At 50.5% G+C, this 57,671-nt stretch carries 57 protein-coding genes and 1 pseudogene (1 of these 58 running past the window's edge); 52 read left to right on the top strand and 6 right to left on the bottom strand.

Features of this window, described 5'->3' with window-relative positions:
- The 9 genes from argJ to EFBL_RS21915 form a co-directional block, all read left to right on the top strand.
- Positions 1-143, top strand: the final stretch of a protein-coding gene (gene argJ / locus EFBL_RS13130) for a bifunctional glutamate N-acetyltransferase/amino-acid acetyltransferase ArgJ (protein ID WP_096182568.1). 1,093 nt of this gene lie to the left of the window's left edge; the window shows 143 of its 1,236 coding nt (coding positions 1,094-1,236); its start codon lies beyond the left edge, outside the window; it ends in the stop codon at positions 141-143.
- Positions 106-1,041 carry an acetylglutamate kinase gene (gene argB / locus EFBL_RS13125; RefSeq protein WP_231705797.1) on the top strand — a complete coding sequence of 312 codons (936 nt, stop codon included), beginning with the start codon at positions 106-108 and terminating at the stop codon, positions 1,039-1,041. The genes argJ and argB overlap by 38 nt, the downstream gene beginning before the upstream one ends.
- Entirely contained in the window at positions 1,038-2,249 is a 1,212-nt protein-coding gene (locus EFBL_RS13120) for an aspartate aminotransferase family protein (RefSeq protein ID WP_096182566.1), read from the top strand. The genes argB and EFBL_RS13120 overlap by 4 nt, the downstream gene beginning before the upstream one ends.
- A gap of 355 nt (positions 2,250-2,604) precedes the next feature.
- On the top strand, positions 2,605-3,012 hold the full coding sequence (locus tag EFBL_RS13115; RefSeq protein ID WP_096182565.1) for a GNAT family N-acetyltransferase: 408 nt from the start codon (positions 2,605-2,607) through the stop codon (positions 3,010-3,012).
- A gap of 86 nt (positions 3,013-3,098) precedes the next feature.
- Positions 3,099-4,772: a thiamine pyrophosphate-binding protein gene (locus EFBL_RS13110; protein WP_096182564.1), complete on the top strand. Its 1,674-nt coding sequence runs from the start codon at positions 3,099-3,101 to the stop codon at positions 4,770-4,772.
- Between the two features lie 339 nt (positions 4,773-5,111).
- Complete coding sequence (locus EFBL_RS13105; protein WP_165912586.1) at positions 5,112-5,435, top strand: winged helix-turn-helix domain-containing protein; 324 nt, start codon at positions 5,112-5,114, stop codon at positions 5,433-5,435.
- A 400-nt stretch (positions 5,436-5,835) separates the two neighbouring features.
- The gene (locus tag EFBL_RS13100) at positions 5,836-6,429 is read left to right on the top strand and encodes a hypothetical protein (RefSeq protein WP_096182562.1); all 594 of its coding nucleotides are present in this window, start codon (positions 5,836-5,838) and stop codon (positions 6,427-6,429) included.
- Between the two features lie 21 nt (positions 6,430-6,450).
- Entirely contained in the window at positions 6,451-6,840 is a 390-nt protein-coding gene (locus EFBL_RS13095) for a hypothetical protein (protein WP_096182561.1), read from the top strand.
- A gap of 162 nt (positions 6,841-7,002) precedes the next feature.
- A complete protein-coding gene (locus tag EFBL_RS21915) occupies positions 7,003-7,185 on the top strand; it encodes a DUF6366 family protein (RefSeq protein WP_096182560.1) in 183 nt (60 codons plus the stop codon).
- 40 nt (positions 7,186-7,225) lie between these two features.
- Here the strand turns inward: EFBL_RS21915 and EFBL_RS13085 are convergent, their stop codons facing one another.
- The 3 genes from EFBL_RS13085 to EFBL_RS13080 form a co-directional block, all read right to left on the bottom strand.
- Positions 7,226-7,684 (bottom strand): N-acetyltransferase, encoded by a 459-nt coding sequence (locus EFBL_RS13085; RefSeq protein ID WP_096182559.1) that lies wholly within the window; start codon positions 7,682-7,684, stop codon positions 7,226-7,228.
- A gap of 75 nt (positions 7,685-7,759) precedes the next feature.
- The gene (locus EFBL_RS20610) at positions 7,760-7,906 is read right to left on the bottom strand and encodes a hypothetical protein (protein WP_165912587.1); all 147 of its coding nucleotides are present in this window, start codon (positions 7,904-7,906) and stop codon (positions 7,760-7,762) included.
- Positions 7,903-9,375, bottom strand: coding sequence for a putative glycoside hydrolase (locus EFBL_RS13080; RefSeq protein ID WP_165912588.1), 1,473 nt, complete (start codon positions 9,373-9,375; stop codon positions 7,903-7,905). Before EFBL_RS13080 ends, EFBL_RS20610 begins: the two co-directional genes overlap by 4 nt.
- Before the next feature lie 204 nt (positions 9,376-9,579).
- Here EFBL_RS13080 and EFBL_RS20605 point away from each other — a divergent pair, with 204 nt between their 5' ends.
- The 7 genes from EFBL_RS20605 (at position 9,580) to EFBL_RS13050 (ending at position 20,877) form a co-directional block, all read left to right on the top strand.
- Entirely contained in the window at positions 9,580-9,717 is a 138-nt protein-coding gene (locus EFBL_RS20605) for a hypothetical protein (protein ID WP_165912589.1), read from the top strand.
- A gap of 923 nt (positions 9,718-10,640) precedes the next feature.
- A complete protein-coding gene (locus EFBL_RS13075) occupies positions 10,641-11,735 on the top strand; it encodes a carbamoyl phosphate synthase small subunit (protein WP_096182557.1) in 1,095 nt (364 codons plus the stop codon).
- Positions 11,725-14,940 (top strand): carbamoyl-phosphate synthase (glutamine-hydrolyzing) large subunit, encoded by a 3,216-nt coding sequence (gene carB / locus EFBL_RS13070; protein ID WP_096182556.1) that lies wholly within the window; start codon positions 11,725-11,727, stop codon positions 14,938-14,940. The genes EFBL_RS13075 and carB overlap by 11 nt, the downstream gene beginning before the upstream one ends.
- A 23-nt stretch (positions 14,941-14,963) precedes the next feature.
- On the top strand, positions 14,964-15,932 hold the full coding sequence (argF, locus tag EFBL_RS13065; RefSeq protein ID WP_096182555.1) for an ornithine carbamoyltransferase: 969 nt from the start codon (positions 14,964-14,966) through the stop codon (positions 15,930-15,932).
- Between the two features lie 73 nt (positions 15,933-16,005).
- Positions 16,006-17,244: an argininosuccinate synthase gene (locus EFBL_RS13060; protein WP_096182554.1), complete on the top strand. Its 1,239-nt coding sequence runs from the start codon at positions 16,006-16,008 to the stop codon at positions 17,242-17,244.
- Between the two features lie 360 nt (positions 17,245-17,604).
- Positions 17,605-19,020 carry an argininosuccinate lyase gene (argH, locus tag EFBL_RS13055; RefSeq protein ID WP_096182553.1) on the top strand — a complete coding sequence of 472 codons (1,416 nt, stop codon included), beginning with the start codon at positions 17,605-17,607 and terminating at the stop codon, positions 19,018-19,020.
- A 135-nt stretch (positions 19,021-19,155) separates the two neighbouring features.
- Positions 19,156-20,877 carry a YcdB/YcdC domain-containing protein gene (locus tag EFBL_RS13050; protein ID WP_096182552.1) on the top strand — a complete coding sequence of 574 codons (1,722 nt, stop codon included), beginning with the start codon at positions 19,156-19,158 and terminating at the stop codon, positions 20,875-20,877.
- A gap of 34 nt (positions 20,878-20,911) precedes the next feature.
- On the opposite strand, the gene EFBL_RS13045 is transcribed toward EFBL_RS13050, so the two are convergent.
- Both EFBL_RS13045 and EFBL_RS22095 read right to left on the bottom strand, forming a co-directional pair.
- The gene (locus EFBL_RS13045; protein WP_096182551.1) at positions 20,912-21,550 is read right to left on the bottom strand and encodes a nucleotidyl transferase AbiEii/AbiGii toxin family protein; all 639 of its coding nucleotides are present in this window, start codon (positions 21,548-21,550) and stop codon (positions 20,912-20,914) included.
- Positions 21,508-21,804: a DUF6922 domain-containing protein gene (locus tag EFBL_RS22095; protein ID WP_424955044.1), complete on the bottom strand. Its 297-nt coding sequence runs from the start codon at positions 21,802-21,804 to the stop codon at positions 21,508-21,510. The genes EFBL_RS13045 and EFBL_RS22095 overlap by 43 nt, the downstream gene beginning before the upstream one ends.
- Before the next feature lie 218 nt (positions 21,805-22,022).
- On the opposite strand from EFBL_RS22095, the gene EFBL_RS13035 reads away from it, so the two are divergent.
- Together EFBL_RS13035 and EFBL_RS13030 are read left to right on the top strand one after the other, a co-directional pair.
- Positions 22,023-22,367: a nucleotidyltransferase family protein gene (locus EFBL_RS13035; protein ID WP_165912590.1), complete on the top strand. Its 345-nt coding sequence runs from the start codon at positions 22,023-22,025 to the stop codon at positions 22,365-22,367.
- Positions 22,343-22,738: an HI0074 family nucleotidyltransferase substrate-binding subunit gene (locus EFBL_RS13030; protein ID WP_096182548.1), complete on the top strand. Its 396-nt coding sequence runs from the start codon at positions 22,343-22,345 to the stop codon at positions 22,736-22,738. The genes EFBL_RS13035 and EFBL_RS13030 overlap by 25 nt, the downstream gene beginning before the upstream one ends.
- Positions 22,739-22,958: 220 nt before the next feature.
- On the opposite strand, the pseudogene EFBL_RS13025 reads toward EFBL_RS13030, so the two are convergent.
- Positions 22,959-23,297: pseudogene (locus EFBL_RS13025) on the bottom strand (GNAT family N-acetyltransferase); the annotation flags it as partial.
- Between the two features lie 108 nt (positions 23,298-23,405).
- Between EFBL_RS13025 and EFBL_RS13020 the strand changes: the two are divergent.
- From EFBL_RS13020 to selB, 34 genes are all read left to right on the top strand, one after another.
- Positions 23,406-23,549, top strand: coding sequence for a WCX domain-containing protein (locus tag EFBL_RS13020; protein ID WP_096182578.1), 144 nt, complete (start codon positions 23,406-23,408; stop codon positions 23,547-23,549).
- Positions 23,550-23,634: 85 nt separating this feature from the next.
- Positions 23,635-23,895 carry a zinc ribbon domain-containing protein gene (locus EFBL_RS13015; RefSeq protein ID WP_096182547.1) on the top strand — a complete coding sequence of 87 codons (261 nt, stop codon included), beginning with the start codon at positions 23,635-23,637 and terminating at the stop codon, positions 23,893-23,895.
- Between the two features lie 338 nt (positions 23,896-24,233).
- On the top strand, positions 24,234-24,920 hold the full coding sequence (gene ftsE, locus EFBL_RS13010) for a cell division ATP-binding protein FtsE (protein WP_096182577.1): 687 nt from the start codon (positions 24,234-24,236) through the stop codon (positions 24,918-24,920).
- Positions 24,910-25,794: a permease-like cell division protein FtsX gene (gene ftsX, locus EFBL_RS13005; RefSeq protein ID WP_096182546.1), complete on the top strand. Its 885-nt coding sequence runs from the start codon at positions 24,910-24,912 to the stop codon at positions 25,792-25,794. Before ftsE ends, ftsX begins: the two co-directional genes overlap by 11 nt.
- An 81-nt stretch (positions 25,795-25,875) precedes the next feature.
- The gene (locus tag EFBL_RS13000; protein WP_172899711.1) at positions 25,876-27,306 is read left to right on the top strand and encodes a S41 family peptidase; all 1,431 of its coding nucleotides are present in this window, start codon (positions 25,876-25,878) and stop codon (positions 27,304-27,306) included.
- 83 nt (positions 27,307-27,389) lie between these two features.
- Entirely contained in the window at positions 27,390-28,676 is a 1,287-nt protein-coding gene (locus EFBL_RS12995; protein WP_096182545.1) for a PDZ domain-containing protein, read from the top strand.
- A 38-nt stretch (positions 28,677-28,714) separates the two neighbouring features.
- On the top strand, positions 28,715-29,521 hold the full coding sequence (locus tag EFBL_RS12990) for a flagellar motor protein (RefSeq protein ID WP_096182544.1): 807 nt from the start codon (positions 28,715-28,717) through the stop codon (positions 29,519-29,521).
- Positions 29,505-30,260, top strand: a complete 756-nt coding sequence (locus tag EFBL_RS12985; RefSeq protein WP_096182543.1) for a flagellar motor protein MotB — start codon at positions 29,505-29,507, stop codon at positions 30,258-30,260. Before EFBL_RS12990 ends, EFBL_RS12985 begins: the two co-directional genes overlap by 17 nt.
- 196 nt (positions 30,261-30,456) lie before the next feature.
- Positions 30,457-32,442, top strand: coding sequence for an excinuclease ABC subunit UvrB (gene uvrB, locus EFBL_RS12980; protein WP_096182575.1), 1,986 nt, complete (start codon positions 30,457-30,459; stop codon positions 32,440-32,442).
- 125 nt (positions 32,443-32,567) lie between these two features.
- Positions 32,568-35,453: an excinuclease ABC subunit UvrA gene (gene uvrA / locus EFBL_RS12975; protein ID WP_096182542.1), complete on the top strand. Its 2,886-nt coding sequence runs from the start codon at positions 32,568-32,570 to the stop codon at positions 35,451-35,453.
- Between the two features lie 200 nt (positions 35,454-35,653).
- The gene (locus EFBL_RS12970; RefSeq protein WP_096182541.1) at positions 35,654-35,842 is read left to right on the top strand and encodes a PspC domain-containing protein; all 189 of its coding nucleotides are present in this window, start codon (positions 35,654-35,656) and stop codon (positions 35,840-35,842) included.
- A 43-nt stretch (positions 35,843-35,885) separates the two neighbouring features.
- Positions 35,886-36,233 (top strand): phage holin family protein, encoded by a 348-nt coding sequence (locus EFBL_RS12965; protein ID WP_096182540.1) that lies wholly within the window; start codon positions 35,886-35,888, stop codon positions 36,231-36,233.
- 115 nt (positions 36,234-36,348) lie between these two features.
- On the top strand, positions 36,349-37,173 hold the full coding sequence (locus EFBL_RS12960) for a Cof-type HAD-IIB family hydrolase (RefSeq protein WP_096182539.1): 825 nt from the start codon (positions 36,349-36,351) through the stop codon (positions 37,171-37,173).
- Between the two features lie 22 nt (positions 37,174-37,195).
- Positions 37,196-38,167, top strand: coding sequence for a PucR family transcriptional regulator (locus EFBL_RS12955; protein WP_165912591.1), 972 nt, complete (start codon positions 37,196-37,198; stop codon positions 38,165-38,167).
- 93 nt (positions 38,168-38,260) lie between these two features.
- On the top strand, positions 38,261-39,370 hold the full coding sequence (locus tag EFBL_RS12950) for an ABC transporter ATP-binding protein (protein WP_096182537.1): 1,110 nt from the start codon (positions 38,261-38,263) through the stop codon (positions 39,368-39,370).
- Positions 39,371-39,443: 73 nt separating this feature from the next.
- The gene (hprK, locus tag EFBL_RS12945; RefSeq protein WP_096182536.1) at positions 39,444-40,379 is read left to right on the top strand and encodes an HPr(Ser) kinase/phosphatase; all 936 of its coding nucleotides are present in this window, start codon (positions 39,444-39,446) and stop codon (positions 40,377-40,379) included.
- A 176-nt stretch (positions 40,380-40,555) separates the two neighbouring features.
- The gene (locus EFBL_RS21680) at positions 40,556-41,998 is read left to right on the top strand and encodes a M23 family metallopeptidase (protein ID WP_096182535.1); all 1,443 of its coding nucleotides are present in this window, start codon (positions 40,556-40,558) and stop codon (positions 41,996-41,998) included.
- A 149-nt stretch (positions 41,999-42,147) separates the two neighbouring features.
- Entirely contained in the window at positions 42,148-43,101 is a 954-nt protein-coding gene (locus tag EFBL_RS12935) for a nucleoside recognition domain-containing protein (RefSeq protein ID WP_096182534.1), read from the top strand.
- A gap of 19 nt (positions 43,102-43,120) precedes the next feature.
- A complete protein-coding gene (ppaX, locus tag EFBL_RS12930) occupies positions 43,121-43,762 on the top strand; it encodes a pyrophosphatase PpaX (RefSeq protein ID WP_096182533.1) in 642 nt (213 codons plus the stop codon).
- Position 43,763: 1 nt separating this feature from the next.
- Positions 43,764-44,255: an acyltransferase gene (locus EFBL_RS12925; RefSeq protein WP_096182532.1), complete on the top strand. Its 492-nt coding sequence runs from the start codon at positions 43,764-43,766 to the stop codon at positions 44,253-44,255.
- An 84-nt stretch (positions 44,256-44,339) separates the two neighbouring features.
- A complete protein-coding gene (locus EFBL_RS12920) occupies positions 44,340-44,552 on the top strand; it encodes a hypothetical protein (protein ID WP_096182531.1) in 213 nt (70 codons plus the stop codon).
- A 211-nt stretch (positions 44,553-44,763) separates the two neighbouring features.
- Complete coding sequence (gene hisZ, locus EFBL_RS12915) at positions 44,764-45,996, top strand: ATP phosphoribosyltransferase regulatory subunit (protein WP_096182530.1); 1,233 nt, start codon at positions 44,764-44,766, stop codon at positions 45,994-45,996.
- Entirely contained in the window at positions 45,987-46,658 is a 672-nt protein-coding gene (hisG, locus tag EFBL_RS12910; RefSeq protein WP_096182529.1) for an ATP phosphoribosyltransferase, read from the top strand. The genes hisZ and hisG overlap by 10 nt, the downstream gene beginning before the upstream one ends.
- Entirely contained in the window at positions 46,658-47,932 is a 1,275-nt protein-coding gene (hisD, locus tag EFBL_RS12905; protein ID WP_096182574.1) for a histidinol dehydrogenase, read from the top strand. The genes hisG and hisD overlap by 1 nt, the downstream gene beginning before the upstream one ends.
- Before the next feature lie 5 nt (positions 47,933-47,937).
- Entirely contained in the window at positions 47,938-48,531 is a 594-nt protein-coding gene (hisB, locus tag EFBL_RS12900) for an imidazoleglycerol-phosphate dehydratase HisB (RefSeq protein WP_096182528.1), read from the top strand.
- 26 nt (positions 48,532-48,557) lie between these two features.
- The gene (gene hisH, locus EFBL_RS12895) at positions 48,558-49,178 is read left to right on the top strand and encodes an imidazole glycerol phosphate synthase subunit HisH (RefSeq protein ID WP_096182527.1); all 621 of its coding nucleotides are present in this window, start codon (positions 48,558-48,560) and stop codon (positions 49,176-49,178) included.
- Positions 49,175-49,945, top strand: a complete 771-nt coding sequence (gene hisA / locus EFBL_RS12890) for a 1-(5-phosphoribosyl)-5-[(5-phosphoribosylamino)methylideneamino]imidazole-4-carboxamide isomerase (RefSeq protein ID WP_096182526.1) — start codon at positions 49,175-49,177, stop codon at positions 49,943-49,945. The genes hisH and hisA overlap by 4 nt, the downstream gene beginning before the upstream one ends.
- Positions 49,945-50,706 carry an imidazole glycerol phosphate synthase subunit HisF gene (hisF, locus tag EFBL_RS12885; RefSeq protein ID WP_096182525.1) on the top strand — a complete coding sequence of 254 codons (762 nt, stop codon included), beginning with the start codon at positions 49,945-49,947 and terminating at the stop codon, positions 50,704-50,706. The genes hisA and hisF overlap by 1 nt, the downstream gene beginning before the upstream one ends.
- 11 nt (positions 50,707-50,717) lie before the next feature.
- Positions 50,718-51,404, top strand: a complete 687-nt coding sequence (gene hisIE, locus EFBL_RS12880; RefSeq protein ID WP_096182573.1) for a bifunctional phosphoribosyl-AMP cyclohydrolase/phosphoribosyl-ATP diphosphatase HisIE — start codon at positions 50,718-50,720, stop codon at positions 51,402-51,404.
- 113 nt (positions 51,405-51,517) lie between these two features.
- Positions 51,518-52,573, top strand: coding sequence for an HD-GYP domain-containing protein (locus EFBL_RS12875; protein ID WP_096182524.1), 1,056 nt, complete (start codon positions 51,518-51,520; stop codon positions 52,571-52,573).
- Positions 52,574-52,680: 107 nt separating this feature from the next.
- Entirely contained in the window at positions 52,681-52,848 is a 168-nt protein-coding gene (locus tag EFBL_RS12870) for a sporulation protein Cse60 (protein ID WP_096182523.1), read from the top strand.
- Positions 52,849-52,941: 93 nt separating this feature from the next.
- The gene (locus tag EFBL_RS12865; protein WP_096182522.1) at positions 52,942-54,594 is read left to right on the top strand and encodes a tetratricopeptide repeat protein; all 1,653 of its coding nucleotides are present in this window, start codon (positions 52,942-52,944) and stop codon (positions 54,592-54,594) included.
- Between the two features lie 114 nt (positions 54,595-54,708).
- A complete protein-coding gene (gene trxB, locus EFBL_RS12860) occupies positions 54,709-55,671 on the top strand; it encodes a thioredoxin-disulfide reductase (protein ID WP_096182521.1) in 963 nt (320 codons plus the stop codon).
- 16 nt (positions 55,672-55,687) lie between these two features.
- A complete protein-coding gene (gene selB / locus EFBL_RS12855; protein ID WP_165912592.1) occupies positions 55,688-57,601 on the top strand; it encodes a selenocysteine-specific translation elongation factor in 1,914 nt (637 codons plus the stop codon).
- The last annotated feature ends 70 nt before the right edge of the window (positions 57,602-57,671 follow it).

Below are 57,671 nucleotides of genomic sequence, written 5' to 3'. Positions count from 1 at the left end.
ACGAAGCGGCTGCAACCCGGGAACTGGAGAAGGACCCGGTCATCTTCAAGGTAAATCTCAATGTTGGCAGCTGCAGTGCAACTGCTTACGGTTGTGACCTGACTTATGAATACGTCAAAATCAACGGGAGTTATCGAACCTGATGAAGGATTGGATGTGTGCGGAGTGTTGGGTGAAAACACAATGACGGAGTGGACAGCGAAGGCGTCGGTGCTGATTGAAGCCCTGCCCTATATCAAACGGTTCGCCGGAAAAACGATGGTCATCAAGTATGGAGGTTCCGCCATGGGCGGGCCTTTTGAACAGGTGATTCTGGATATCATATGGCTGAAACAGGCTGGAATCCGTCCGGTTGTGGTTCACGGCGGGGGAAAAGAGATTTCCGCCATGTTGAATCGCCTGCAAATCGAATCCAAGTTTGTGGATGGACTCCGGGTCACGGATTCCGAGACCATGAACGTGGTAGAGATGGTGTTGGGGGGCAGCGTAAACAAGAGAATAGCAGCCACATTCCATAAACATGGGGTTCCCGCCGTAGGTTTGACAGGTGTTGACGGGGGCCTCTTGCGGGTAAAACAGAAACGTGCCGAACTGGGCCTTGTGGGAGAAGTGGTGGAGGTTTCCCATTCTCTCCTTGACCAAATGCTAAACGCTAGTGTGGTTCCGATCATTGCCCCGATAGGGGTCGATGACAACGGAGTTCGTTACAACGTGAATGCCGATTCGGCGGCAGGAGCCATTGCAGGGGCCCTGCAAGCGGAAAAATTGGTCTTGCTGACTGACGTACCAGGCATTATGTGCGAGACGCAGGATGGCAAGCAAGTCCTCAATCAGATTACCCCAGCCGGAATTCAACAATTGATGGAAGAGGGCCAAATTACAGGCGGCATGGTGCCGAAAGTCGAAGCATGCCTGCAGGCGCTTGCGGCGGGAGCCAAGCATGTTCACATTCTGAACGGGGAGGAGCCGCACGCACTTCTGCTTGAAGTCTTTACCGATCAGGGGATTGGCACGATGGTAATCGGAGGGGAGTCCGCATGAGCAAGTTGAATGACAATGGGACAAATGGTGTGGCGAATCATGTAATGCAAACGTATGGCCGGTGGCCGGTCGCAATGGTTAAGGGAGAAGGGGTCTGGCTTTACGATGACAAGGGGAAACAATACCTTGATTTCACAGCGGGCATTGCAGTTACTGGACTCGGTCACGCCCACCCGAAAATTGCCGAAGTCATTGCCCGACAGGCATCGACCTTGCTGCACTGCTCGAACCTGTTCCACATTCCGAGCCAGATGGAATTGGCCGGAAAGTTGGTGGAGTTGTCCTGCTGTGACCAGGTGTTTTTCTGCAACTCCGGTGCGGAAGCAATTGAAGGCTCCATCAAGATGGCGCGCCGGTATGCCCACAAGAATTACGGTCCGGAAAAACATGAGATCATCACTTTCGAACATTCCTTTCACGGCAGAACACTGGGTGCCTTGACCGCTACCTGCCAGCAGAAATACCAGGAAGGTTTCGCCCCGCTGGTTCCGGGTTTCCATTACGCACAGTCGGGCGATCTGGAGTCGGTGAAGTCATTCCTGTCACCGGAAAAGACCTGTGCCGTCTTGTTGGAGCCGGTGCAAGGAGAAGGCGGAGTCAGGCCCTTTGACAAGCAGTTTCTGATGAATCTGCGAAAGCTGTGCGATGAAAACGGGGTTCTGTTGATATTTGATGAAGTGCAGACCGGTGTGGGCAGAACGGGGACTTTTTTTGCCTATGAGCAGCTTGGGGTGGAACCGGACATTATCGCTCTGGCGAAAGGCTTGGCAAACGGAGTCCCCATCGGGGCAGTGCTGGCCAAGCAGCATGTGGCGGATGTGATGGTACCGGGCACCCACGCCAGTACCTTTGGCGGCAATCCGCTTGCAACCGCAGCAGGAGTTGCGACGGTCGAGATTCTGCTTCAGGAGGGTATCCTGGCACATGTCCGTGAAATGGGTGCGTACCTGGTGGATAAGCTGCAAACACTGGTTGGCAAATATTTTGTTGCACAGGAAGTGCGTGGCATGGGACTGTTGGTCGGGTTGTCCCTGGACCGCCCGGCAGGAGACGTGATCAAAGCCTGCCTGGAGAAAGGATTGCTGCTGACCGTGGCAGGCGGCAATGCGGTGCGGTTCACGCCGCCGCTGATCGTGGAGAAAGAGCATATCGATCAGGCCGTAAGTATTGTGGAGCAAACGCTTGTGGAACTTTATCAACCTGTGTAAGGCAAGGGTCGGGGTTTTCCCGAACCCCTGCCCACTTTTTTCTGCGCCGCCTCTGGCGGCTTTTTTGCACTTGTAGGCCCTGGGACTCGAGTGATAAGTAGGTATCATCCATTTGTTATTCAAAATTGTGGATGAGAGATAAGTGTATAGTACTGTTCATGCTTTGTTATAGAGAATTGTGGATGAAGATGAGTATAGAGTGTTCCACATCCACACGGTTGTATAACAAATGGCTTGGATAGACACGTATGTACCACTCTCTGCTCCGACAAGGACCCCAAATAGAAATAAAAAATATGGTCCGGAACTATTCATTTACTGTTGGTATTTAAGCAGGGATGAGGAGGTAATTGCTGTGACCCTTACTTTCCGCACGAATATTCCAAATAAAGATGAGTATTTTCAATTGTTCCAATCAACGGGTTGGAATCCGAATGGTACCTGGACGAAAGACATTCTTTACGAAGCGGTAAAAAACAGCTGGTACATCGTTACTGTTTATAAAGATGACAAGCTCGTGGCTTCAGGTCGTATCATCTCCGATGGCTTTGTACAATGTTTTATTTGTGAAATGATGGTTCTTCCTGAGTATCAAAATCAAGGTCTAGGCAAGAGTATCATGATAAACCTTATCAACCACTGTAAGTCAAAGGGGATACGATGGATTCAACTGGCATGCGCTACTGGTAAGAAGGGATTTTATGAAAAAATCGAATTCCAGGAGAGACCTGCTGACGCCCCAGGTATGAATTTGTTTCTTTAGAGGTTCGAAAGACCCTCGCTCGGCATAAACTTCCGACCTCCAACGCACGTTAAGTAAGTAAAGATCAAGCAAAGGAGTCGGGAGCAATGGCGCAAGATTCATTGGTGACACCGTGGCGGAATCAAACGGTGGCCGAATTGATATTGGAGCAGCTGCATATATGGGGAGTCAGAAGGATTTACGGGGTTGTCGGGGATGGAATCTTGGGTCTGATGGATGCCATCGCCAAGCAGGATCGGATCCAATTTATCGCGGTGAAGCACGAGTCGGTGGCGGCCATGATGGCCTCAGCGGAAGCCAAACTGACAGGAAATCTCGGAGTTTGTACGGCAACCATGGGTCCAGGCATAACCAACCTGCTGAACGGACTTGGCGATGCACATCTGGACAAGGCTCCGGTACTGGCCATAACCGGACAAGCGCCCACCAACAATATCGGCACCGACTACAAACAGTACATAAACCAGCAGGAACTGATAAAGCCCTTTGCCGCATTCAGCACACTGTTGACCCATCCGGACGCCACCGTGAAAGTTCTGGTCAAGGCCATGCATACCTCCCTGATCCAGGGGGCTGTGACCCATATCTCTGTCCCCAAAGACGTCTTCAACATGATGGCCTCATCCAAAGTCAGACGCAAGCCAAAACTTGTAAAAGGAATCACCAAGTTTGACAAGTCGGAACTGCAGGATGCCCTGAACATCCTCTGGGCCGCCCAGAAGCCGATGATCCTTGCGGGGATCGGAGCAAGGGAAGCGGCTCCGTCTTTGGAAAAATTGGCCGAAGCTCTGGGTGCCGGCATTCTGCTGAGTCTGGGAGCCAAGGGGATGATCCCGGAAACCTCTCCGCATGTGCTGGGGGGAATTGGGCAAGGAGGGAATCCTTACGCGGCGGACCTGTTCAAACAATCGGACGTGGTGCTCCTTGTCGGAGATACATGGTGGCCGGAAGGATACGTTCCAAAGGATGCGCGAATCGTTCAAATCGACTATATGCAGCAAGAAATCGGCCGGGGCGATATTCCGGTGGAACTTGGCATCGTAGGGGAATCCCAGACGGTGGTACCCTTGTTGGCGGAAGCCCTTCAGGGACGCAAGGTCAATCAGGAATGGCTTCAACAATGCAGGGATGTCAAAACCAGGTGGGAAAAGCAGAATCAAGAGGAAGGACAGACAGGAGGCACGCCGATTCATCCTTCCACTGTGTGCCGGGTGATTGAACAATGTGTGGCTCCCGACGCGATCGTCACCATTGATACAGGGGATGTGACCGTTTGGATGAACCGGAACTTCCGGCCTCAGAATCAACGAATGCTGTTTTCAGGCGACTGGCGGACGATGGGGTACGGTTGGCCCGCGGCACTGGCTGCCAAACTGGCCGAACCGCACAAACAAGTGGTAGCCTGTGTCGGGGATGGCGGCATTGAGATGGTCATGGCGGACCTGTTGACAGCGGTGCGTTATGAATTGCCCATTACGCTGATCGTATTCAACAATGGAAGCCTTCAGATGGAAGCTGACAAAATGCAGGCGGGTGGCTATCTGCCCGAGGGTGTGCAATTGACCAACCCTGACTTTGTCAAGTTGGCAGAAGCATGCGGATGGGAAGGCCACCAGGTCGACACCAAAGACAAACTGGAAACCACGCTGCGACAGGCATTAAAATCAAACAAGCCGGTTCTTATTGACGTTAAGACAGCCGCCGTTATGCATCCTGAAACCAAATCCTTGACGACGAACAATGAAAAGGTGAAAGTGTAAAACGGAAAAGCTTGTGCCATCCGTTAGTAGTGAAACCCATATCTCCCCTCTCCTTTTTGGGCCTTCGTGAGAAGGTCCTTTTTTTCTGCAAGCACTCAAATATTCCATTTTGCAAAAAAATATGAAAATCGTTTGAAAAAATTAAAATTTATTGTAGTATTAGAATCTGCTACGTGCATCCCGGTGTTGCTTCTGAGTTCGGATCAATCTTCACCCGATGCAATCATGGCCCGACAACAGGCGACCCTGGAGTTGTCAGAACCTTTAGTTGAGGTGCTTGAAAAAATTCAACTAACAAAGGACAGCAATTTGAGTTCTAAATTTGGGGATTCAGTGACTTTGGCGGAAAATGTTGTTTTTGAGATTGCCCAATGCTGCATTGTTCGAAACGGTCAGGTGTACTTGTTAACCAGGAGAGAGTTCCAAATTCTAAGTGTACTTCTTCAAAATGCGGGCATGCTCCTTTCCGGTCAGGAACTGTTGGAGATGGTTTGGGAAAACCAACAGGATGTCAGCTTGGGGAACCTGTATACCTTTATCGGGAAACTGCGCAAGAAACTTGAGGACGACCCGGAAAATCCGCAAATCCTGATAACCGAACGCAAAAAGAACAAAACAGGATTTTTGCTTAGAATGATTATTAAAAAGAATGAACCTCAATAAAAATTGATTGGTAACCTCAACGTTTATTAAGAGTAAGAATTTGAAAATGGTTGTAAGATGGTGGTGAGCAAGACGGCTGGTTGCTCATTATCAAGTGAACCGTTGAAGAAATTGAGGAAGAAAAACGGTTCAGATTGAATCTGAAAGGAGGATGATTTAGGCAAACAACTAATTTAACGGTTGTACAACCGATCCTATGAGAACCAAAATTTTCGTTAGGAAATATGTGAAGCGTAGAGAGTTAATAATGGAAAGCTAATACCGGAAAGCTAATACCGAAGGGGTATGGAGAAACTCTAAAAGTCAAATTGGATATGAAGGGAGATAAAAGGTTCAAATACTTGGACATTTGATAATGCATTTAACTAGATGGCTACAAATAAGTTGGGAGGTTATCTGAATGATAAACAAAAAGATTTTATCTGGTTTTCTAGCGTTTATTTTTTCTGCGGTCATAGGCGCCGTAACAGTGTTTGCTACACAATACACTGTTACACCTTGGTTGAATACTGATACAAACATCTATGTTTATGACTATGCTGCAAGGGGAAATGTATATTCTACGATTAATGTAGATAAATTTGGAGACTCACAAAATAAGATTTGGGCTCAATATTGGGTGGGACATCCATATACAAAGGATCAATCTATGGGGGTAATTAACTCCTACGATAGTTCTAGGATGAGTCTTGTAGGGTTCCGTGAACCCGATCCAAATTCTCAATACAACAGTGTACTAAATTATAAAATTGAAAGTGATCCATATCATACAAATATAAGGGATGTAATAGCAAATGGTACTGTGAAGGCAAATACAACTGGATACATCGGATTACAGTATCAAATAAAAGTGCCTTCTCTAACGTTTGACTTTGCTTATTATGGCTCTAATAAACCCCATCATAGCTTAGCAGGTTACATGGTCGATTACGTGATGTCATGGACTTCTGACGTAACAGTTGTAAATGGTAATTCAATGTATATATACCAATAAAGACAAAAGGAGGAGCTAACAGTGAAATCAAAAACGTTGACTATTAGTATTTGTTCATTCGGCTTGGCTTTGGGAGTTTTATTTGGTTTCAATATCGTGAATGCAAATTCTAAATATATCAAAAAAGACGGATTCTTGATTGATTCAAAAACTAAAACACCAGTTACTGAATACATTACTATAGATGAAAATTCACCACTAGCAAAAGAAAAATCTGTAAAGTTGGTAAACGGTATAGATGAGTCAATTGTAGCTGAGGTCACTTTAGAGGAATTTTTGAAAAACCAACAGTATTATGAAAAACTGCTAACCGAGAAAACTAATAAAGCTAAAGAAGCGTTAGTAAAGGCAGGGAAATGGGAAGAGTTTAAAGAAAAATTTGAACAGAAACGTGGAGCTACTTCCAAGTAAATAAGCAATCACGAGAGAGTACTGCAAAAGCAGTACTCTCTATAGTTAAGAAAGTATTCGTTTTATTACAGTGTATTTTCCTAATAATTGGTTCTTTTGGTAAGAACCGGCTTATGATGCATGACAAAATTGTCTTTAAAAAATTCCTGAAGGGGTATTTCTGTGAATAATAAGAATGACAAGAAGAAAAAACACGAATATGAAAAAAATCCATTTTCAAATTTAAAAGACTCGTTTGATCGGGCTGAGGTCGGTGATTTAAGACCATTGAGCCAATTGGGATGCTTACCGACAATCATTTTCATTATCATAGGATTCCTCATTTTTTTTATTTTAACAAGGTAGAGCTTGTTGAATAATTAGCAGGCATCTTTTCTTCAAAAAGTTATGGCAAATATTCATACAACATGGCCGTTTCGTCGCAAGTGGGGAATTTGGTGCAGTTCATGCAGTCCTTCCACACTTTGTGCGGGAGGTTTTCTTTCTGCACGATTCGGAAACCGCATTTGGCGAAAAAATCAACCTGGTAGGTCAGGGACAGGATCCGGGGGATTCCAAGCTGCAGCGACTCCTTCACCAAGAGTGTGACCAGTTCCTTGCCAAGCCCCAAGCCTTTTTTGTCGGATGCAATGGCAAGCGACCGGATCTCTGACAGATCCTGCCAGAGAATGTGCAGGCCGCCGACCCCCACAATCCGCCCGTCATCTTCAATCACGGTCATCGATTGAAGGTTCTCGTATATGGAAATGCGTGGACGAGGCAAAAGCAACCCCTGGTCCGCATTGGTTTGAATCAGTTGATAAATGGCTTCCGTATCTGCCATTACCGCTTTCCGAAACTGCATGCCCATCACTTCCCAAATGAATATGCATAAATAATGTATAAGTATACACACCCATGCATGTCCTGTCTATATGGATTATTCCCGCTGCAAAATGTCGTTCAATGCCTGCATTTCCACATCAGCCGGATGGGGCTGGGATACCGGGGCAGTACTGACCGATTGGCCGGAGCATCCGGCAAGCAGCAGCGAACCTGTCAGAATCAGCGGGATGAATCTCGTCATGGGGTGTAATCGACTCCGTTCGTGTAGGAGTTTCCGGCGTTCCAGAGCAGGAATTCGTTGATGCCGTTTGCTTTCAACGCTTGAATTTGCGCTTCCACTTCCGCCTTGCCATAGCGCTTGTAATTGCCTCCGCCAAGCCAGCTTGCGGTAAAGTCCTGAATCCACGGGCGGGAGATGACCTTATTTTTCAAAGCGCCGAGTTTTTCGCTTTCCGCTTTGGCGTATTCGTCCACCAACCGGTACGGTTCCAGATCCGGTTTGGGGATGTGGAAGTATCCCGGGCCCCAATGGGACGGATAGATCATGGAGGATATGACATCCACATTTTCACAGATCCGTGAGAAGTTTTGTCCGATACCGGGTGTTTCCGGAAGGGTGGCCGAGTACCCGAAGATGTCCACGCTCACCTTGACACCATAAGGTTCCAATTCTTTCTTTGCATAGGAGACAAAGTCGGTTACCGCATCCACACGCAGCTGCACCAGGCGTTCTTTTTCGGAAAATTGGGGTGCTTGAGGTGCGGACTTCTCGTGGTTCTGCAGGTCGGCTGTCGCTTTGGCCAACGCTTCTTCCGCAGACTGAAGTTCTTTCTTCTGTTCGTCAGTGAGGGATTCTTTGCCCTTCAGGTCGGCTACCTTCGCCTGGGCGGTTTCCTGCTGTTTCTTCAGTTCGGCTTTCTTCGCTTCAAAAGCGGCCAGCGCTTCCTGGTGCTGCTTTTGCAATTGGGTAAACTTGGTCGGAGTCCGGTCCTTGTATTCGCCCATGCCGTATTTCAGGGTGCTGTCCATTTTTTCAAAGCCTTCCGGGAAGCGGACATAATCGAACTGAATGTCCTGGAATCCCAATTCGGCTGCTTTCTTGGCGATTTCCACATTGTATTTCCAGACATCCTGCAGAAAGGGGTTCACGAATGCTTCTCCACGTCCGTTTGTCCAAACGGTTCCGTTGGGATTCACGAAAGAGAGTTCGGGATGTGCCTTGGCGTACAGGGAATCTTTGAATACCACGATCCGGGCAATGGGATAAATGTTGTGCTGTTTCAACGTTTCTATCAATGCATTGGGGTCTTTGACAATCGATTGGCTAAAGGTTTGCAGTCCGGGGTCATCCATTTTGTACGTAATGACTCCCCAGTCGTCCTTGATGTCAATGACCATCGCGTTCAAAGCGGTCTTGTCGACCAGGTCCAGCAGTTCGCTCATCCTGTCTCCGCCGGCCGAATGGGCGGTGACATAGATGCCTCGCACGGCGTCAGGATAGGTGAAACCAAAGCTTTGGGCCAGTTTTTGCTTGGGGGGCTCAACAACAGCAGGGGCAGCGGGGGTGTCAAGGGACTCAACAGCTTGTGATGCCGTCGGATCCACCTTCGATTCCGCTTTCGATTCGATCTTGGAGCTTCCGCTGGTAATTACGGTGGTCGAGCAGGCAGCCAACAAAGGAACAAGAAGCAGCGATGGCCATTTTTTCATGTTGATTCCCCTTTGACTTTTTCTTACAAGATTTAAATGCCAAATTTCGCGACATTTTCTATCAGGATTCGACATTACAGAGCCTTCTTCCTTCCTGTATGGGACGCAAAAGCCTAATTTTCCCGAAAAGGGCGGGAGTCCACACGGCTTAAACAGGGCTAACGTACTATAAGGAAGAAGTTTATATAGGTCAGGGGGATTGTGATGTTTCCGTTTGGATATGGCGCACCTGGCGCAGGGTTTGGTTATGGATGGTCCTGGTGGGCGATCGCTTTCCTGGTTGCGTTTGTCGTGATTTTCATAGTGGCCGCACACCGAGGGGGATGGGGAGGATACTGGTAAAGCCCGGTAGTCAACAACCGGGCTTTTTTGTGAAAATCTCTTGGATCACCTGACTGTATTCGTAAGGTGTTTGATCCCCTAATAGGACTCCCCATATATAGGACTGATTTTCAGGCTTATTCTCTTGGCTCCGATTTTACCCCTGAAAATAGGACTGTTTATCAGTCTTAAACTGGATTATTGGTTTGCAGAGCATGAGATTCCCGGAATAGGACTGGAAATTAGTCCTATTATCAAGAATTCAATAAAAAAACGATTATAGGACTAACAATCAGTCTTATTCGCGTGAAACTATATTTCTTCTTAATCGTCTATTATTAGGAAAGGGAAGACGTGCGTAAGGGAGATGGCTTTTATGACATTGTGGCAAATGAAAGCCGAAAACAGCCTAACGTTGGAAGGGTAAACGAAGGAACAAATCGAGGACATGAAGAACGCCAATGAACAGGAAATGAAAGTGCACGGACAAAAATAAATTGGCTAATGGAGATCTACGCGAAGTTAGCCAGTCAAACATCTAAGAGTGACTCGGGGAGGAAAGGAGGCCAGTGGGCCTCTTTCTTTTAGTCTCTTCACCCGAAACCAATCAATCTTAGGGAGGATTCTACTATCCTGCCCGTACTTGTTTGTAGCAAAAAAGACCCCCTGTCGGGGCCTCTTAAAAAGGTGCTCCGATGGGAGCCTCTATATAAACGCCCCCCTGTGTCTATACACCTCCGGGTTGGGGGAAGCGGTGACTCGGATAGTGTACTGTATGCGTCAGCAGGGGCATTGGTTCATGGACAGGGATTTGAAAAAAACATTGCAAATTTATGCATGCGAACGTATAATAATTCGAGAACCTGCATTAATATACAAAAGGGAGTAACAAATAGAAATGAGCCCCCTTTGGTAGCGGGATAAGTCATAAGGAGGGAACCGGGATGCAAGGACGATTGATCCTTGAAAATGGGGAAATTTTTGAAGGGACGATCATCGGACGATCCAGGCGAGGATATGGAGAAGTGGTCTTCCATACCGGCATGACCGGTTACCAAGAGATTCTGACGGATCCTTCCTATACGGGACAAATCGTGGTCATGACCTATCCGTTAATCGGCAATTACGGGATTAACCCGGCCGACTTTGAATCCCGCAAGCCCTGGCTGTCGGGGTTCGTGACAGCGGAAGCATGCGAAGAACCAAGTCACTGGCAAAGCAAACAAACCTTGTCAGACTATCTTGCGGAACAAGACATTGTGGGTCTGACAGGAGTGGATACAAGAAGCATTGTCCGGATGATCCGGGACAAGGGTGCTATGAAAGGCTGGATTCTCCCGGTGACAGGGAATGAGAGTGTGGAAGCGGGGGATCTGGAGTTTCCCGAAACGGAACAGGGGAAAGTCGATCTGGTGACGACCCCGGTTGTATATGAAGTATCTGCAACAGGGAATTACCATGTGGTTGTAATGGATTTTGGCGTGAAGACGAACATTCTGAGGTCCCTTGTACAGATGGGATGCAGGGTAACCGTTGTGCCTGCCGGAACTTCCTTTGAAGTCATTCGCGATCTGCGGCCAGACGGCATCCTGCTGTCAAACGGACCTGGAGATCCGCTTGATTGCGCGGAGATCCTCCCTGTCATCCGCAAACTGGCGGAAACGTACCCCGTTATGGGAATCTGCCTCGGACATCAACTGTTGTCCCTTGCTTTTGGCGCCCAGACCGGGAAGATGCTGTTCGGTCACCGGGGGTCTAACCATCCGGTGAAAGATCTCACCACGGGGCGAATCTGGATCACTTCGCAAAATCACGGGTACGCAGTGCTTGGTGATCACATTCCGGCCGCGTTGGAAGTGACCCATGTAAATGTCAATGACGGAACGATTGAAGGGGTCCGCGTGAAAGGACTCCCCGCATTCTCGGTGCAGTTCCACCCGGAAGCATGTCCGGGTCCGCGCGACTCGGAAGAACTGTTTGAGCGGTTCCTGCAGTTTATGGCCCAACAGGAGGAGCGTCATCTTGCCTATGCAACCTGATTCTACAACCAAAGATTCGATACTTGTAATCGGCTCCGGACCCATCGTGATCGGGCAGGCGGCGGAATTCGACTATGCGGGAACCCAGGCGTGCAAAGCGCTGAGGGAAGAGGGGTACCGCGTGATTCTGGTCAATTCCAACCCGGCAACGATTATGACGGATCTGGACGTGGCGGATGTTGTATATATAGAGCCGTTAAATGTCGAAGTCTTGACCCGGATTATTGACCGGGAGCGCCCCGCCGGGCTGCTGGCCACCTTGGGCGGTCAGACCGGATTGAACCTGGCCGTGGACCTGGATGAAGCGGGTGTGCTTGAGAAATATGGAGTCAAACTGCTGGGAACCACCCTTGAATCGATTAAACAGGCGGAAGACCGCCAACTGTTCAAGGATTTGATGGATTCGATCAGACAGCCGATTCCCCAATCGGAAGTCGTGGAATCTCTGGAAGAAGGATTCGCGTTTGTTGAGAAAATCGGCCTGCCCGTCATTATCCGCCCTGCCTATACACTTGGGGGCACAGGGGGCGGAATCGCCGAGACGGTGGAAGAGTTCAAAGAGATTGCCACTCGCGGGCTGAAACAGAGTCCCATTGGCCAGATTCTGGTGGAGCGAAGCATCAAAGGCTGGAAAGAGATTGAGTATGAAGTCATGCGGGATGCGGCCGACACCTGCATTACCATCTGCAACATGGAAAATATTGACCCGGTAGGCGTACACACGGGGGACAGCATTGTGGTGGCGCCGTCCCAGACGCTGACCGATCAGGAATACCAGATGCTGCGGACAGCAGCCGTTGACATTATCCGGGCGCTAAAGATTGAAGGGGGATGCAACGTCCAGTTTGCCCTGCATCCGACAAGCCGGGAATACTGTGTAATTGAAGTGAACCCTCGTGTTTCCCGTTCTTCGGCTTTGGCATCCAAAGCCACCGGGTATCCAATTGCCAAAATGGCTGCCAAGATTGCGGTGGGTAAGCGGTTGGATGAGATCTTGAACCCGGTAACCGGCAAGACTTATGCATCCTTTGAACCGGCGCTTGACTATGTGGTGGTGAAAATTCCCCGCTGGCCCTTTGACAAGTTCCCGACAGCCGACAGGCGATTGGGAACGCAGATGAAGGCAACCGGCGAAGTGATGGCGTTGGAACGGTCTTTTGAAGCGGCGCTTCAGAAGGCGCTGCGCTCGCTGGACATCGGGCTGGATGGCCTGGAACTGCCCGGAGTCGAAGCGTGGCCGGATGAAGATCTGGAGCGAATTCTGGCCAAGGAACCGGACGACCGCCGATTGTTCGTGGTGGCGGAAGCGTTGCGCCGGGGTTGGTCGCAGGAACAAATCTGCCATCTATCAGGCATAGACCGATTTTTCATAAGCAAGTTGGCAAAGTTGATTCGGTTTGAGCAGGAGTTGGTGTCAGGCGGGAAGGATCACATACCGGATGAGAGATTGCTGGAAGCAAAGAAGCTTGGGTTTTCCGATGACCGCATCGCCCGTTTGACCGGGATGAACTGGGAAGAGGTGCGGGCGAAACGACTGGCTGCCGGAATTGTTCCTTCTTATTTGCTGGTGGATACATGCGCAGCCGAATTCGAATCGGCCACTCCCTATTATTATTCAACCTACCGCAGCCGGGATGAAGTGGCTCGATCCGACAAGAAGAAGGCCCTGGTGATTGGCTCGGGACCCATCCGGATCGGCCAGGGTATCGAGTTTGATTACTGTTCGGTTCACTCCGTGTGGGCCTTGAAACGGCAGGGCTATGAAACGGTAATCATCAACAATAACCCGGAAACGGTATCGACCGATTTTGACACGGCGGATCGTTTGTATTTCGAACCGCTGACGCTGGAAGACGTATTGGCGGTCATAGAAAAAGAGGGCGTTGAGCAAGTGTTCGTCCAGTACGGCGGGCAAACGGCCATCAATCTGGCGGTCAAATTGGAGAAAGTCCTGCAGGGTACCGGAATCAAACTGGCGGGGACACCGCTTTCCGCTATCCACCGCGCCGAAGACCGTGACGAGTTCCGGAATTTCCTGTTGGAACTGGGAATCCCGCAAAGTCAGGGAGGGACCGCCTATGATGTGGATTCAGCAGTATCCGTTGCTGCATCAATCGGGTATCCGGTAGTGGTTCGGCCGTCTTATGTAATCGGCGGCCGGGCCATGGCGGTCGTCCATAATGAATGGGAACTGCGTGACTATATGCGGTTGGCTGTGGATGTCAATCCGGAACACCCGGTTTTGATCGATGCTTATCTGGAAGGGAAAGAGGTTGAAGTCGACGCAGTATGTGACGGGGAGAACGTCCTGATCCCCGGAATCTTCGAACATATTGAACGGGCAGGCGTCCACTCGGGCGACTCCATGGCGGTGTATCCGCCTCAATCACTCTCTTCCGAAGAGGTCCGGACAATCGTCGAATACACGGAAAAAATCGCCTGTAACCTGCCCGTAGTAGGACTGGTCAACATTCAGTTTGTGATTTTCGGGGGCTGCGTTTATGTTCTTGAAGTCAATCCGCGTGCTTCGCGGACAGTGCCAATTATCTCGAAGGTGACCGGTATTCCCCTGATTGACCTGTCCGTCAAGACCCAGTTGGGGATGAAGCTGACGGACTGCGGATACGGAACTGGACTCGCTCTCAACCAGCCCTTTGTGGCGGTCAAGGCGCCGGTGTTCTCCTTTGCAAAGATTACCGGATTTGATATCCACCTGGGACCGGAAATGAAGTCCACCGGGGAAGTCCTCGGCATAGGCAAAGACTTTGCATCCGCAACAGCCAGTGCCTTTGCCGGGATGGGAATCGGCTTGAAACCGGGCGGTTTGTTCTGTTCCATAACGGAACGGGAGAAGGCGACCGCCATACCGCTTTTGAAACGTTACGCAAGTTTGGGGTTCAAGCTGTATGCGACTTCGCAAACCGCTTTGTACCTTCAAATAAATGGAATTCCGGATGTGATCCCGGTCGGGAAGGACCGGGACGAAATCGAAAGGTTGATGAAGTCGGGCGCGATTCAACTGGTGCTCAATATCCCGACACGGGGACAGGATCCTGAACGATTGGGGTTCTGGCTGAGACGATACAGCGTCGAAACGCGAGTGCCCTGCCTGACATCACTGGATACGGCAGGCGCGCTGCTGATGGTGTTGGAGCAACACGCGGAAGTGGAGCCAAAGCCTTTGGCGCCGGTTGCGGTTAAGTAGAGTTTTTGGGGGAGGGAAAGGGAATGTCCAAATTAATGCCCATGTTTAAGGAGTGGCAGGTCAATCGGCTGGTGGGACGGGATTTTGTGGATTTCGCCGATTACACGCCTTCCGAGCTGAATTATTTGCTTGAGTTGGCCGAGGCCATTAAAGAGAAACAGAAGAAAGGCGAGAAGTACCAACCGTTGTCCGGAAAAACGCTGGGGATGTTTTTTACGAAGGCTTCCACCAGAACCCGGGTATCCTTTGAAGTGGGGATGTATCAGCTGGGCGGCCATGCGCTTTTTCTCTCAAATGGGGACACTCAGTTGGGCCGGGGGGAACCGATCTCCGATACGGCCAAAGTGATGTCCCGCTATGTGGATGGCATCATGATCCGGACATTTGCGCACGAAGATGTCGTGGAACTCGCCGAGCATGCGAGCGTACCTGTCATAAATGCATTGACCGATTTGCATCATCCGTGCCAGGTGTTGGCCGATATCCTGACTTTGAAAGAACACAAGGGACAGTTGGAAGGATTGACTGTGGCTTACGTGGGAGACGGCAACAACATGGCCAATTCGTGGATCCAGGCGGCGCCCAAGTTTGGATTGAATATGAGAGTGGCAACTCCGGTTGGATATGAGTGCGACCCTGCAGTGGTGGCCCAGGCAAAGCAATTTGCCCGGGAATTCGGAACGGAGCTGGTGGTAACAAACGATCCGGTGGAAGCTGTGGCAGGGGCGGACGTGATTTACACCGATGTCTGGGCAAGCATGGGACAGGAAGCGGAACAGGCGGAGCGTGTGAAGAAGTTTGCCGCTTTCCAGGTGAATGAAGAGCTTTGCAAGCATGCAAAGGATGACTTCCTGTTCATGCACTGTCTGCCGGCACACCGTGGGGAAGAAGTGACGGCCGGAATCATCGATGGCCCGCACTCGGTCGTCTTCGACGAAGCGGAAAACCGCCTGCATGTACAGAAGGCGATTCTCGTGGCGACTATCGGGTAGTGGCCGTATGCAGTCTTCTTGTGAGATAATGGCTAAGAATGGAATATAAGCAACGGAATGGAGCGACAAAAGGATGGCAAAGCAGAAGATTGTACTGGCGTATTCCGGTGGACTGGATACGTCCGTTATTTTGACGTGGCTGAAAGAGACTTACGATGCTGAAATTATCGCATTCACAGCGGATATCGGACAGAAAGAGGAGCTGGAAGGCCTCGAGGAGAAGGCGCTCCGCACAGGTGCCAGCAAAGTCTACATCGATGATTTGCGGGAAGAGTTTGCGCGGGACTTCATTTATCCGATGTTCCAGGCGGGTGCGCTTTACGAAGGACAGTATTTGCTTGGTACGAGCATTGCGCGTCCACTGATTGCCAAGCGGATGGTGGAAATTGCACGGGCCGAAGGGGCAACGGCGATTGCACACGGCGCCACCGGCAAAGGCAATGACCAGGTGCGTTTTGAGTTGACGGCTGCCGCTTTGGCACCTGAACTGGAAGTGATCGCACCATGGCGCATCGAAGCTTTCCGTGAGCAGTTCCCCGGCAGGGCCGAAATGATCGCTTATGCTGAGAAGCATGGCATTCCGGTGCAGGCTACGGCAGCGAAGCCCTATTCCATGGACCGCAACCTGCTGCATATCAGTTTTGAGAGCGGAATGTTGGAAGACCCCTGGTTCGATGCCAGCAGCGAGGAAAACAAAGACATGTACGTGCTCAGTGTTTCGCCGGAGGATGCCCCGGACCAGCCGGAATATCTGGAGTTGGACTTTGAGCAGGGGAATTGTGTCGGTTTGAACGGGGAACGCATGACCCCGCTTCAGGTAATGGAGAAGCTGAATGAACTGGGTGGCAAGCACGGAGTGGGACGTGTGGACATGGTCGAGAACCGGTTTGTTGGCATGAAGAGCCGCGGGGTGTATGAGACGCCGGGGGGCACCATCCTGTTTGCTGCTCACCGTCGCATGGAATCGCTGACGATGGACCGCGAAGTCATGCAGCTGCGAGATTCGCTGATCCCCCGTTACAGTTCGCTTGTATATAATGGGTTCTGGTTCGCCCCGGAAAGGCTTGCCCTGCAGGCACTGGTGACCGAAAGCCAGAAGAATGTCACCGGTACCGTCCGGGTGAAACTCTACAAAGGGAATGTGATAGCAGCCGGGGTGAAAAGTCCTGTGAGCCTGTACAACCCGAACATCGCGACAATGGAGGCAGACCCGACTCAAGCATACAACCAATCTGACGCAACCGGATTTATCCGTTTGAATGCGCTGCGTCTGAAAGTGGCGTCCGGCGTGCAGCAGACTCAGGATAAATAATGGAAAATCTCTAGTGAAGAGAGTTCTTATATTGGTCAGGATGGCTGTCGAAAAATTTAACGGGCGTTCAGGGCGCTATTCTTGTCGAATTTTCTTATTTCTATAAAATAGCGGTCTTCTAAGGTCTTATTTTCTTTGAACGCGAGCCAAACGCACCGAAGGCAACGGTTTTTGGAAAAATAAGACCTTCAAAAACCGTTATTTCAAGATTAAAACTCGAAAATCCGAAATTAAGGATCTCAAAGATTGTTATTTTTGTTATGTTAACTGGTGCCCCGTAATCCGGAGGCGGAGTTGGTATAAAAGCGGAAAAAATTCCATGCATAAGCAGCGATATTGGGCAGAAAGGAAGTAAGAAAAGTGTCGAAGCTATGGGGCGGACGTTTTACGAAACCGACAGACAAACTGGTGGAAGAGTTTACCGCTTCCATTGGATTTGACCAAAAGCTGGCCGTGGATGATATCCGCGGCTCGCTTGCTCATGTGAAAATGTTGGGGGCATGCGGCATAATCCCGCAGGAAGATGCGAACAAAATCCGGCAAGGACTGATGACCATTCTGGAGGATGTGAAGGCGGGCACACTTACTTATACGGTGGAGAACGAAGACATTCACATGAATATCGAGAAGTATCTGATTGATAGAATCGGGCCGGTGGGTGGCAAACTGCATACGGGACGTTCCCGAAATGATCAGGTTGCGACCGACATGCACCTCTACTTACGCCGGGAAACAAAACAGATTGTCGCTCTGTTGGCGGATCTGCTGCAGGCGCTGGTCGATACAGCCGAGAAGTATATCGATGTTGTGATTCCGGGATATACGCACCTGCAGCGGGCGCAGCCCGTTTTGTTTGCCCATCATTTGCTGGCCTATGTGGGAATGTTCTCGCGGGACGCGGAACGACTGCAGGATGCGCTGAAGCGGATTGACATTCTGCCGCTTGGGGCCGGTGCCCTGGCGGGCACCACATTCCCGATTGACCGGAAACTGGTGGCCAAGGAACTGGGCTTCTCCCGGATCTACGACAATTCGATGGATGCGGTGAGCGACCGGGATTTCATACTGGAGTTCCTGAGTGACGCTTCGATTCTGATGATGCACCTGTCCCGTTTTTGCGAAGAATTGGTGCTTTGGTCCTCGACGGAATTCGGGTTTGTGGAGCTGGATGACGCCTACTGCACAGGTTCTTCCATCATGCCGCAGAAGAAGAACCCGGATGTGGCGGAACTGATCCGGGGAAAATCAGGCCGGGTCTATGGCAACCTGTTTGGTCTGTTGACGGTGCTGAAGAGCCTCCCGCTGGCCTACAACAAGGATTTGCAGGAAGACAAAGAGGGAATGTTTGACACGGTAGAGACGGTGAAGGGGTCTCTGGCGCTGTTCGCCGGCATGATCCGTACGATGGAAGTCCGAAAGGAACGGCTGGCCAAAGCGGTGAAAGAGGATTTCTCCAACGCAACCGATCTGGCCGACTATCTGGTGCGCAAAGGACTGCCGTTCAGGCAGGCGCATGAGGTGATCGGCAAACTGGTGCTTTACTGCGTCTCCCATGGCAAGTACCTTGCGGATCTGACACTGGAGGAATACTTGGAGCACAGTTCTCTTTTTGAAGCGGATGTGTACCATGTGATTGACATCCAAACGGTTGTGGATGCACGAAATGTTCACGGGGGAACCGGCAGCGAACAGGTGAAAAAGGCGTTGGAGAAGGCGAAAGAAGACACCGCTCGACTGGGAGTGTGGGTGGAGCAAGAGTTGGCAAAGGAATTGTAACAGATCAGGGATGAACGAATTGAAACCTCTCTTCGAACAGGAGGTTTCTTTTTTTCTGTTTGACCGTGACTTTTTGGAAAGACTGGCGTCTTAAGTAATGGGAGGAAAAAATACCCAGACACAAGGAGGACACCCATGAAAAAGAGAAAGTCTCTCAGTCAAATTTTTCTGGCGGTGCTGGCGGCAAGCACCTTGGCAGCAACTCCTGCATGGGCAGAAGGTGCTGTGAATACCGCCCGGCAGGCGGCGGAAGTGGAACAGCCCGCGTTCAGCAAACAGATGGAGCAGGCGCTGGAGAGGGTGTACAAGGTCTTTCCCGAACTGAAGCAATTGACGCTCCGGCATAAGTTTTACAGCCCTGGGGGCGACGGGCGACCCGCTGCATGGAGCATTGCCTTTGACAACCGGCCCAACGATCCGAAAACGGAAGACAGTTTGAAGTACACCAACGCTTTCGTCAATTTGAACGCGGAAACCGGCGAACTCATGCATATGAACATCCAGAATCCGGATTGGGCATCGGGCGAGTCACCGTCAGAGGAACTCTCCAAAGAAAAAGCGGCTTCTTTTGTCAAACAGGTACTGGGCGATAAAGTAAAGGACTTTCGCGCTGAGGACACGCTCTTTTACGGAAAAAGCGGAGTCAGAGCCGCCGACGGTAAACAGTTGGAATGGGCCCACGCAACTGTGCGGTATGAACGCTTGGTAAACGGCATCCCCTTCAAAAACAGCGGGTTTAGCGTGAATGTGGATTCCGCTGGGCGTGTCGTCGGTTTTGACCAGAATGAGAGGATCGCCTGGGATTTCAGCAAATTCCCGGATCCGAAGCAGGCGATTAGCAAGGAAGAGGCGGAACAGGCCTACGTGAAACTGCTGGACATGAAATTAATGTACAACGGACATCAACCCATTGGCAGCAAACCCTTTGTCGACAAAGCAGAAACGCGTCCTGTGTTGATGTATCTTCCGATTTTCGAAGGAGTTCTGGATGCCCAAACAGGAAACCTGGCGGAATTTGGAATGCGGCCTGCTCAGTCCAACCTCTCAAAGAAGGTGGCGGTTTCTCCCACAGGGGAGACATTGGTTGTCAAATCAAAGGAAGAAGCGGAGAAATTATTGTCGGACGTTTTTGGTATTGACATGAACGAAATGCAGTTCGATCAGAGAGAGGAAACGGATTGGCCATCCGGGAAGAAGTTTCACCACTACTCCTGGCACAGCAAACCGGTAAAAGAGTCGGACGGACGGTCGAATTACGATCAGATGCGCTATGTGCACCTGGGGATCGACGCAGAGACTGGCGAAGTGCTGACAATGAACCTGCAGGACGAGAGCATGAGGGGAAAACAGGCGAAGGTTTCACAGACGGACGCCGAGAAAACCGCGATTCAATTCCTGGAGAGGTACATCAGCCCTAAACACAAGGAGTTGTCGTTGCAGCATGTCTTCTCTACGATGGAAGATGCGGAAAACATCCCGAACTGGGTAGACAAAAACAAGCTGCAGGATCAAAAACAGTCTCCCGAGTACCACTTTAGCTTTCATGCGCTGCACCAGGGCGTTCCCGTCATGGACCGGTCATTCTCGGTGCAGGTCGACGGCGTCACGGGGAAAGTGGCGGGCTTTGCGCTGCAAAGCGCAGCAGTAGAGGACGAGGTAAAACTGCCGGACAATCAAAACGTTGTTTCGGTAGAATCCGCCAAACAGGAATTTTTGAGGCAGCATCCGCTGCAGCTTGTCTACATCTGGCCCGACTACCGCGGTCAAATCGCGCCCGAACCCGTGTTGGTGTATATTCCGGCCGACACCGCTGTCTTCGAATACATCGACGCCTTTTCAGGCAAAACGATGAGATAATAGGGAGCAAAAGGACAGGAGATAAATCCTGTCCTTAAGGAATAATGTCCAGCAACCGTTTTTGTATACTTATAAAGAATTCCTTGACATTCACCCATTCGGTTTTTGTCAGAATTCTCGGCATAGGTTCCCGCTCGGCGTCATCAAAGTAAGTCAGACTTTTCACGATATGGTAGTAATTCATCTTCACGTCCGGAAACTTTTCTGGGAGGCGTTGAATTAAGGTGGAGATGGGAATCCCTGATTTTTCGATAGCATATAAATCAATGAAGTCCTTACGCGCACCTCTTTGACTGGCTGCAATCAGTTTCATCGAGCCTATATCCGGTATCGATGCCAAGAGCAATCCGGGAACATCGGGAGTAGAAATGAGCGGTTCCAGAAGAGGATGGGGATATCTTAACCAGGTTACTTGAATATTGTCCAACAAACCGTGAAACGTTCCGGATTTGGATTCTGTAACAAGAAGCGAACCTATTTCGGATAGGGTTTTCTCGATTTCAGCCGATGAAAAATGGTTCGGACTAAACCAATCAAAGTCAATGGATTCACGGTGTCCCAAAAGCAATGCCAGTGCCGTACCCCCAGCAAGATAACAATCTTTAACAGGTTGGTTTCGGACCATTTTTTCTAGAACAGATCGTCTTGCTTCGTCAATGACGTCCCAAAACACCGCATTTCCTCCTCTTTCAAATTGAAAAAGTATTGCCAGTATCTTGCTGTTTTAAGGGACAATCCCCTGCTAATACGTACGGCTTCTTTTATTTCATCGAGCGAATATACGTCGAAGAGCCAACGAAGGGTATGGTGGTCACCTTCATTTAGCAGCCTTTCGATGATAAAAATTTTGTGTTCGTGAAGATCCAAATCATGCATATGGACATCCCAAAAAAAGGGGTTAAACTCTTCCGGAACCAAGGATTGCATGAACAGACTTTCCCCCTTTGTCGAACTATAACAATAATTTTACATTATGGAGCAGAAGAAACCAAGAAGCACACCCATGTAATCGACGCCTTTACAGGCAAAACGGTAAGATAACAGGGAGCAAAAGGACAGGAGATGAATCCTGTCCTTATTCTTGTGGTTGGGGTAGAATGGAGGTAAAAAAAACACCTCGCAGCTACTATAGAGGAGGAAGCAAAATGGCCCTGTCCCATAAGGAACAACCCAACAGTTTGTCCAGTCGTGAGGCAGTTCTGACGAAGATTCGAAACATTGTTGGGGAGCACCTGCGCGGTATTCCGGCTAAAGTGTATTTGTACGGCTCATGGGCAAGGCAGGAAGAACGCCCGACTTCTGATATTGATCTTGCGATTTGGCCGGGCGAGCCGCTTCCAACAGGAACTTTGGCAAAACTCCGGTCTGCACTGGAAGAAGCCCCGATACCGTATCCGGTAGAGGTGGTCGATTTGCTGGAAGCGGATCAAACCTTCATTCAGCAAGTGATCAAGGAGGGAATCGAATGGAACGAATGGAACAACGTCTGAAAGTTTCTTACCGAGCATTAACGACATTGGACGAAGTACTCTCTATCCCGAATCCTTCCCGTATTGAGAGGGACGCGTCCATTCAACGTTTTGAATACACATTTGAGGCGATTTGGAAAACGGTAAAACAATACCTGCTTGAGTATGAAGGAATGGATATCGGGTCCCCTAAAGGAGTCGTCCGTGCCAGTTTGTCCGTGGGTCTTCTTGATGCGGAAGAGGCAACTTTGGCGCTTGAGATGGTGGATGATAGGAATCTTTCGGTACATACTTACAATGAGGCACTTGCGGACATGATTTTTGGCAGGCTGCCAAAATATGCATCTTTGATGAAAAAGTGGTTGGATGAAGTAAGCGGAAGAAAAAGATGACCGTTGCTTGAGGGTTATCCGGCAGCGAGCAGGTGAAAAAAGCGCTGGAACAGGTAAAAGGTCTGACCTCCGATTTGTCAGATTGGGTCGAAACGGAGTTGAAAGGGGAAGAGTGGAAGCCAAAGGTCTGACCGGATTTTCTAAATGATTTTGTTGTAAAACCGGGATTCTGCGTTTGGTGCATGTTGAAATTTGACAACCGCAGTCGGATTCTGTTTCGTCCTTTGCCTTGATTGTGTTTTTCATCTATCATAATTCGTATGTTGGCGCTGCGGTTGAAGCTGTCAATGTCTTGCAAAGCGATGTCACCAATGACAACGTCCGTTTCCCGAAGGGCAATCAATAAAAGCAGGCTGGAAGAATCCTGCGTTTTTCCTTCGATATACCGGTAGATTTGTTCTCTCGTAAAACTTCTTTGGGTTCCGGTGAGTCTTCTTGTTTCCGGGTGAAACAGCATCCGGAAATAGAGTTCCGTATCATCCAAACCAATCGGTCGCAAATAGACTTTTTGACCTTCCAAAAATCGCACCGGTGTGTTTACGCCTTTTTGAATCTGCATGGTCGGAGCCTCCTGTTTGTTTTATAATAACTATAGCTGCTCACTGATAATTCGAAAATATACAATACCATCACTTCAAGGGTGTCAACCTTGTAAAATTTACCGGCCATTGATTGTAGAGATGAAAGAATTCCAAACGAGTGGTTATACGGTTTTCTTCTCGGTTTTGGGCAACATGTTGAAGTCCTTGAACCCATGCACATCAGGCAGAGAATAAAAGACATTGCATTCCAGATCTATACAACCTATTAAAAAATTTTCAGATTCAGTTTCAATATGACATAGGGCTGTCAAGTTTACCCCCGTATGATGAAATCAAGAACAAGGAGGGATTGTTATGGTTGAAACTATTTGTCAAAGTTGCTCTATGCCACTAAACGGAGAAGAAGTGTTGGGGACTGAAAAAGACGGTTCCAAAACGAAAGAGTACTGCATGTACTGCTATGAAGGGGGCGAATTCAAGCAACCCGACCTGACCATGGAAGGGATGATCGAGATTTGCGTCCCTCATATGAAAGCAGAGGGCATGTCTGAGGAGCAGGCAAGGGCCATACTGAATGAACACCTTCCAAAACTGAAAAGATGGAACAAGCAGTAGCAGATTCCCGCCTTTAAACGGATAGGGCCTGGCATATCGCCGGGCACTTTTTTTGTGTACATATGTATGTCCCAGAGGCTGATACTTTTCGGTCTGCCGGAAGTTTTGATAAGTATAACCGTTTGGAAGGCAGTTTGGAATGCAAAAGACGAGTTGCCAAACAATACCTTGCCAGCAACCCGTCAAAGTCCTGTATAATTTCAGGTTGAGACAGGATTTTGCCGTACACTGTCGAAAAAAGAAGAAGATTGACAGGGGACGGCACGGGGTTCGCGGGAGTCTGGGCGCGTGGTGTGCGCCGTCAAGCGAATTACGGAAAAGAGGATGTGGATGAGTTCATGATCGAAATGCAAGATGTCTGGAAGACCTATCCAAACGGTGTTTCGGCATTAAATGGAATTGATGTAAAGATTGACCGAGGCGAATTTGTATATGTGGTGGGACCCAGCGGCGCCGGGAAATCCACGTTTATCAAATTGATGTACCGGGAAGAAAAACCAACGAAGGGGACGATTTTCGTCAACGGGTTTAATGTCGACCGCATCCGGGAACGTAAGATCCCGTTAATGCGCCGGCAAATCGGCGTGGTATTCCAGGATTTCAAATTGCTGCCCCAATTGACGGCAGCGGAGAACGTGGCGTTCGCCATGGAAGTGATCGAGGCGCCGCGCAAAAAGATCAAGCAGCGAGTGAAAGAAGTAATGGAACTGGTTGGTTTGGGGGATAAACTGAACAATCTGCCCAATCAATTGTCCGGGGGCCAGCAGCAGCGGGTGGCGATTGCTCGGGCTCTTGTAAACAACCCTGCTGTCATTATCGCCGATGAACCGACCGGGAACCTGGACCCGGATACCTCGTGGGAAATCATGCAGTTGTTAAACAAGATCAATGACCACGGAACCACCATTGTCATGGCAACCCACAACAAAGAGGTCGTGAATACGATGAAACGACGTGTATTGGCGATTGAAGACGGAAAAATTGTCCGCGACGAAAGACAGGGGGTATACGGATATGAAGATTAGCACCTTTTTTCGTCATGTCCGGGAAGGTCTGAAGAACATCGGACGCAACGGATGGATGACATTTGCCGCCGTTGGTTCGGTTGTTGTGTCGTTGCTGATTTTGGGCGTGTTTCTGACGGTCGCGCTGAACCTGCAGGAACTTACCAAAGATGTGGAAGCGCAAGTGCAAATGGATGTATTCATGCAGGAAGGAACTTCCCGTAGTGACATCCAGATGGTGGAGGAAAAAATCAAGGCATTGCCCGAAGTGAAATCTGTGGAGTTTGTATCAAAGGAAGACGCCATCCGGCTAATGGTGGAAAAATACAAAGAACACAAGGATTTGTTTGCCGGTCTGGAAATGGACAATCCTTTCCCGGACAAATTTATTGTGAAGGCGCATGATCCTCGCCAATCACTGCAACTGGCGGACCAGATCCGTACGTTTCCCAATGTGGAAAAGGTTTCCGACGGACGGGAAGTAGTGGAAACGCTGTTTAAAGTCATGGACATAGTTCGTTGGATAGGGGGAGCCCTGATTGTCGGGTTGGCTCTGACAGCCGTCTTCCTCATCTCCAACACTATCAAGATCACGATCTACTCGCGCCGCCGGGAGATCGAGATTATGAAGCTTGTCGGAGCCACCAACTGGTTTATCCGCTGGCCGTTTTTCTTTGAAGGCTTGCTGATGGGGGCTCTGGGTGCGCTGATCCCGATCACATTGATTGCTGCCGGCTATGGCTACATTCTGAACAATGTTACCAGTGACACGTTTATTCCGTTGCTTCCGCTTGGCACTCTCGTTACGCAGGTGGGAGGAGTGTTGCTGCTGATCGGGGCGGTCATCGGGGTGTTCGGATCGACCTTCTCGGTCCGGAAATTCCTGAAGATCTAGGGAACTATATATAGCTCTCAAGTACTAGTGTTACAACTTGTCTCATATACTCGCTAGAGAGAGGTCAAAGGCGGTGAATCGATGGAGATACGCAAAAGCACGCTGGCACTTCTGCTTGCCGGCTCTCTGTTTGTCGGGGGAGCTTCGACCTACGGAGTGATGCAGTGGAGGACAGGCTCTCCTCTGACAGGTGGTGACCTACTGCGGTCAAGTACCGGGCAGCAGATGGCCAATTTTTCCAAACTGGAGGAAGTCTACAAGACGCTCCGTTACAACTACTACCAAAACGTGGACGACCAAAAACTGGTTGACGGAGCCATCTCTGGCATGATCGGGGCCCTGGACGATCCGTATTCCACATATATGGATAAAGATACGGCCGATCAGTTCCATATGTCCCTATCCTCTTCCTTCGAGGGGATCGGTGCGACGATCGAATCCATCAACGGGCGGATTACGATTGCATCCCCGATTAAGGGATCTCCGGCGGAAAAGGCGGGATTGCGGGCAGGTGACCAGATCCGCAAGGTGAACGGACAGAGTCTGGACGGGTTGGAAGTCAACCAAGCGGTACTTTTCATCCGCGGAAGAAAAGGGACCGTTGCCGAGTTGGAAATCACGCGTCCCGGTTCGTCGGAGGTGACCCATGTATCTGTCGTTCGCGACGAAATTCCGTTGGAGACCGTATATGCGGAATATTTGGGGAACGGCATTGGCAAAATCCAAATCACTTCCTTCTCGGAAAACACCGCCAAACGGTTTGAGGAAGAACTGAAAAAGCTGGAGGAGCAAGGATTAAAAGGGCTGCTGATCGATGTCCGCGACAACCCGGGAGGCTATTTGGAAGCTGTAAAGGGCATCAGCAACCTGTTGATCCCGAACAAAGGAGTGATCCTGCAGGTAGAATACAAAAACGGGCAGAAAGAAGTGGTCAATTCCACTCTGGAAACGGCGAAATATCCGGTAGTCTGCCTGATAAACGGAGGATCGGCCAGCGCATCGGAGATCCTGGCGGGAGCTCTCAAGGAATCCGGCGGGTATCCGCTTGTCGGGGAAAAAACATTCGGAAAAGGGACTGTCCAGACCCAGCAGGAGTTCAAAGACGGGTCGAATTTGAAATATACCACGGCCAAATGGTTGACCCCAAAAGGCAACTGGATCCACAAACGGGGTGTTGAACCTGATTATCCGGTTGCATTGCCTGCGTACTTTAAACTGACAGCCCTTAACCCTGACACTCCTCTCAAGCGTGACATGAACGGGACAGCGGTCAAGACTCTGCAGCAAATGCTGATTGGAGTGGGTTTGGTTCCGGGAAGGGAAGACGGATACTTCAGCGCGCAGACAGAGGAGGCCGTCAAGACGTTCCAACGAATGAACGGTTTGTCTCCTACCGGCGTTGTGGAAGGTCAAACCACATTCAAGCTGATGGAAGCCATCAACGAGAAAAAGAAAATCAACGATACCCAATTGGAAAAAGCGACTTCCGTACTTCGTTCCTTAATCAAATAGCAGGTAAAAAGTCGTTTCTGTCGAATATTCCCTTGAGGAACATTAGGTCCTCAGGGGTTTTTTGTTTGGAAGGGGGACTGGCGATGGAAGCACTGCCTTTCTTGCTGGAACTGGGCCGCGGATTTTTCGCGATCCTGCTGACGCCGTTTTTTTATGTCGCCATTCTCTTGGTGTACCTGCAGTATCGCAGACAGGTAACGCTGGAACGCCGTTTGTTCGGGGTTCGGGTTACATCAGCAGAGATACAAACGGCCCGGTCTGTAGGATACGGAGTGCTGGGGGGGATAGCCGCATCCCTTTTTATATCCGGTGTGGGCATCGTGCTGAATCCGACCGATTTTGCCTATGTATGGGTGTTGGCGGTGGTCTTGGCGATCTTTAACGTGCGGTTTGTCTGTTTTGCCTATGCGGGAGGAATCCTGTCTCTTGCGGCATTGATCTTGAACGTGCTGCCGGAACTTTCAATAAGCTGGCCGTGGCTGGCTGAGGCATACCTTGATTTGCGATCTTTGTCCATATCTCATCTGTTGGCTCTGGTTGCCATATTGCACCTGATTGAGGCAATGCTTGTCTTTTTACAAGGGGCTGACGGAGCTTCTCCAATCTTTGTGCAGAGCAAAAGGGGGCGTTTGGTTGGCGGATTCATCCTGCAGAAGTTTTGGGTGATTCCCCTTGCGGCAGTTGTTGCAACAGGCTCCCAGGGGTTGCAGATCCCTGCATGGTGGACCCTCTTGCCTGTGGCGGTTTCCCAAGGTTTGCAAATCCTCCCGATTCCTGCTGTACTGGGTTTTTCGGGGGTCGCCCTGTCTCGTCAACCGGCCGAAAAAGCTGCCAGAACGGCAAAGTATCTGGCATTGTATGCGCTCGCCCTGTTGGGGTTGACAATCATGGGGGGGAAGTTTCTTCCTTCATTCTTGTGGATCGCAGCATTATTCTCTCCTGTTGCCCATGAGTGGCTTGTAAAACGGGAGATGGATGAAGAGAAAATCCGTCAGCCCCGTTTCACAAAACCCTTGCAAGGGTTACGCATCCTGGCGGTGTTGCCTGGAAGCCCGTCGGAAAGCATGGGATTGAAACCGGGGGAAACCATCGTCAAGGCCAACGGGATGCCTGTCAATACACCGTATGAACTGCACTTTGCATTGAATCAGAACCCGGCTTTTATCAGGCTTGAAGTAGTGGATGAACAAGGGGAGAACCGGTTTGCGGGAAAACCGAGATTTACGGGAGAGCATCACAGTCTGGGGTTGATTCTGGTTCCCGATGATGCTGCCAGAGAGTATGTCAGGCTGGAAACAATTCCAGTCTGGAAGATGCTTTGGAACTTGTTTGCCAGAAAAACGAACCAAAGCGGCAAAACACCTGCTTAAGCACTCTCAAATTCGTTTTGCAACAGGAGGAAGCAGAGATGGATATCACAACGATCCTGGGCTTGATTCTTGGTGTCGGTTTCTTGGGCGGTGCCTTTGTCATGGAGGGTGGACATATCACGTCCCTGTTCCAGATAACGGCCGCCATGATCGTGTTTGGCGGAACATTTGCAGCCCTGATGGTGAGCACGCCAATGGAACAATTGAAACAGATCCCGAAGATCTTAAAGATCGCATTCACTCACAAGTCAAGGGATCCGCTGGAGGTGATCGACGAATTGGTGATTCTGGCGACGATTGCCCGACGGGAAGGGATTCTCGCCCTGGAAGAAAAGATTGATACTTATGATGACGAGTTTTTCAAAAATGGGGTAAGACTTGTCGTGGACGGGGTGGACCCGGAGCTTGTCCGCAGCATCATGGAAACGGAACTCTCCTTTATCGAAGAACGTCATAACAAGGGTGCCCAGATCTTTGAACAAATGGGCGGCTTTGCACCCACCATGGGGATTATCGGAACCGTGATGGGACTGGTGCACGTGTTGTCGAACCTGGAAGACGCCGCCAAATTGGGGCCTGCCATCGCCCTTGCTTTCATTGCAACGTTATACGGTGTAGCATCCGCCAACCTTGCCTGGCTGCCAATCGCCAATAAGCTTAAAGTGCGAAGCAAACAGGAAGTGTTGATTCGCGAACTGATGATTGAAGGAATCCTATCGATTCAGGCCGGTGAGAATCCGAACATACTGGCCCAGAAGCTGAAAGTGTTCCTGGCGCCCACAAGCCGTACAAAGAATGAGGCAGCTGAACGAGAGGTAGGCGGAACCAATGTCGAGACGGCGTAAGCAGCATGGGGGCGGGCACGACAACCTCGAACGCTGGCTGCTGACCTATGCGGACCTGATCACGCTATTGATGATTTTCTTCGTTGTGCTGTATGCCCTGTCAAAAATCGATGTCACCAGATACGAACAATTGGCCATCTCTCTGAACCAGTCGTTTTATGACGGGTCTACCGGGGTAATGCGGACCAAGTTTGAAAAATCCTACGGACAACCCAACGAGTCGGGACAATCGGTGGACAAAAAAGTCCTGGAAGCGAGCCAGAAGATGGTGGAAGAGAACCAGCGGCTGAAGGACGCGGAGGAAAAACTCAAGCAGCATATTCAGCAAAACGGGCTGCAGGACAAGGTCATGGTGGAACTGACCGAACAAAAAGGCTTACAACTCACACTGCGGGACGTTGCCTTGTTTGACACGGGATCAGCCGTATTAAAGAAAGATGCGGAAAAAATTCTTTCCGGTCTGGCGCCATTTCTAAAGGTAATGCCGAACAAAATCTCGGTGGAAGGGCATACGGACAATATTCCGATTCATAACGACCAGTTCCGGTCGAATTTTGACCTGTCCGCCGCCCGGGCCTTGAATGTCTTGTATTACCTGCAAAGCGAAGGGATCAAATCCGAACTCTTATCAGCGACGGGGTTTGGGGAGTACCAGCCGGTGGCAGACAACAATACGCCGGAGGGCCGTGCGGCCAATCGTCGAGTCAACATTATCATCATGCGAAATCAGATAAAATAAGCGATGGAACAAAGGGGAGCGACCGGAATCAGCCGGTTGGCTCCTTTTTTGCACTGAACTGGATTTTGCAAAACATTTTCGGTACAATAGAACAGTAGTTCGGGTTCAGATCGAATACAGTGCCTAAATAAAAATATTATGTAACCTGAGGTTCGGAATTTTGTATAATGGACTCTATGGAGAAAGGGTGGGGATGATGGCGGAACGGACTGGCGTTTTTAAGCTGAAATCGGAATATGCCCCGCGGGGTGACCAGCCTAAAGCGATTGATGCTCTGGTCAATGGGATCCGATCCGGCATGAAGCAGCAGGTGCTGCTTGGGGTGACCGGTTCCGGAAAAACCTTTACGATGGCAAACGTGATTGCAAAAGTAAACAAACCGACTCTGGTGCTGGCGCCCAACAAAACATTGGCAGCCCAGCTGGCAGCCGAATTCAAGGAGTTTTTTCCGGAAAACGCGGTGGAGTTTTTTGTTTCCTACTACGATTACTACCAGCCGGAAGCGTATATACCTTCTTCCGATACTTATATTGAGAAAGACGCCAAGATCAATGACGAGATCGACAAACTGCGCCACTCGGCAACCAGTTCGTTGCTGGAACGGAACGACGTGATTGTGGTGGGATCGGTGTCTTCCATTTACGGATTGGGAAGTCCCACCGAATATGCGGCTCACGTCCTGTCGCTTCGTGTGGGAATGGAGAAACCAAGGAACGACATCTTGCGGAAGCTTGTCGAAATGCAGTATGAACGAAACGATATCAATTTTATCCGGGGTACGTTCCGCGTTCGCGGCGACGTGTTGGAAATCTTCCCGGCATCCCGCAGCGAAAAAGCTTTTCGCGTGGAATTGTTCGGGGATGAGATTGAACGGATCACGGAAATTGATGTGGTAACAGGCGAAATTGTGGGTGCCCGACAGCACATTGCCATCTTTCCGGCTTCCCACTTCGTTACCTCCGGCGACAAGATGCAGCGGGCGATCGAAAGCATCCGGGCGGAACTGGAAACAAGATTGGCGGAGCTGCGGGATGCCGGCAAGCTCCTGGAAGCACAGCGGCTGGAGCAGCGCACCAATTATGATCTGGAAATGATGGCGGAGATCGGGTTCTGCTCAGGTATTGAAAACTATTCCCGCCATCTGGAAGGACGACCGGCAGGATCAGCTCCCAATACGTTGCTTGACTATTTTCCCAAGGATTATCTGCTGATCATTGATGAATCCCACGTTGCTGTTCCGCAAGTCGGCGGAATGTATAACGGAGACCGCAACCGCAAGTTGACGCTGATTGAGCACGGCTTCCGCCTGCCTTCAGCGGCGGACAACCGGCCGCTGAAATTTGAAGAGTTTGAGCGGCGAATGAACCAGGTGATCCATGTATCGGCAACACCGGGTGACTATGAACTGGAACATGCTGAACAAGTTGTGGAACAGATCATTCGGCCGACAGGACTTATCGATCCTCGAATCGAGGTGCGTCCGATCAAGGGCCAGATTGACGATCTGGTAGGTGAAATCAACAAGCGGATCAAGCGGGATGAACGGGTCCTTGTCACCACACTGACGAAGAAAATGGCGGAAGACCTGACAGATTACTTCAAGGAACTGGGGATTAAGGTCCGTTATTTGCACTCGGACATCAAAACACTGGAACGTATGATGATACTTCGGGATTTGCGAATGGGTGTTTTCGATGTGTTGATCGGCATCAACCTGCTGCGGGAGGGATTGGACTTGCCGGAAGTTTCTCTGGTAGCCATTCTTGACGCAGACAAGGAAGGCTTCCTGCGGGCGGAGAGATCCCTGATCCAGACGATTGGCCGGGCTGCCCGTAATGCAGACGGTCATGTCATCATGTACGCGGATACGATTACCAAGTCAATGAAAGTAGCGATTGATGAAACCAATCGCCGACGAAGTATTCAGGAAGCTTACAACAAGGAGCATGGAATCACTCCGCAAACGGTTCGCAAGGCTGTTCGTGACGTGATCGAAGCAACCAAGGCGGCCGAAACGAAAACGGAATACAATGTGAAGAAGAATGTTGACAAGATGTCGAAGAAAGAGCGTGAGCAGTTGATCAAGACGCTGGAGAAGGAAATGAAAGAGGCTGCCAAAGCTTTGCAGTTTGAACGTGCAGCTGAGCTTCGCGACATTATACTGGAATTGTCCGCTTCCTAAGAGACGGAAAGCTGAGAATCGGTTGCGACAGATGTCGAACCGGAAATTGCAATTCTCGACTCGAATGGTTGCCGGTTCGACATTTTTCCCGGGAAATGTAGAAATGTGCAGAAAAGGAGAACTTTATGGCACAAGAATATATCGTAATCAAGGGTGCACGTGCCCATAATCTGAAAAACATCGACGTCCAGATCCCAAGGGATAAACTGGTTGTGCTGACAGGACTTAGCGGCTCGGGTAAGTCCTCGCTGGCATTCGACACCATATACGCGGAAGGACAGCGCCGGTATGTGGAATCCCTTTCCGCCTATGCCAGGCAGTTTTTGGGCCAGATGGACAAACCGGATGTCGATTCGATCGACGGGTTGTCCCCGGCCATTTCCATCGACCAGAAGACCACAAGCCGCAATCCCCGTTCTACGGTGGGAACGGTAACTGAAATCTACGATTATTTGCGGCTGTTGTTCGCGCGTATCGGACAGCCGTTTTGTCCGAACTGTGACATTCCCATCTCTTCTCAGACTGTAGAACAGATGGTGGATCGGGTTCTGGAACTGCCTGAAAGGACGAAGATCCAGATCTTTGCGCCGCTTGTCAGGGGACGCAAGGGGGAACACAGCAAACTGCTGGAGGATATCGCCAAGCAAGGCTTTGTTCGTGTCCGTGTAGATGGCGAGATTCGGGATCTGTCAGAAAAGATCGTGCTCGAAAAGAACAAAAAGCATACGATCGAAGCGGTGGTAGACAGAATTGTTGTAAAGGACGACGTCGCCACACGTTTGGCCGATTCATTGGAAACAGCCCTGAACCTTGCAGGGGGATCGGTGGTTGTTGGTGTTGTGGACGGAGAGGAAATGGTCTTCTCCCAGAACCTGGGCTGCCCGGAATGTGGATTCTCAGTGGAAGAACTGAGTCCGCGGATGTTTTCTTTCAACTCCCCTTACGGTGCATGTGGAACCTGTTCCGGGTTGGGCACGAATATGGAAGTGGATCCTGATCTTGTGATCCCTGACCGTTCAAAGACGTTGGAAGAAGGGGCTCTGGTTCCCTGGGCGGGGACGGCGTCCAATTACTACCCTCAATTGTTGGCATCCGCCTGTAAACATTTTGGGATCAAAATGAATGTTCCCGTTGAGGAAATCCCTCAGGAGAGACTGGCGAAACTGCTGTATGGCGCTCCTGGAGAAAAGATTCGCTTCCACTATGAAAATGATTTTGGTCAAACCAAGGTGGCGGAAGTGTTCTTCGAAGGCTTGATTCCGAATTTGGAACGGCGTTATCGTGAGACCGCGTCCGACTACATCCGTGAGTTCATTGAGGAATACATGAGCGCCAAGCCCTGCCCGGCCTGCAACGGAGACCGTTTGAAGCCGGAGGTGCTGGCAGTCAGGATTCATGGCTATAACATTTCCCAGGTTACTCGTCTGTCGGTGAACGAGGCATTGGACTACTTTGAGAATCTGCAGTTGACTGAGAAGGAAGAGGCGATTGCCCGACTGATCCTTAAGGAAATTCGATCCCGCCTCGGCTTCCTGCGCAATGTTGGCTTGGATTATCTGTCTCTCAGCCGTGCGGCTGGCACTCTGTCCGGCGGGGAAGCCCAGCGTATCCGTTTGGCCACTCAGATTGGATCGGCATTGACGGGTGTACTGTATGTACTGGACGAACCGTCGATTGGCTTGCACCAACGGGACAATGCCCGTTTGATTCGTACCCTTGAACACATGCGCGATCTCGGAAACACGCTGATCGTAGTGGAACATGACGAAGATACAATGCTGGCATCCGACTGGATTATCGATATCGGGCCGGGAGCGGGCATCCACGGCGGGCGCATTGTGGCGCAGGGAACACCCGAGGACGTGATGAATGACGAGAATTCGTTGACAGGACAATACCTGTCCGGCAAAAAGATGATTCCTGTGCCTGAGAAAAGGCGAAAGCCAAACGGCAAATGGATTGAAATCCAGGGTGCAACAGAGAATAACCTGAAGAATATTTCCGTCAAGTTTCCTCTGGGTGTTTTCAGTTGTGTGACGGGGGTGTCAGGATCCGGCAAATCCACCCTGGTCAACGAAATCCTGCATAAGGCTTTGGCTCATCATTTGAACGGAGCGAGAACCAAAGCGGGTGCCCATAAAAAGATCACCGGTCTGGAGCATCTGGATAAAGTAATCGATATCGACCAATCACCGATCGGACGGACCCCGCGGTCCAACCCGGCAACCTACACCGGTGTGTTTGATGATATCCGGGATGTGTTTGCCACCACCAACGAAGCAAAGATTCGCGGATACAAAAAAGGCCGGTTTTCCTTCAATGTAAAGGGAGGACGATGTGAAGCCTGCCGTGGCGACGGAATCATCAAGATTGAAATGCACTTCCTGCCGGATGTTTACGTACCGTGTGAGGTCTGCAAAGGTCGGCGCTATAACCGGGAGACCCTGGAAGTGAAATACAAGGGCAAAAGTATCGCGGACGTATTGGACATGACCGTGGAAGATGCCCTTGAGTTCTTCAAGAATGTCCCGCGCATTCAACGTAAATTGCAGACCCTGTTTGATGTCGGCCTGGGGTATATCCGGTTGGGTCAACCGGCCACCACGTTATCCGGAGGGGAAGCCCAACGGGTGAAGCTGGCTTCTGAACTGCACAGGCGCAGCAACGGACGAACCATGTACATCCTGGATGAACCGACCACCGGTCTGCACATCGCAGACATCGAACGGTTGCTGCAGGTTCTTCAGCGGCTTGTGGATGGGGGGGATTCCGTATTGGTGATTGAACACAATCTGGATGTGATCAAGACGGCTGATTATCTGATTGACCTTGGGCCGGAAGGCGGCGACAAGGGAGGTACGATTGTTGCGACTGGCACTCCGGAACAGGTTGCAAAAGTTGCGGCATCCCACACGGGAGCCTTTTTGGGACCGATTCTGGAGAGGGATAAACAGCGTTCCAAGACAAAGAGAGACAAACAAAAATCCAAAGCCAAGACGGCCGTATCCTAAACGATGATGATGAAGCCACTATGACAGTCATAGTGGCTTCATCTGTTAGAAGTTATGGAAGCGAAGACGGGAACGGTAAATGGCTAAGCCATTGTGCTTGAAGGGATATCGTGTCTACCTGTCGTCTAATTTAAAGAGTGAAACTTATTGTGTGATCAATCGTATATCAAAACGAAGACATGGACGAGGGGTGTTTGTAAATGAAAAAGCTCGTGCGTTCCCGGAGACAACGGATGATTGCAGGAGTTTGTGGTGGGATTGCGGAATATTTTGATGTGGACCCAACTGTTGTAAGAGTGGCTTACGTGCTTCTTTCCATCCTGACAGCCGCTTTTCCCGGAATTCTGGTGTATTTGCTCCTGATTCTGATCATTCCGAACGAGAACTGATGGGAATGGCCCACTTCAGACAGGTGATGCAGGAGGTGAAAAAGTGGGAATCGTGATCCGAATTCTGCTCAATGCCCTTGCCCTTGTCATAGTGGCATGGATGTTTGACGGGATTTCTTTTGCCTCCGGCACCGAAGGTGTTCTGTCAGCTATCTGGGCCGGATTGATCCTTGGGGTTGTCAATCTGATTGTCAAACCGATAGTTCGGCTTTTGGCACTGCCTGTTACTGTTTTGACATTAGGGATCTTCGGGCTGATTATCAACGCCCTGATGCTTAAACTGGTGGATTGGTTTACACCCGGTTTTACTGTGGACGGGTTTTTTGCCGCATTCTTCGGAGCCATTGTACTGTCGATAGTATCGGCAATTCTGAACCTTTTTACCGAGTAAAACCCCGAGCAATCAAAGACAAGGCGGTCAGTATTCATTGCGGCCGCCTTTTCTTTTTGTCCCGATTTGCGATATAGTAAGTGAAACTGAGGAGGAATGGAGCGAATCAACTATCATGGCCCGAGAAACAACAGATATTCACACCCGATATAAGCTTGTGGCAATCGATCTGGACGATACTTTGCTTCGGCAGGATTTATCGATTTCGGAACGCAACCGGGAGGCAATCCGGCTTACAATTAAACGAGGGGTTACGGTTACAATTGCAACAGGCCGTATGTATGCTTCTGCAAGCCGTTTTGCCAGGCAACTTGAACTGGATGTTCCATTAATCACCTATCAGGGTGCGCTGATCAAGACATCGCTTACGGGTGAGGTCTTGTACGAAAAACTATTGGAACCCGATGTCGCACTGGCAGCCATTGATCTGGCGAAAACAAGTGGCCTTCATGTACAGGCGTATGCGGATGACGCACTTTATACACAGAAAGAAAACAAGAATGTTCGCGACTACGCTGAATTGGTCGGAGTTTCATACAGAGTGGCGGATTTGCACGAGATTGCCAAACGTGGCACACCCAAAGTTCTCTATTCGGGTGATCCTGATTTTCTTGACCGGTTTGCCAAAGAAGTCCAACGGATTTTGGGTGACCGGGCCAATGTGTTTAAGTCAAAGCCGTATTTTCTGGAAGTAACTCACCCGCAGGCAACCAAAGGACAAGCTTTGGATTTTCTTGTCCAGCGGCTGGGAATTAATCGGGAGCAGGTGATTGCCATGGGGGACAGTTACAATGACCTTGATATGATTGAGTATGCGGGGCTTGGAATCGTCATGGAAAATGCGCCGGAACCCATCCGGCGGTCGGCTGATTACATAACGGGCCACCATGAGCAGGATGGCGTGGCGGAAGCGCTGGACCGCTTTATTCTGCAAGTTTGACGGGGCTGAGGGGGGGACCTGTATGGACTGGTTCCGTGAACTGAAGGAAGTGTTGGGAAACCGAATCCGCCTGGAGTCGGAAATGGAGGGAATGACCTCCAACGTTGCCAGTTCAACGGAAGGGGAAGTGCGGCTTCCGGCAGGATACGGGCGATCCGTTGTCCTGGACATAGAAGGACTGTCACCGGAGTTGGTACAGTTGGTTCGATTGTTGGTGGAAAAGAATACGGAGTCCTGCAAGGGACAAACCGGTCAATGGTTTCAACAACTGATCGATAACCGGCTGCAGGCGGAGCAGTTGGAGCGGGAATCCCGTCGTCAGCAATGGAACATCCGGCTGCCTGCAGTGGCTGCTTGTATGGAACTGCAGGGAAATGAATCCGAGGATCCGCTGATTCTGCTGGAAGAGATCCTGTCCGACCGGGACGGTGTTGTGTTTGCCAAATCAGCGGTCAACAGGATCTGGTTCTACCTGCCTCTTCTCGAGGGGGAGACCACCAATGAACTAAAGGCGCTTTGTGAAAAAGTGACGGATACCCTCATGGCGGAACTTTACTTGACAGGCCGTTTGGGTGTCAGCACCCCGATTTCAAATTTTCAGGAGCTGTCTGCAGCCGTTAAGCAGGCAGAGGTGGCTCTCAAGGCGGGCAAGGCGTTTCGTGCCGGACAGTCGCTGCATTTTTACGGGAATTTGGGGGTGGCCCATTTGCTGTACGGGGTTGCTCCTGACGCCAAAGCGGCATATCTGGGAGAGGTACTGCCGGAATGTGAAAGAAACAGCCTTTCCCAAGATCTTAGGGAAACCATCCATACATTTGCGCAACGCGGCCAAAATATGGCGGAAACGGCACGGGCCCTGTTCATTCACAGGAACACGCTTCTTTACCGCATTGATAAAATTTACGAGATAACCGGTAAAGATATCCGGCGGTTTGAAGATCTGGCGGTGTTGTGGCTGGCACTGGCGCTGCTGAATGAGCAGAATGCACAATGAGGATCGTCCACTTTCGTGCAAAGCGTCCAATAGTATGGGCGCTGTTTTCATCTTATAGTAGATAGTGAAACAAGACCGAGGGGGAAACTCAAAATGGCACGTGTTCAGCTTAAACATGTCTACAAGCGCTATGCGGGCGACGTGGTAGCGGTGAAAGATTTTCATCTCGACATTCAGGATCAGGAATTTATTGTTTTGGTGGGGCCGTCCGGTTGCGGAAAGTCCACCACTCTCCGGATGATAGCCGGACTCGAGGAAATTTCCGAAGGGGAACTGTGGATCGGCGACCGCCTGGTCAATGATGTACATCCTAAGGATCGCGACATTGCGATGGTGTTCCAAAACTATGCATTGTATCCGCACATGAACGTGTATGACAACATTTCGTTCGGTTTGAAATTGCGTAAGTTCTCCAAACAGGAAATTGACCGGCGGGTGCGTGAGGCGGCAAAGATTCTCGATATTGAGCACCTGCTTGACAGAAAGCCAAAGGCTCTTTCCGGCGGTCAGCGTCAACGGGTGGCTCTGGGACGGGCAATTGTCCGGGAACCGCAAGTGTTCCTGATGGATGAACCGCTTTCCAACCTGGACGCCAAACTCCGCGTTCAGATGAGAACGGAAATTTCAAAGCTGCACAAACGGCTTAAGACCACCTTTATCTACGTGACCCACGATCAAACGGAAGCGATGACGATGGGGGACCGGATTGTCGTAATGAAAGACGGCGTTGTCCAACAAGTCGGAACTCCTGTTGAACTGTACAACCACCCGACCAACATGTTTGTTGCTTCCTTTATCGGTTCGCCCGCCATGAACTTCCTGAACGGAAAGCTGGTGGAAGAGGGAGGTTCCATTTATTTTCGTGCCCAAGGCGTTACCCTGCTGATTCCGGAAGGACGTTACAGTGTGCTGCGGGACAAGGGGATTGTCGGGAAAGAAGTAGTATTCGGAATCCGCCCGGAGAACATTCACGATGAACCGATGTATCTGGAGACTTATTCCAATGCAACAATCCAGGCCGAGGTTGAGGTTGTGGAGATGCTTGGCGCGGAAGAATATCTCTACCTTGACGTTCAAGGCCAACAGGTGACAGCACGGGTTGATGCGCGTGCGGACATTAAGGCGGGCACCACAATCAGTCTGGCGTTTGACATGAACAAATCTCATATTTTTGACAAAGAATCACAACAGGCAGTTTACTAAACAACTACACTTTCCGTGGTCAGGTGCATTTTGGTATCCTGAGCACGGAATCATTTTTTTGGGGGTGAGCCGATTGCGAAAATCAATTCAGACCCATAAATTGATAGAGGAATTTGACCTTGTTCTGTTGAATCCGGGTGCGGACATCACCCGTGAAATCCAGGTAAGCGATATCAATCGGCCGGGTTTGGCGTTGGCCGGTTTCTTTACCTATCATCCGGCTGAACGGGTGCAGTTGTTGGGACGGACAGAACTGGCTTTCTTTAACTCGATGCAGGAGTTTGATCAAAGGGCAAGGGCGGACGCTTTGTGCCGCTTTGAACAAACGCCCTGTATTGTGGTGTCGCGTGATCAGGATTTGCCGGAAGTGTTGTTGGAAGCAGCCAGCCATTACGGACTCCCCGTCCTGCGGGCCAAGCTCAATACCACCAAACTGGCGGGAAGCCTGCAAAGGTTTCTGGATTTGAAACTGGCTCCCGAGACACAGGTGCACGGGGTGTTGGTGGATGTGTACGGGATTGGCATTCTGATTATGGGGTCCTCCGGTATCGGAAAGAGCGAAACGGCTCTTGAACTGATAAAAAGAGGACACCGTCTTGTGGCGGATGATGCGGTGGAAATTCACCAGATGGAAGATGAAGTGCTCTATGGAGAATCCCCCGACCTCTTGAAAAATCTTCTGGAGATCAGGGGCCTTGGAATTCTCAACGTAATGACACTGTTTGGGGCAGGAGCCATCCGGACGCGCAAACAGCTTGAATTCGTCATTCGCCTGGAAATGTGGAAGGAAGGCATGTTAATTGACCGATTAGGGCTTGACGAAAACAAAATCCGGATCCTGGATACCGAGTTGCCTTGCATTACACTGCCTGTCATGCCAGGACGCAACCTGGCGGTTCTGATTGAAGTGGCCGCCATGAACCAGCGTCTCAAGCGTATGGGATACCATGCGGCAAGAGACCTGTCGGAGAAACTGTTGCTGGCCATCGAAGAACAGGAGAATAATTGATTCTGTCCAACATAGTGTAGAAATAGGCATCGCCAACGCAATGTTGGCGTTTTCTTTGGACTCGACAAATTTGTAACCAAAATGAAACATATATTCTGAAGGATTGAGTCGATATTTATCGAATATGAGGAGTTGGTCATGCATATATAGTTTACTAGCCAGGAGGAGGTCGAGGCATGGCAGATTTACAGTCAGGATGGCATACACATCTTCGAACGATCGCCGTTGCCAATAAAGAGTACACATTAGACCAACTGTCCCAGATCAATTCCAGAAACATCATTCAGGATATAAAGAATCAACTCGGAAAAACATTCACCGTAAGAAAAACGGCTGCGGCCGCAGTGCTCGTGACTCTTACCGCGCTCGGTGCAATGGCGATATCGGAAACGGTCGGAAATACCGGGACGTATTACAAAGTTTTCGTTGATGGCCAGTATGTGGGCGATGTAAAAGATCCGAACTTTGTTTACGAGAAAATCTCTTCATTGGGAGAGAAATTGAATGCGACCGTTTCCTTGGTTCCGATTCACCGCAATAGAGACCATCGCTCGAATGAAGCGGAAGTGTCATTGGCAATCAATGATGCCATGAATCCCCAAGCAAGTGCGGTCATGATAAGTGTCGACGGAAAGGATGTGGCCGCAGTCAGCGATGAAGCGGCAGCCCGGGCAGTGATAGAACAGCTCAAAGCGAAATTCGCCTCTGGTGACAGTGCCGTCAAAGAAGTGAAAATCATGCAGGTTATTGATTTTCAGACGACCCGTGTCAATAGAGACGAGGTTCGCTCGGTAGATTCCGTAGTCGACATGCTTTTGCAAACAAAGGAGAAACCAAAGAAGTATCTGGTTTCCCGCGGCGAATCTCTCTGGACCATTGCGGCGAGAAACCAGACTTCCGTTGACAAGCTTTTGGCAGCCAATCCTCAAATCAAGAACGAGAACGCATTGCAGGAGGGTCAGGAGATTGCCATCAACAAGGTGGAACCCCTGGTAACCGTGGAAACCGTGGAGGAAGTTACACGAACCGTGCCGATTGAGTTTGAGACGGAGACCCGGTTTGATGACTCGCTGAACAAGGGAGTAGAGGTTGTCGTTACTGAAGGACAGGCGGGAGAGAAAGTCCAAAAGGTTCAGATCCGCAAGAAGAACGGGAAAGTTTATGCGGAAGTCGTGTTAAATGAACAGATTATCAAGGAGAAGGTCAACAAAGTTGTCCGAATGGGAACCAAAGGTGCGACGGTGGCGTCCGGTGACTGGGTTTGGCCGGTGGCATCGCGAACCATTTCGTCTCCTTATGGGGAGTGGAGGGGACGCAGCCAACACCTGGCAGTGGATATCAGTGCCCCGACCGGAACAGCGGTCTTCGCTTCCAACAATGGCCGGGTCACTTATGCCGGATGGGATGGTGCATACGGTAACACCGTCAGAGTCAGTCACGGAAACGGTGTGGTATCAGTTTACGCCCACCTGTCTTCCATCAGTGTTTCCGTCGGCCAGCAGGTAGACAAAGGTCAGGTCATTGGCGGTGTTGGCTCAACAGGCAATTCAACCGGCCCCCATCTCCATTATGAAGTACGGGTGAACGGCGTTCCGGTAAACCCTTCACCCTATATGTAAATGCAGAAGAGGTCTCATCTGAGACGGGTTGATATAAACGGGTTAGGAACTCAAGATCCTAACCCGTTTCCTGTTTTAGAACAAAGACTTGGTTGAATGGTTACTATTCTTCTATAATAAATACAATGCGGCAATGGGGAGAGGACAAAATGGAGCGAGGCGTTTGGAGCAGAGGGCTGCAAGCGGGTCTGAAGACAACGTGGGTGCTTAGCAAAGTGATTGTGCCTGTCACAATTCTGGTTACCCTATTGAAACATACACCGGTGATCGGATGGATCGTTTCCTTGTTCGAACCGGTGATGAACTGGCTGGGCCTGCCGGGGGAGGCGGCTGTGGTTCTGGGCTTGGGGTTTGTACTGAATTTGTATGCGGCTATAGGTGCAATGTTTGTGCTGCCGTTAAGCTCTTATGCGATCTTGGTGCTGGCTGTTATGCTCAGCTTTGCCCATAACCTTTTGGTGGAGACGGCTGTTTCCAAGCGAACAGGGTTGTCGGCTGGAGTGGTTGCTTTCATTCGCATTGGAACCGCCTTCCTGGCTGCGGCTCTGTTTCGACTGTTTGCTCCGGCTGATGCGCTTGGCGAAACAATCGCAGGAGCTCAGATGAAGATGGATCCCTACTTCTGGGATATGGATATCTCTGTCTTTGTGCGGGAGATTTTTGACAAGGCATGGACAGCCGTTTGGCAGTTAGCCTTGATTGTGATTCCACTCATGCTTGTGATTCAAATTCTGAAGGAAATCAAGTTTCTGGACCGTTTGGCAGGTTGGATGAGACCGGTTACCCGATTGTTGGGACTGCCGGAGAAAGCGGCGATTCCGCTATTGGCAGGGTTTTTCTTCGGTTTGGCTTATGGAGCGGGTGTGATCCTGCAAGCGACCCGGGAAGAGAAGTTTACCCGGCGAGAATTGTACCTGCTGTTTATCTTTCTGATATTGTGCCACGCAGCGGTAGAAGACACCCTGTTATTTGTGCCGCTGGGAGTAAGTGCGTGGCTGCTCTTGGGAATCAGGTTTGTGGCGGCCGTGGTGATCACTGCAGTATTGTCCAGAATCTGGCGGGAGCAATCGGTGCGGCAGGTGGCGGTTGGCAGCGGCAAATAACAAACCAATGGAGGCAGCAATGAAATACCCCTACATTTTGTTTGATCTTGACGGTACTTTGATTGATACCAATGAATTGATACTGCAGTCGTTTGAACATACTTTGGAGCTGTTTTTTCCGGGTCGGTTCACAAGACAAGACGTGCTGCCTTATATGGGGGAGCCGCTTGTCACCCAGTTTAGCCGGTGGGCATCTGCCGAACAGGTGCCTTTGTTGGTCGATACCTATCGGAAATTCAACGTGGAAAACCATGATCGGCTGGTGACGATTTTCCCAAATGTGTTGGAATCGATAACCGAATTGAAACAACAAGGCTGCAAAATGGCGGTTGTAACCAGCAAGATGCGGTTGACTGCCATGATGGGGCTGCGTTTGTTTGGTTTGGACCGGTTTATGGACACCGTCATCACAATTGAAGATACGGACAAGCACAAACCGGATCCTGCACCGCTTCTTCTGGCGATGGATCAATTGGAAGCAGACCCTGGCAGGACGCTGATGGTTGGTGACTCACCCTTTGACATTCTGGGGGGACAAGCGGCCGGCACGTCCACTTGTGGAGTTGCCTGGAGTTTAAGGGGACCTGAGGGGCTTGCGCCTTATAATCCCAAATACCTGATTGATGATATGCGAGAACTTCTGTCGATATTGAGGAGGTAATATGAGGAAAACGGAACGGTATCCGGTTCAGGGGGCGAACGCTCTGTGGCAATTGTACAAAACGGTGTCATTCTGGAAAGTGGTGCGCAATTTTATCGTGATTCAGGTTGCGCGGTATACCCCTTTTCTAAGTGTGAAAAATTGGATGTACAGAACGTTTATCGGGACACGGGTAGGAAGCAGGACCGCCTTTGGCCTGATGGTCATGCTGGACATTATGTTCCCGGAGCGGATCCGAATCGGGCGTAACTGTATTATTGGCTATAACACCACAATCCTTGCACATGAATACCTGATTGACGAGTACAGGCTGGGCGATGTAATTATCGGGGATGAAGTGATGATCGGGGCCAATTCTACTGTGCTTCCGGGGGTCACCATTGGCGACCGGGCGGTTATCGGGGCCGGGTCCCTTGTCAACCGGGACATTCCGGCAGGGGCGTTTGCTGCCGGCAATCCAATCCGGATTATCCGGGAGGGGACCGAAGAATAGTCTTTCTGCCCCGACATCTTTGTTCATTAATTTGTCACAAATTGAATAGAGTGTACTACAATCCGATAACTGGAGGGATTCCAAGTGAAGAGCCTCGCAGTTGTGTTTTGGGCGGGTGTCCTCGGAGTTGTAGTCATGTTGGTTTATTGGGCCGTGTTCGGTGTGGACTGGCGGCAGATCCTTGATGTGCAAAGTCCCTGGTTTATTTTGCTGCTTCTCTGTGGAATGATATTTGGAGTCTTGGTACCCTTCGCGTTGATGGAAGATTCATTAAAAGGAATAAGAAAGGACCGTTAAGGGAAACGGTTACAAAGCAAGCGGCTTTGCCTGAATTTGGGGCGGGGCCGCTTTTTTCAACGACTGACTTTAGGGACAAGCCATTTTTTTGCTAAGAAGATCGAACTTTTTTATTCAGCGTCTTCTCGTTGACAGATGCCACTTCAAGTGCTAATATTTGAAATCATACTTTAGTATATTAGCAAACTAAAGCGCCGGTGGTGGGGATTGGATGCAAAAGCCATTATTGTTTGAGAAGCCGCAAGGGGTCAGGGATTTTCTCCCGGATACGGCAGCCAACAAGCGGCAGTTGGAACGCGAGATTTCGCACAGCTTTGCCCGTTGGGGATACCGCGAGATTATTACGCCAATGTTTGAATACATGGATACTTTTCAAACCGGGATCCGGGGAGCGGAGGACCGGGTTTTTAAGTTTGTGGACAGATCCGGACGGATGATGGCATTGCGGGTGGACATGACCGCGCCAATTGCCCGGGTGGTTGCTTCCTTGATGAAAAATTGGTCTCTGCCCATCCGTCTGTCTTATACGGCCAACATCTTCCGCCAGCAGGATTTGGTGGCGGGCCGGGATACGGAATTCACGCAAGCGGGTGTGGAACTGATCGGAGATGCGACACCTGATGCAGATGCTGAAATGTTGGCACTTGCGGTCTCCACTCTGAAGGAGATTGGGTTGGAAGGGTTCCGTCTTGCATTGGGCCAGGTAGGATTCCTGCAAGGTATGCTGGAAGAGCACGTTGCGGAAGAAAGTACCCGGGAACGCCTGCAAAACGCCCTGGCTGACAAAGACTATGTGGCATTTGAACGGATTGTGGAAACGGAGACGGAGGAACCCGGTTCCTCCGTTCTGCTTCAGATTCCCCGACTGCGGGGTGGCGTGGAGGTTCTCGCAAGAGCGAGGGAAATGACCGGGAATCGGAAGGCGAAGGACGCCCTGCAGAATCTGGAAGACATTTGGCGCATCCTCCAAATCCACGGTGTCACCGATTATGTGCAGATTGACCTCAGTCTATGGCTGGGACTCAATTACTACACGGGAGCGATTTTTGAAGGATATGCTCCGATGATGGGATTCCCAATCTGTGGAGGCGGACGTTATGATGACCTGGTTGAAAAATTTGGCCGGGAGACACCTGCAACCGGATTCATCATCGGAATTGAACGGGTCATGGAGATACTGGAGAAAAAAGGGACCTTTGCCCCACAGCAGCGCTATCTTCTTTGCTATACTCAGGAGGACAGGGAAACAGCCTTGAAATTTGCCGAATATCTGAGAAACCGGGGGATTATGGTGTCGGCCAAGTTGATTTCGGAAGAAGAAAAGCTGCCTGCAGTGGAAGGGTCTGATTCAATCCTGGTGAGGCAGGATTCCCTTGAAACGGATGACAGCCGTCTGCAGGACTTGTATCTGGCGTTTCAAAACGAAGGAGAGGAATCACAGTGACAGACAAACAATTGACGGTGGCCCTTTCCAAAGGGCGCATCATGACGGATACGCTGCGGTTGCTGCATGAAGCTGGCATTCCTGTACCGGAAGACATTGAAGAGTCACGCAAGTTAATACTCGAATCTCCGGATGGCTCGATCCGCTACATCTTGGCCAAGCCGGTGGATGTTCCCACATATGTGGAATATGGTGTCGCAGACATCGGAATTGTTGGCAAGGACGTTCTGCTGGAAGCGGAGCGGGATCTGTATGAATTGTTGGATCTGGGGATCGGCAGATGCCGGATGTGCGTCTGCGGTTTACCGGACAGCAAGGGCGGCATGGTAAGCCGGGTGGCCAGCAAGTATGCCCGGATTGCAGCGAACCATTTTCGCAATCAGGGGCAACAGGTGGAAGTAATCTACCTGAACGGTTCGGTGGAATTGGCTCCTTTAATCGGGCTGGCCGACAGAATCGTGGATTTGGTGGAAACAGGCCGGACACTGGCAGAGAACGGACTGGTCATCCATGAGGAAATCCTTCAGATCTCCACCCGGGTCGTGGCGAACCGGATGAGTTTCCGGTTGAAAAGCGAACAGATCGACAGCCTGGTTGCAAGGCTGCGCGGGGTTACAGAGCAAACGGAACGGACAGTTACTGGCGGGGGGTTGCAGCAATGATTCGGATCGTTGAAGCGAAAGACTTTTCCCTCAAACGGGAAGAAGCGGAACCTTACGAGAAAGAACGGGAGATTGTACTGGATATTATTCAGCACATCCGGCAGCATGGAGACGAGGCGCTGCGGGCATTCACACGACAGTTTGACGGAGTGGATCTGCAAAACTTCCGGGTCCCGGAAGATGCTTTTGCAAATGCCTATAATCGGGTTTCACCGGAATTTGTTGCTGCCCTGCGGGATGCTATTGCAAACATTCGCAGATATCACGAGGCACAGAGGCGGCAGTCCTATATGATGATTGACGAGGAAGGCACCACCCTGGGACAACTGGTTCGTCCTCTGCACCGGGTGGGTGTGTATGTGCCGGGCGGCACAGCCGCTTATCCGTCTACGGTGCTCATGAACGTAATTCCCGCTCTCGTTGCAGGCGTGCCTGAAATCGCGGCCGTTACTCCTCCGGACAAGGAAGGAAACGTAAATCCCGGTGTGCTTGTAGCGCTCAAAGAATTGGGAGTGACAGAGGTTTATCGCGTGGGCGGCGCCCAAGCAATTGCAGCCCTTGCCTACGGAACGGAAACCATCCGACCTGTGGACAAAATCGTTGGGCCGGGCAATATTTATGTAGCGTTGGCTAAGCAAGCGGTGTTCGGCAAAGTCAGTATAGAAAGTATTGCCGGACCTTCTGACATCCTGGTTGTGGCCGATCACACTGCCGATCCGGAGTATGTGGCAGCGGATCTGCTGTCACAGGCGGAACACGGTGAGACATCACCTGCGATTCTGGTGACGCCCTCCCGTGAATTGGCGGAACAAGCCGCCCGGGCTTTGGAACGTCAATTGACCCTATTGCCGCGGAGGGAGATGACCGAAAAAGCCATTCGCAACATGGGAGCGGTTGTCGTGACTTCCGATCTGGAAGAAGCAGTGGAAATCGCTAACCGTGTGGCTCCGGAGCACCTGGAGCTACTGGTGGAGAATCCGGACGATTGGATTGGCCGGATTGTGAATGCGGGTGCCATTTTTGTAGGTTCTTACTCCACAGAACCGGTTGGGGATTATTACTGCGGCACGAACCATGTGCTGCCGACGGAAGGAACGGCACGATTTTCGTCTCCTCTCAACGTGGACGATTTCCTGAAGAAGACGTCTTTCATCCGATACAGCAAGCAGGCCCTGCTGACCCACGGGCACAAAATTATTACACTTGCGGAAGCGGAAGGGTTGGGTGCCCACGCAAACGCTATTCGCATCCGGCTTGACAAGGAAGGGAAGTGAAAGTAATGAGCAACGGCAGAATGGGTGAGATCCAACGAACCACGAAAGAAACCCAGATTTCCCTGAGCCTGAATTTGGACGGGGAGGGAAGAGGCGACCTCCAACTGCCGGTCCCATTTTTGAAACATATGCTGGATCTGTTCGCCAAGCATTCGGGCTTTGATTTAACTGTCCTCGCAAAAGGGGATACGGAAATTGATGATCACCATACGGCGGAGGATATCGGAATCTGTCTGGGACAGGCGTTCAAACAGGCAATTGGCGACAAGAAGGGGATTCGCAGATACGGCAACCGGTTTACTCCCATGGATGAGGCTTTGGCTCAGGTGACAGTCGATATTTCCGGTCGCTCCTTTCTCGTTTTTAATGCCCAATTTCCCACGGAAAAAGTGGGGAACTTTGATACCGAACTGGTCAGGGAGTTCTTCCAGGCGTTTGCTTCCAACTCGGGGGTGACACTGCACGTCAATCTGCATTACGGAACGAACACACACCATATGATTGAGGGAATCTTCAAGGCGTTTGCCGGGGCGCTGTCGGAAGCGGCCCGTCTTGACGGGAACATCAAGGGTGTTCTGTCAACAAAAGGGACTTTGTAGAAACCAACAGAGAGAAGGGTTTTTCCATGATCGCAATCATTGACTATGGAATGGGAAATCTCCGGTCGGTTCAGAAAGCGTTCGAAAAGGTAGGCCATTCGGCAGTTATCACGAATAACCCGCAGGAAGTACTGGCGGCTGACGGTGTACTGCTCCCCGGGGTCGGTGCTTTTGGTGACGCGATGGACCATCTCCGGCAGTTAGGGTTGGTCGACCCGATCAAGCGGGTCGCTGCACAAGATGTGCCGCTTCTGGGAATCTGTCTCGGCATGCAGCTTTTGTTTACCACATCAGAGGAACACGGCTTTCATCAGGGCCTGGACCTTATCCCCGGACATGTGAAGAGGTTCCGGGGAGATTTCAAGATTCCGCAGGTGGGCTGGAACAGCCTGGACATCCAGCAGCGGCACCCGTTGCTGGAAGGTGTCCGTGACAATGATTATGTCTATTACGTGCACAGCTACTACGTGGAGCCGGTTGATCGCGGTATAATTCTTGCGTCCAGCAATTACCACGGAGAGGTGCCCGGAGTTGTAGGCAGCAAGAATGTGTTTGGCATTCAGTTCCATCCGGAAAAAAGCTCTTCCGTGGGGCTGCGCATGCTGGATAACTTCGGCCGGATGTGCAGGAAAGGAGTTTATGCATGAGTCAAAACACTGAATTTGTCCTTTATCCGGCCATTGATATCCTGGGTGGCAAGGCGGTTCGTCTCCTGCGAGGCGATTATGGGGAGAAGACCGTCTATCATGAGAATCCGGCAGAAGTGGCACGCCAATGGGTGGAGCAGGGAGCTGAATTCATCCATGTTGTCGATTTGGATGGTGCCAAGGAAGGCTCCCAGCAGAATCGTCCCGTAATCGAAGAGATCGTGAAACGTGTTCCTGTGCCCGTTCAGGTTGGGGGTGGGATCCGAACCGGCGAAACGTTGGAAGCTCTGTTCTCTCTTGGGGTTGCACGTTGCATTCTGGGAACGGCTGCGGTTCGTGAACCCTTCTTTGTCAAGCAGGCAGTAACTGAATACGGTGAGAAGGTTGTCATCGGGATTGATGCAAAAAATGGTTGGGTGGCGGTGAACGGCTGGTTGGAGACGTCCGACATTTCGGCGATTGAGTTGGGACGGGAGCTGAAACAATGGGGAGCCACCCGCGTGATCTTCACCGACATTGCAAGGGACGGGACGTTGGAAGGTCCCAACCTGGCAGCCAATATCGAACTGGCTGAGGAAACAGGGCTTAAGGTGATTGCATCCGGCGGTGTCAAAGAAACCAGTGATTTGCTGAAACTTGCCAAGTACCGCAATGCGGGAGTGGCAGGCGCTATTATCGGCAAGGCGCTTTATACCGGAAACATTGACCTGACAGATGCCATCAACCGGGTGCGCAAAGAACTGGCTGTCGACGGAGGGGGCGCCTGATGCTGACAAAGAGAATCATCCCCTGTTTTGACGTAAAAAACGGGCGCGTGGTAAAGAATGTGTCCTTCCTGACCAACGAACGGGATGCAGGCGACCCGGTAGAACTGGCTGCTTACTATGAGGAAGCGGGGGCCGATGAACTGGTCCTGCTGGACATTACCGCATCGGTGGAAGGGCGATCAACCATGATGGACATCGTCCGGCGCACTACGGAACAGGTATTCATACCGTTTACGGTGGGTGGAGGCATTTCCTCCGTGGAGGATATTCGCGAGATCCTGAAAGCCGGAGCGGACAAAGTGTCAATTAATACAGCTGCCGTGAAAAACCCGCAATTGATTGCCGAAGGGGCCAAACGATTCGGGCAGCAGTGTATTGTGGTGGCCATTGACGGCAAATTTGACCCGGAGAAAGAAGATTGGGAAGTCCTGATTCATGGGGGACGGACCTCTGCCGGCATCAATGTCATCGAATGGGCCAAACAGGCGGAGTCGCTTGGGGCTGGTGAAATCCTGCTCACCTCCTTTGACCAGGACGGGCAGAAGGACGGCTACGACTTGGCGTTGACCCGCCGGGTGTCGGAGGCAGTCTCCATCCCGGTGATTGCTTCGGGGGGGGCCGGCAGAAAGGAACATTTTTACGATGTGTTTACGGAAGGAAAAGCCGACGCGGCGTTGGCGGCTTCCATCTTCCACTTCAAGGAAACTTCTGTCGGTGAAGTGAAGAGCTATCTCAAGGACAAAGGGGTGCCGATCCGATAATGGAGACTCGGATGGATCATACGTGGATCGACAGTCTGAAGTTTGATGAGCGGGGATTGATTCCGGCCGTCATACAGGATGTTCAAAGCAATAAGGTACTAATGGTAGCCTATATGAACCGGGAATCACTGGTACGAACGGTGGAGACGGGACAAACCTGGTTCTGGAGCCGTTCCCGAAACGAACTGTGGAACAAGGGAGCCACATCGGGACACGTGCAGCAAGTGCAAAGCATCGCCCATGACTGTGACCGCGACACCTTGTTGATTCAGGTGAAGCAAACGGGGTTTGCCTGTCATACGGGAGCGTATTCCTGTTTTTACGAGACAGTTGTTGGAGGGCAACGGAACCTCGGGGACACGGGCGGCGTTTCCGCTATGCAGCCGGACGATTTTTCGATACTGGCAGAGCTGGTTGCAACCATTGACCAACGCTATAAAGAGCGTCCGGAAGGTGCCTATACCACCTATCTGTTTGAAAAAGGGCTGGACAAGATCCTGAAGAAAGTCGGGGAAGAAGCCACTGAAGTGGTTGTAGCCGCAAAGAATGGGGACGCGGCGGAACTGACTTCCGAAACTGGGGACCTGATTTACCATTTACTGGTACTTCTGAAACAACAGGGAGTTTCGATGGAAGCGGTGCTGGCGGAGCTGGAGAAACGACACGGGGTCAAAGATATTCCGAATAAAACAAAATAATAATTGCGGTAAAGCATGTGTGGCGGACGTATTCCCCAACATGCTTTTCTTTTAAAGGATTTTGTAGATATTTGTTGAAATATCTTGGTAAAGAAAATAGCGGAGGTTCCTGCATGGAGGCAATACAAAGTCTGCTGAATCTCACAATCTTTAAGCTTACCAAGTCATATTGGTGGTCTCCGTGGCTGGTCGGAATCTATTTTCTATATTTGTTTGGTTGGGCTTCCTATACCGATTCCCTGACTTTAGCCGAAACGATGTTTGTTCTCTATGGAATCGGGATCATGTATATTGTGTCCTTATATGGCGGGAAAATCGGATTGTTGTGGAGTGCAGCGGCATTCCTGATGTTTACCTATCCCATTCTCGATCACCGCATCGATGAATTCACCTATGGGGGTCTGGAAGATTTTATTCTGGAAGGAATTGTAATGCCCGTCGGTTTTTTCCTGCTGTCGATTTACATTGGGCGAATCATTGCCAATACTCGAAACGTTAACGATGAAACCCAAAGGCTTTACAAACAAATTCTCGATTTGCATCACCAGTCTGAACAGACCTTGGCAGGTTTCATTCTGGCGATGTCCCGGGCGATTGAGTTGAAGGATGTTCATACGAAAGGCCATTCGGAACGGGTTGCCTGTTACTCCATGCTATTGGCCGAAAAAATAGGCCTTACCCGAACTCAGCAGAAGAATCTGTTTTACGGGGCGGTCCTGCATGATATCGGCAAAATCGGGATCGCCGACTCCGTCCTTACCAAGCCGGGACGACTCGATCCGGATGAGTGGGTGGAAATGCAGCTCCATCCGGCTATCGGCAAAGTGGTTTTGGAGGCCGTACCAGGTCTTGAGTATGTGATGGATCCGATCTCCCTGCATCACGAAAATTTGGATGGAACCGGTTATCCATACGGGGTTAAGGAAGACGGCATTCCTTTGTCCGCACGAATTGTGGCAATCGCCGATTCCTTTGACGCCATGACTTCCGACAGACCGTACCGTCCAGGAATGCCGGCAGCGAAGGCGGTTGAGGAACTGTTCAGATTTTGTGACATTCGTTTTGACCGCAGATTGGTCAATCTGTTTGTGGAGGCTATGCAGGAACGGAATTTCCAGTTGATGAACAGTGAAGATTTCACCAAGTATTTTTTGGAGTTTTCAAGATAATTCCCACAGTTTAGGCCAAACCTCGCCACTGGGTTTGGCCTTTTTGTCATATCGGTCAACGGAACCTAATAGAATGGGTGCCAAAGGGATAAGGAGGGTGAACGGGGATGTACCAGGTCGCAATATTTGCCAATTCCCTTGATCACAGGCTGGAAGAACAGGTCAATCAGTTCCTTGCGAAGCTTGAAGAAGCAAATGTTGTCGAAGTCAAACTCAGTTGTTCGGGAGATTCGGAAAACCCGAATTATACCGTCCTGGTAATGTATAAGGAGTAGTCCCCAAGGATGTGTTGCCCCGTGATATGTGTTATACTTGGGACTAGGGTAAACATAATGTACCCTTCACATATCGCGGGGAGGTGACCCGTCATGGACCAACAGCAGCAAAAAAAGCGGCGACGCCCTGATGGCAACGTGATTCCGTTCCGTTTGGACGCTGCGTTTTTCTTTGAACGTGCTGTAAGATATTTGGACCGTCACAACCTGCAAGGCGCACTCAAATATTTCCGCAAAGCGATGGAGTACGAGCCGGAGAATCCTGTGAACCACTGCAATCTGGCGGGTGTATTGTCTGAACTGGGCTCGTTTGAGGAATCCAATGCGATTTTGGAGAATGTTCTTCAATCCATTGATCCGAAAATGTACGAGTGTTATTTTTACATGGCAAACAATTGGGCCAATATGGGCTATTACGATAAAGCGGAAGAGTATGTCACCCGCTATCTTGACCTGGAACCGCACGGCGAATTTGCCAAAGAAGCGGAAGAAATGCTTGACATCCTGATCGAGGAATTTGGTGGGGGCGAAGTACTGCGGCAGAAACTGGAGGAGAAAGAAGCGGAACGAAAGGAGCAGGATCAGTCCAGGAAATTATTGGAAGAGGGCAAATTCATGGAAGCGGCCTCCTTCCTTCAGAAGACAATCGATCAATTTCCTGATCAGATTGCACCTCGCAACAACTTGTCATTGGCTTACTATTACCTTGGACGTCTGGATGAAGCAGTTGCAACAGCCGAGGAAGTGCTGGCGAGAGACCCGGGCAACATTCATGCACGTTGTAATTTGGCCGTATTTTTCCAGCATCAAGGCAAGAAGGAAGATATGACAAGCCTTGTGGAAGGGCTCCGGAAAGTATACCCGGTGAACTTCGATCAATGTTATAAGCTGGCCATTACCATGGGAATTCTGGGCGAACACAAAGTGGCCCACCGGTTGTTTCAGCAGCTTTCCCGCTGGAGCGAGGAGACAGATCCCTCTTTGCTTCACTGTTTAGCGGCATCTGCCTGCAACACGGGGCACTATGCCCTGGCGAAGAGAATCTGGCAGAATGTCCAGGCGATTGATCCCAAAAACGATGTGGCCGCTTTCTATCTGAAGGAATTGGAGAACGCAGAAGTGGCTGGAACCAAAGTCCGTCCGGTGTCCTATCACTATCAGATCCCCTTTCACGAGCAGTTCCGTCAGATTCAGGATCAGATGAAGACAGGAAAATCGGGAAAATGGCGCAACGATCCGTTAATCCGATCCTCTCTGTTCTGGGCGCTGCAGCACGGTGATATCGAGACCAAGGTGCAGGTCATCCAAACCTTTGCCGTGATCGCCGACCGTGAAGTGATTGAAGCATTGCGGGAATTTATCAGCCGTCCCGGTGAAATCAAACAACTCAAAATGCTTGCCGTTTATGTCCTTCAGCATATCGGTTCGCAAGGGCCTTTGGTCGACCTGTTTGAACTTCAGAACGATTGGAAAGACATTCTGACTAAGGCCAAGCCGGTAATTGAAACTTACAGTATGGGGCTGTATGAGGCGGCTCGCCACATCTGGTCCAGTTTTCTCGTTAACAGGCTGCATGATCTGCCCCGGTTTACCAATACAAACACGTGGGCTGCCGGATTGTCTTATCTGGTGCTGAAACAGCAGGGAGTACCTGTTACCCAGGGAGAGATCGCCGAACGCTTTGGTGTATCTGTCCATTCGGTGTACCGGATTTATCGCCAGATCTCCAAATCCGCCGAATCGTGATATGCCTCACAGTTTATGTTTGCCGGGTTGCTGTATACTGAGAGCAGGGTCATACGGAGACCCTGCTTTTTTTGCACATACTATACGAGAGTGACAATCCATGAGGTGATTGAAATGTATGATTTGCTGATAATTGGCGCCGGCCCGGCCGGGCTTTCCGCCGCGGTTTATGCCTCCCGCGCCAACCTGAAAGTGGCTTTGCTTGAGAAGGGCCTTCCAGGCGGCCAAATGCAAAACACCACCGAGGTGGAAAACTACACGGGTATCAAGATGATTATGGGGCCCGAGTTGTCTCAGGTCATGCATGAACATGCTCTTCACCTGGGAACTGAGTACATCACTGCAGAAGTGGAAAAGGTGGAACTGGAAGGAAAGATCAAGAAAGTCCATACCGATAAAGGAGTTTTTGAAGCAAAAGCGCTGCTGATTGCGACCGGTGCCGAACCGAAATTGCTGGGAGCTCCGGGCGAACGGGAGTTTCGCGGACGCGGCGTCAGTTATTGCGCAACGTGTGACGGTGCTTTCTTCAATGAAAAGAGGCCCGGCATGGACAAGGGAGTGGTAGTGGTCGGAGGAGGCGACTCGGCAGTGGAAGAGGGCGCATTCCTGACCCGCTTTAACAAGGTTACACTGGTTCATCGCCGTGACAAATTACGGGCCCAACCGATCCTTCAGAAGCGGGCCTTCGAAAATCCACGAATGAGCTTTATTTGGGACAGCACCGTGGAGGAAATCTTGGGAGGCAATATGGTTACGGGTGTGCGGATCAAGAATGTCAAGACAGGGGAAGTCTCAGAACTTCCGGCCAACGGAGTATTCATCTATGTCGGCATGAAGCCGAACACCGATTTTCTGGCAGGGTCCAAAATCCTGAATGAAGGAGGCTATATCCCAACGGATGAGAACATGAAGACTTCGATTCCAGGGGTGTTTGCTGCCGGAGACGTCCGTGACAAGGGGCTGCGTCAGATTATCACTGCCGCTTCCGACGGTGCCATTGCAGCCATGACCGCCTACCATTACATCGAGTCCCTGGAGGATGCCAAGGAAGAGGAAAGAGCAGACGTAACGGTTTAACGGGGTGATGAGCGGAGTGACGCAGGGTCAATATATCATTGTGGGAACGGCCGGTCACATTGACCATGGCAAAACAACTCTGGTCAAGGCGTTGACAGGTCTTGATACGGATACGCACAAGGAAGAAAAGGAAAGGGGCATCTCCATCGATATCGGATTTGCTCCCTTAAGTCTCCCCGATGGCAGGCGCATCGGGGTTATTGATGTTCCCGGACACGAGAAATTCATCAAGAACATGTTGGCGGGAGCTGCCGGAATCGATCTTATTCTGTTGGTCATTGACGCCAACGAGGGGATTATGCCTCAAACGACAGAACATCTGCACATTGTGGAAATGCTGCATGTGCAAAAGGGTATTGTTGTGCTTACCAAGATTGACACGGTAGATGAAGAGTGGCTGGCTTTGGTAACAGAAGAGGTGCGGGAAGGGTTGCGGGGTTCCACCTTGGCCGATGCACCCATAATTCCCGTCTCTGCCGTGACCGGTCAGGGAATAGAGGGCCTGCGAGAGCTAATAGCCGAAATGGCAAGGGAGATCAAGCCACGAGAAGTGAATGCCCCGTTCCGGATGCCGGTAGACAGGGTGTTTTCCGTTCCCGGATTCGGGACGGTTGTAACGGGTACCGTTCTCGCGGGCAGTGCGAAAGTGGGAGATGCGGTTGAAATTCAGCCTTCCGGTGAACAGGTGCGTATCCGCTCCATTCAGGTGCATGGTGAAACAACCGAGAAAGCGCAGGCAGGACAGCGGACCGCTTTAAACCTTGCTGGAATTGAGCGCAGTGAGTTGGCACGCGGATACGTGATTGCCACGCCTAAAGTGTTCAAGCCAACCTCGTTGATTGACGCGAGATTCCGGCTGTTGTCCGACAGCCCCTGGACGCTTGCAAATCGTATGCGGGTAAGGCTTTATGTGGGGACCAGTGAAGTAATGGGGCGTGTTGTGTTGCTCGACCGGGATGAAATGCAGCCCGGGGAAGATGCGCTGATTCAGATTGACTTGGAAGCACCGGTTGTGTGTGAGGCCAAGGATCATTTTATCCTGCGAACCTATTCGCCGATGCATACGATAGGTGGGGGAATCGTGATCGATCCCCATCCCAACCGGCTTTATAGAAGGAACCGTCCGCATATCCTTGAAGAACTGGAGTCCAGGGAAAAAGGCGGCCCGCATGCCCGCATTCTGCAAATAGCCGAAGAGGAGACCGGGCTGAACCTCACTGAACTGGCAGCTCGTATGAAAGCGACTCAGGATCAGACAAAGGCATGGGTGGAAGAATTGGCAGATCGCGGTCAATTACGGGAGTTGCCCGGCAATAATGGGTATGTTACGTTTCATGCACTCGACAAACTGTTGGATGAAATTGAGGAAAAGATACGGTCCCACTATGCCCGGGAACGTTTTCACAATTATGTGGCAAAGGCACAGGTTCTCTCACAATTGTCCAGAAAACTTAAGCCCAAAGTGTATGATGCCATCCTCGAATTGGGTGCAGAGGCCGGGCGCTTAGAAGTCAAGCAGGATCGGATCCGGCTTGTGGGTTATACGGTGCCTCTGTCTTCCAAGGAACAGCAAATGATGCAAGATATCCTGAAGAAGTTTCGCGAGCAAGCCTATCAACCGCCAACGCTGCAAGAACTTCTGGCTGCCTACAAGGGCCAGGATAAAATCGTGCAGGGAATTGTCAGCCTGTTGAAGGAAACGGATGCATTGGTTGAGGTGGAAGAGGGAATCCTGTTTGCCAAGGAAACCATTGAGCAGACTCCACAGATATTGCGGAAGATCTCGGGGGATGATGGATTCAGCGTTGCCGAGTTCCGGGATCATGTGGGCACCTCCCGCAAATTCGCATTGGCCCTTCTCGAATATATGGATCGGGTAAAGATTACGAAAAGAATGGAAGACAAGCGAGTACTTCTTAAAGAGCCATAAAAGGAAAGGCTCCCATGTCAAATGTCACAAATTTTTAACCTCACCGTAATATAAACGCAATATTTTCTGG

This window comes from Effusibacillus lacus (assembly GCF_002335525.1).
Lineage (GTDB): Bacteria > Bacillota > Bacilli > Tumebacillales > Effusibacillaceae > Effusibacillus > Effusibacillus lacus.
The sequence above is the reverse complement of the archived record's forward strand: the minus strand, read 5'-3'. Positions and strand labels throughout refer to the sequence as shown.

Coding starts and splice junctions, on each gene's coding strand:
- EFBL_RS12870 (WP_096182523.1), top strand. CDS start 52,681: ATGTACCAGGTCGCAATATTTGCCAATTCCCTTGATCACAGGCTGGAA.
- uvrA (WP_096182542.1), top strand. CDS start 32,568: ATGGCACAAGAATATATCGTAATCAAGGGTGCACGTGCCCATAATCTG.
- EFBL_RS12985 (WP_096182543.1), top strand. CDS start 29,505: ATGTCGAGACGGCGTAAGCAGCATGGGGGCGGGCACGACAACCTCGAA.
- EFBL_RS12865 (WP_096182522.1), top strand. CDS start 52,942: ATGGACCAACAGCAGCAAAAAAAGCGGCGACGCCCTGATGGCAACGTG.
- trxB (WP_096182521.1), top strand. CDS start 54,709: ATGTATGATTTGCTGATAATTGGCGCCGGCCCGGCCGGGCTTTCCGCC.
- EFBL_RS12925 (WP_096182532.1), top strand. CDS start 43,764: ATGAGGAAAACGGAACGGTATCCGGTTCAGGGGGCGAACGCTCTGTGG.
- EFBL_RS21680 (WP_096182535.1), top strand. CDS start 40,556: ATGGCAGATTTACAGTCAGGATGGCATACACATCTTCGAACGATCGCC.
- EFBL_RS12990 (WP_096182544.1), top strand. CDS start 28,715: ATGGATATCACAACGATCCTGGGCTTGATTCTTGGTGTCGGTTTCTTG.
- EFBL_RS13120 (WP_096182566.1), top strand. CDS start 1,038: ATGAGCAAGTTGAATGACAATGGGACAAATGGTGTGGCGAATCATGTA.
- hisF (WP_096182525.1), top strand. CDS start 49,945: ATGCTGACAAAGAGAATCATCCCCTGTTTTGACGTAAAAAACGGGCGC.
- EFBL_RS13050 (WP_096182552.1), top strand. CDS start 19,156: ATGAAAAAGAGAAAGTCTCTCAGTCAAATTTTTCTGGCGGTGCTGGCG.
- EFBL_RS12935 (WP_096182534.1), top strand. CDS start 42,148: ATGGAGCGAGGCGTTTGGAGCAGAGGGCTGCAAGCGGGTCTGAAGACA.
- uvrB (WP_096182575.1), top strand. CDS start 30,457: ATGGCGGAACGGACTGGCGTTTTTAAGCTGAAATCGGAATATGCCCCG.
- EFBL_RS13035 (WP_165912590.1), top strand. CDS start 22,023: ATGGCCCTGTCCCATAAGGAACAACCCAACAGTTTGTCCAGTCGTGAG.
- EFBL_RS12875 (WP_096182524.1), top strand. CDS start 51,518: ATGGAGGCAATACAAAGTCTGCTGAATCTCACAATCTTTAAGCTTACC.
- argF (WP_096182555.1), top strand. CDS start 14,964: ATGTCCAAATTAATGCCCATGTTTAAGGAGTGGCAGGTCAATCGGCTG.
- hisIE (WP_096182573.1), top strand. CDS start 50,718: ATGGATCATACGTGGATCGACAGTCTGAAGTTTGATGAGCGGGGATTG.
- EFBL_RS13015 (WP_096182547.1), top strand. CDS start 23,635: ATGGTTGAAACTATTTGTCAAAGTTGCTCTATGCCACTAAACGGAGAA.
- EFBL_RS13075 (WP_096182557.1), top strand. CDS start 10,641: ATGCAAGGACGATTGATCCTTGAAAATGGGGAAATTTTTGAAGGGACG.
- EFBL_RS20610 (WP_165912587.1), bottom strand. CDS start 7,906: ATGACGAGATTCATCCCGCTGATTCTGACAGGTTCGCTGCTGCTTGCC.
- EFBL_RS13030 (WP_096182548.1), top strand. CDS start 22,343: ATGGAACGAATGGAACAACGTCTGAAAGTTTCTTACCGAGCATTAACG.
- EFBL_RS12970 (WP_096182541.1), top strand. CDS start 35,654: ATGAAAAAGCTCGTGCGTTCCCGGAGACAACGGATGATTGCAGGAGTT.
- carB (WP_096182556.1), top strand. CDS start 11,725: ATGCAACCTGATTCTACAACCAAAGATTCGATACTTGTAATCGGCTCC.
- EFBL_RS13100 (WP_096182562.1), top strand. CDS start 5,836: ATGATAAACAAAAAGATTTTATCTGGTTTTCTAGCGTTTATTTTTTCT.
- EFBL_RS12950 (WP_096182537.1), top strand. CDS start 38,261: ATGGCACGTGTTCAGCTTAAACATGTCTACAAGCGCTATGCGGGCGAC.
- EFBL_RS13085 (WP_096182559.1), bottom strand. CDS start 7,684: ATGCAGTTTCGGAAAGCGGTAATGGCAGATACGGAAGCCATTTATCAA.
- EFBL_RS13060 (WP_096182554.1), top strand. CDS start 16,006: ATGGCAAAGCAGAAGATTGTACTGGCGTATTCCGGTGGACTGGATACG.
- EFBL_RS13110 (WP_096182564.1), top strand. CDS start 3,099: ATGGCGCAAGATTCATTGGTGACACCGTGGCGGAATCAAACGGTGGCC.
- EFBL_RS13080 (WP_165912588.1), bottom strand. CDS start 9,375: ATGAAAAAATGGCCATCGCTGCTTCTTGTTCCTTTGTTGGCTGCCTGC.
- ftsX (WP_096182546.1), top strand. CDS start 24,910: ATGAAGATTAGCACCTTTTTTCGTCATGTCCGGGAAGGTCTGAAGAAC.
- EFBL_RS22095 (WP_424955044.1), bottom strand. CDS start 21,804: ATGCAATCCTTGGTTCCGGAAGAGTTTAACCCCTTTTTTTGGGATGTC.
- ftsE (WP_096182577.1), top strand. CDS start 24,234: ATGATCGAAATGCAAGATGTCTGGAAGACCTATCCAAACGGTGTTTCG.
- EFBL_RS12960 (WP_096182539.1), top strand. CDS start 36,349: ATGGCCCGAGAAACAACAGATATTCACACCCGATATAAGCTTGTGGCA.
- EFBL_RS20605 (WP_165912589.1), top strand. CDS start 9,580: ATGTTTCCGTTTGGATATGGCGCACCTGGCGCAGGGTTTGGTTATGGA.
- EFBL_RS12955 (WP_165912591.1), top strand. CDS start 37,196: ATGGACTGGTTCCGTGAACTGAAGGAAGTGTTGGGAAACCGAATCCGC.
- hisH (WP_096182527.1), top strand. CDS start 48,558: ATGATCGCAATCATTGACTATGGAATGGGAAATCTCCGGTCGGTTCAG.
- ppaX (WP_096182533.1), top strand. CDS start 43,121: ATGAAATACCCCTACATTTTGTTTGATCTTGACGGTACTTTGATTGAT.
- hisA (WP_096182526.1), top strand. CDS start 49,175: ATGAGTCAAAACACTGAATTTGTCCTTTATCCGGCCATTGATATCCTG.
- argB (WP_231705797.1), top strand. CDS start 106: ATGAATACGTCAAAATCAACGGGAGTTATCGAACCTGATGAAGGATTG.
- EFBL_RS13000 (WP_172899711.1), top strand. CDS start 25,876: ATGGAGATACGCAAAAGCACGCTGGCACTTCTGCTTGCCGGCTCTCTG.
- hisZ (WP_096182530.1), top strand. CDS start 44,764: ATGCAAAAGCCATTATTGTTTGAGAAGCCGCAAGGGGTCAGGGATTTT.
- EFBL_RS12995 (WP_096182545.1), top strand. CDS start 27,390: ATGGAAGCACTGCCTTTCTTGCTGGAACTGGGCCGCGGATTTTTCGCG.
- hisB (WP_096182528.1), top strand. CDS start 47,938: ATGAGCAACGGCAGAATGGGTGAGATCCAACGAACCACGAAAGAAACC.